This is a genomic window from Pelorhabdus sp. sgz311002 (genome assembly GCF_056134285.1).
This window is the reverse complement of sequence record NZ_JBWBCL010000009.1, coordinates 1-57,093: the sequence shown is the minus strand read 5'-3', so window position 1 is coordinate 57,093 and position 57,093 is coordinate 1. Positions and strand designations below refer to the sequence as shown.

61 protein-coding genes and 1 tRNA gene (1 of these 62 only partly in view) are annotated in these 57,093 nt (G+C 42.3%); 7 read left to right on the top strand and 55 right to left on the bottom strand.

The genetic code is table 11. From position 1 onward, the window contains the following. The 48 genes from AC0NJP_RS13435 to AC0NJP_RS13200 form a co-directional block, all read right to left on the bottom strand. Window positions 1-884, bottom strand: the 5' portion of a protein-coding gene (locus AC0NJP_RS13435) for an ABC transporter substrate-binding protein (protein WP_474040153.1). Its footprint begins 127 nt before the window's first position; only the first 884 of its 1,011 coding nucleotides appear in the window; its start codon is at window positions 882-884; the stop codon falls past the left edge of the window. A gap of 61 nt (window positions 885-945) precedes the next feature. Continuing rightward, complete coding sequence (locus AC0NJP_RS13430; protein ID WP_474700120.1) at window positions 946-1,782, bottom strand: ABC transporter permease; 837 nt, start codon at window positions 1,780-1,782, stop codon at window positions 946-948. A gap of 36 nt (window positions 1,783-1,818) precedes the next feature. Next, window positions 1,819-2,598, bottom strand: a complete 780-nt coding sequence (locus tag AC0NJP_RS13425) for an ABC transporter permease (protein WP_474040155.1) — start codon at window positions 2,596-2,598, stop codon at window positions 1,819-1,821. Continuing rightward, the gene (gene nifB / locus AC0NJP_RS13420) at window positions 2,579-3,886 is read right to left on the bottom strand and encodes a nitrogenase cofactor biosynthesis protein NifB (protein WP_474700119.1); all 1,308 of its coding nucleotides are present in this window, start codon (window positions 3,884-3,886) and stop codon (window positions 2,579-2,581) included. The genes AC0NJP_RS13425 and nifB overlap by 20 nt, the downstream gene beginning before the upstream one ends. A 118-nt stretch (window positions 3,887-4,004) precedes the next feature. Then, window positions 4,005-4,880, bottom strand: coding sequence for a nitrogenase iron protein (nifH, locus tag AC0NJP_RS13415; RefSeq protein WP_474700118.1), 876 nt, complete (start codon window positions 4,878-4,880; stop codon window positions 4,005-4,007). 198 nt (window positions 4,881-5,078) lie between these two features. Continuing rightward, window positions 5,079-5,435, bottom strand: a complete 357-nt coding sequence (locus AC0NJP_RS13410) for a DUF2292 domain-containing protein (protein WP_474040158.1) — start codon at window positions 5,433-5,435, stop codon at window positions 5,079-5,081. A gap of 26 nt (window positions 5,436-5,461) precedes the next feature. Beyond that, on the bottom strand, window positions 5,462-5,818 hold the full coding sequence (locus AC0NJP_RS13405) for a DUF2292 domain-containing protein (protein WP_474040159.1): 357 nt from the start codon (window positions 5,816-5,818) through the stop codon (window positions 5,462-5,464). Between the two features lie 177 nt (window positions 5,819-5,995). Then, window positions 5,996-7,018, bottom strand: a complete 1,023-nt coding sequence (locus AC0NJP_RS13400; protein WP_474700117.1) for a uroporphyrinogen decarboxylase family protein — start codon at window positions 7,016-7,018, stop codon at window positions 5,996-5,998. Window positions 7,019-7,057: 39 nt separating this feature from the next. Continuing rightward, the gene (locus AC0NJP_RS13395) at window positions 7,058-8,680 is read right to left on the bottom strand and encodes an ASKHA domain-containing protein (protein WP_474700116.1); all 1,623 of its coding nucleotides are present in this window, start codon (window positions 8,678-8,680) and stop codon (window positions 7,058-7,060) included. 13 nt (window positions 8,681-8,693) lie between these two features. Then, the gene (locus AC0NJP_RS13390) at window positions 8,694-9,341 is read right to left on the bottom strand and encodes a corrinoid protein (RefSeq protein ID WP_474040162.1); all 648 of its coding nucleotides are present in this window, start codon (window positions 9,339-9,341) and stop codon (window positions 8,694-8,696) included. Between the two features lie 74 nt (window positions 9,342-9,415). Continuing rightward, window positions 9,416-10,759: a nitrogenase component 1 gene (locus AC0NJP_RS13385; protein ID WP_474700115.1), complete on the bottom strand. Its 1,344-nt coding sequence runs from the start codon at window positions 10,757-10,759 to the stop codon at window positions 9,416-9,418. After that, window positions 10,759-12,237: a nitrogenase component 1 gene (locus AC0NJP_RS13380; protein WP_474700114.1), complete on the bottom strand. Its 1,479-nt coding sequence runs from the start codon at window positions 12,235-12,237 to the stop codon at window positions 10,759-10,761. The genes AC0NJP_RS13385 and AC0NJP_RS13380 overlap by 1 nt, the downstream gene beginning before the upstream one ends. Before the next feature lie 5 nt (window positions 12,238-12,242). Continuing rightward, window positions 12,243-12,536: a DUF2325 domain-containing protein gene (locus tag AC0NJP_RS13375; protein ID WP_474700113.1), complete on the bottom strand. Its 294-nt coding sequence runs from the start codon at window positions 12,534-12,536 to the stop codon at window positions 12,243-12,245. A 30-nt stretch (window positions 12,537-12,566) separates the two neighbouring features. Further along, window positions 12,567-13,601: a uroporphyrinogen decarboxylase family protein gene (locus AC0NJP_RS13370; RefSeq protein ID WP_474700112.1), complete on the bottom strand. Its 1,035-nt coding sequence runs from the start codon at window positions 13,599-13,601 to the stop codon at window positions 12,567-12,569. A 250-nt stretch (window positions 13,602-13,851) separates the two neighbouring features. Then, window positions 13,852-14,856, bottom strand: coding sequence for an ABC transporter substrate-binding protein (locus AC0NJP_RS13365; RefSeq protein ID WP_474700111.1), 1,005 nt, complete (start codon window positions 14,854-14,856; stop codon window positions 13,852-13,854). 12 nt (window positions 14,857-14,868) lie between these two features. Then, complete coding sequence (locus AC0NJP_RS13360; protein ID WP_474700110.1) at window positions 14,869-15,648, bottom strand: ABC transporter ATP-binding protein; 780 nt, start codon at window positions 15,646-15,648, stop codon at window positions 14,869-14,871. Continuing rightward, window positions 15,642-16,589, bottom strand: a complete 948-nt coding sequence (locus AC0NJP_RS13355; RefSeq protein ID WP_474700109.1) for an ABC transporter permease — start codon at window positions 16,587-16,589, stop codon at window positions 15,642-15,644. The genes AC0NJP_RS13360 and AC0NJP_RS13355 overlap by 7 nt, the downstream gene beginning before the upstream one ends. A 282-nt stretch (window positions 16,590-16,871) precedes the next feature. Next, window positions 16,872-18,164 carry a homocysteine synthase gene (locus tag AC0NJP_RS13350; protein ID WP_474700108.1) on the bottom strand — a complete coding sequence of 431 codons (1,293 nt, stop codon included), beginning with the start codon at window positions 18,162-18,164 and terminating at the stop codon, window positions 16,872-16,874. A 228-nt stretch (window positions 18,165-18,392) separates the two neighbouring features. Next, window positions 18,393-18,983 (bottom strand): ribonuclease HII, encoded by a 591-nt coding sequence (gene rnhB, locus AC0NJP_RS13345; RefSeq protein WP_474700107.1) that lies wholly within the window; start codon window positions 18,981-18,983, stop codon window positions 18,393-18,395. 54 nt (window positions 18,984-19,037) lie between these two features. Further along, window positions 19,038-19,922, bottom strand: a complete 885-nt coding sequence (locus AC0NJP_RS13340; RefSeq protein ID WP_474700106.1) for an HD-GYP domain-containing protein — start codon at window positions 19,920-19,922, stop codon at window positions 19,038-19,040. A gap of 164 nt (window positions 19,923-20,086) precedes the next feature. Next, the gene (gene ylqF / locus AC0NJP_RS13335) at window positions 20,087-20,938 is read right to left on the bottom strand and encodes a ribosome biogenesis GTPase YlqF (protein WP_474040177.1); all 852 of its coding nucleotides are present in this window, start codon (window positions 20,936-20,938) and stop codon (window positions 20,087-20,089) included. A 15-nt stretch (window positions 20,939-20,953) separates the two neighbouring features. Further along, window positions 20,954-21,481, bottom strand: a complete 528-nt coding sequence (gene lepB, locus AC0NJP_RS13330) for a signal peptidase I (RefSeq protein ID WP_474040178.1) — start codon at window positions 21,479-21,481, stop codon at window positions 20,954-20,956. A gap of 62 nt (window positions 21,482-21,543) precedes the next feature. Next, window positions 21,544-21,885, bottom strand: coding sequence for a 50S ribosomal protein L19 (gene rplS, locus AC0NJP_RS13325; RefSeq protein ID WP_474040179.1), 342 nt, complete (start codon window positions 21,883-21,885; stop codon window positions 21,544-21,546). A gap of 113 nt (window positions 21,886-21,998) precedes the next feature. Beyond that, complete coding sequence (locus AC0NJP_RS13320) at window positions 21,999-22,574, bottom strand: RNA methyltransferase (RefSeq protein ID WP_474040180.1); 576 nt, start codon at window positions 22,572-22,574, stop codon at window positions 21,999-22,001. Further along, window positions 22,571-23,323, bottom strand: coding sequence for a tRNA (guanosine(37)-N1)-methyltransferase TrmD (gene trmD, locus AC0NJP_RS13315; RefSeq protein WP_474040181.1), 753 nt, complete (start codon window positions 23,321-23,323; stop codon window positions 22,571-22,573). The genes AC0NJP_RS13320 and trmD overlap by 4 nt, the downstream gene beginning before the upstream one ends. Then, window positions 23,323-23,832, bottom strand: a complete 510-nt coding sequence (rimM, locus tag AC0NJP_RS13310) for a ribosome maturation factor RimM (protein WP_474040182.1) — start codon at window positions 23,830-23,832, stop codon at window positions 23,323-23,325. The genes trmD and rimM overlap by 1 nt, the downstream gene beginning before the upstream one ends. Next, the gene (locus tag AC0NJP_RS13305) at window positions 23,832-24,239 is read right to left on the bottom strand and encodes a YlqD family protein (protein WP_474040183.1); all 408 of its coding nucleotides are present in this window, start codon (window positions 24,237-24,239) and stop codon (window positions 23,832-23,834) included. The genes rimM and AC0NJP_RS13305 overlap by 1 nt, the downstream gene beginning before the upstream one ends. Before the next feature lie 13 nt (window positions 24,240-24,252). Then, the gene (locus AC0NJP_RS13300; protein WP_474040184.1) at window positions 24,253-24,483 is read right to left on the bottom strand and encodes a KH domain-containing protein; all 231 of its coding nucleotides are present in this window, start codon (window positions 24,481-24,483) and stop codon (window positions 24,253-24,255) included. Window positions 24,484-24,488: 5 nt separating this feature from the next. Then, the gene (rpsP, locus tag AC0NJP_RS13295) at window positions 24,489-24,770 is read right to left on the bottom strand and encodes a 30S ribosomal protein S16 (RefSeq protein ID WP_474040185.1); all 282 of its coding nucleotides are present in this window, start codon (window positions 24,768-24,770) and stop codon (window positions 24,489-24,491) included. 49 nt (window positions 24,771-24,819) lie between these two features. Further along, window positions 24,820-26,166 carry a signal recognition particle protein gene (ffh, locus tag AC0NJP_RS13290; protein ID WP_474040186.1) on the bottom strand — a complete coding sequence of 449 codons (1,347 nt, stop codon included), beginning with the start codon at window positions 26,164-26,166 and terminating at the stop codon, window positions 24,820-24,822. 17 nt (window positions 26,167-26,183) lie between these two features. Further along, on the bottom strand, window positions 26,184-26,522 hold the full coding sequence (ylxM, locus tag AC0NJP_RS13285; protein WP_474040187.1) for a YlxM family DNA-binding protein: 339 nt from the start codon (window positions 26,520-26,522) through the stop codon (window positions 26,184-26,186). Window positions 26,523-26,620: 98 nt separating this feature from the next. Further along, window positions 26,621-27,538 (bottom strand): signal recognition particle-docking protein FtsY, encoded by a 918-nt coding sequence (ftsY, locus tag AC0NJP_RS13280; RefSeq protein ID WP_474040188.1) that lies wholly within the window; start codon window positions 27,536-27,538, stop codon window positions 26,621-26,623. A 14-nt stretch (window positions 27,539-27,552) separates the two neighbouring features. Then, window positions 27,553-31,110 (bottom strand): chromosome segregation protein SMC, encoded by a 3,558-nt coding sequence (smc, locus tag AC0NJP_RS13275; protein ID WP_474700187.1) that lies wholly within the window; start codon window positions 31,108-31,110, stop codon window positions 27,553-27,555. A 99-nt stretch (window positions 31,111-31,209) separates the two neighbouring features. Further along, on the bottom strand, window positions 31,210-31,470 hold the full coding sequence (locus tag AC0NJP_RS13270; protein WP_474040189.1) for a stage V sporulation protein S: 261 nt from the start codon (window positions 31,468-31,470) through the stop codon (window positions 31,210-31,212). Window positions 31,471-31,594: 124 nt separating this feature from the next. Beyond that, a complete protein-coding gene (locus AC0NJP_RS13265) occupies window positions 31,595-32,647 on the bottom strand; it encodes an elongator complex protein 3 (protein ID WP_474700105.1) in 1,053 nt (350 codons plus the stop codon). Between the two features lie 53 nt (window positions 32,648-32,700). Further along, entirely contained in the window at window positions 32,701-33,435 is a 735-nt protein-coding gene (gene rnc / locus AC0NJP_RS13260) for a ribonuclease III (protein ID WP_474040191.1), read from the bottom strand. Window positions 33,436-33,443: 8 nt separating this feature from the next. After that, window positions 33,444-34,685, bottom strand: coding sequence for a beta-ketoacyl-ACP synthase II (gene fabF / locus AC0NJP_RS13255; protein WP_474040192.1), 1,242 nt, complete (start codon window positions 34,683-34,685; stop codon window positions 33,444-33,446). Between the two features lie 20 nt (window positions 34,686-34,705). Beyond that, on the bottom strand, window positions 34,706-35,653 hold the full coding sequence (locus AC0NJP_RS13250) for an NAD(P)H-dependent flavin oxidoreductase (protein ID WP_474040193.1): 948 nt from the start codon (window positions 35,651-35,653) through the stop codon (window positions 34,706-34,708). 97 nt (window positions 35,654-35,750) lie between these two features. Continuing rightward, window positions 35,751-35,981: an acyl carrier protein gene (locus AC0NJP_RS13245; RefSeq protein ID WP_474040195.1), complete on the bottom strand. Its 231-nt coding sequence runs from the start codon at window positions 35,979-35,981 to the stop codon at window positions 35,751-35,753. A gap of 35 nt (window positions 35,982-36,016) precedes the next feature. Further along, window positions 36,017-36,760: a 3-oxoacyl-[acyl-carrier-protein] reductase gene (gene fabG, locus AC0NJP_RS13240; RefSeq protein WP_474700104.1), complete on the bottom strand. Its 744-nt coding sequence runs from the start codon at window positions 36,758-36,760 to the stop codon at window positions 36,017-36,019. A gap of 1 nt (window position 36,761) precedes the next feature. Then, window positions 36,762-37,706, bottom strand: coding sequence for an ACP S-malonyltransferase (fabD, locus tag AC0NJP_RS13235; protein ID WP_474700103.1), 945 nt, complete (start codon window positions 37,704-37,706; stop codon window positions 36,762-36,764). A 28-nt stretch (window positions 37,707-37,734) separates the two neighbouring features. After that, window positions 37,735-38,676: an enoyl-[acyl-carrier-protein] reductase FabK gene (gene fabK, locus AC0NJP_RS13230; protein WP_474040198.1), complete on the bottom strand. Its 942-nt coding sequence runs from the start codon at window positions 38,674-38,676 to the stop codon at window positions 37,735-37,737. Next, entirely contained in the window at window positions 38,669-39,679 is a 1,011-nt protein-coding gene (locus tag AC0NJP_RS13225) for a beta-ketoacyl-ACP synthase III (protein WP_474040457.1), read from the bottom strand. The genes fabK and AC0NJP_RS13225 overlap by 8 nt, the downstream gene beginning before the upstream one ends. Beyond that, window positions 39,672-40,691, bottom strand: coding sequence for a phosphate acyltransferase PlsX (plsX, locus tag AC0NJP_RS13220; protein WP_474040199.1), 1,020 nt, complete (start codon window positions 40,689-40,691; stop codon window positions 39,672-39,674). The genes AC0NJP_RS13225 and plsX overlap by 8 nt, the downstream gene beginning before the upstream one ends. 41 nt (window positions 40,692-40,732) lie before the next feature. Continuing rightward, on the bottom strand, window positions 40,733-41,284 hold the full coding sequence (gene fapR, locus AC0NJP_RS13215) for a transcription factor FapR (protein ID WP_474040200.1): 552 nt from the start codon (window positions 41,282-41,284) through the stop codon (window positions 40,733-40,735). Between the two features lie 148 nt (window positions 41,285-41,432). Then, on the bottom strand, window positions 41,433-41,609 hold the full coding sequence (gene rpmF, locus AC0NJP_RS13210) for a 50S ribosomal protein L32 (RefSeq protein ID WP_474040201.1): 177 nt from the start codon (window positions 41,607-41,609) through the stop codon (window positions 41,433-41,435). 25 nt (window positions 41,610-41,634) lie between these two features. Continuing rightward, window positions 41,635-42,150: a YceD family protein gene (locus tag AC0NJP_RS13205; RefSeq protein ID WP_474700102.1), complete on the bottom strand. Its 516-nt coding sequence runs from the start codon at window positions 42,148-42,150 to the stop codon at window positions 41,635-41,637. A gap of 79 nt (window positions 42,151-42,229) precedes the next feature. Continuing rightward, on the bottom strand, window positions 42,230-43,426 hold the full coding sequence (locus tag AC0NJP_RS13200; RefSeq protein WP_474040203.1) for an acetate/propionate family kinase: 1,197 nt from the start codon (window positions 43,424-43,426) through the stop codon (window positions 42,230-42,232). Window positions 43,427-43,608: 182 nt separating this feature from the next. Here AC0NJP_RS13200 and AC0NJP_RS13195 point away from each other — a divergent pair, with 182 nt between their 5' ends. Together AC0NJP_RS13195 and AC0NJP_RS13190 are read left to right on the top strand one after the other, a co-directional pair. Beyond that, complete coding sequence (locus AC0NJP_RS13195; protein ID WP_474700101.1) at window positions 43,609-44,844, top strand: nucleotidyltransferase; 1,236 nt, start codon at window positions 43,609-43,611, stop codon at window positions 44,842-44,844. 59 nt (window positions 44,845-44,903) lie between these two features. Continuing rightward, window positions 44,904-45,269 (top strand): nucleoside recognition domain-containing protein, encoded by a 366-nt coding sequence (locus AC0NJP_RS13190; protein ID WP_474700100.1) that lies wholly within the window; start codon window positions 44,904-44,906, stop codon window positions 45,267-45,269. On the opposite strand, the gene recA is transcribed toward AC0NJP_RS13190, so the two are convergent. Together recA and AC0NJP_RS13180 are read right to left on the bottom strand one after the other, a co-directional pair. Beyond that, a complete protein-coding gene (gene recA / locus AC0NJP_RS13185; protein WP_474040458.1) occupies window positions 45,217-46,284 on the bottom strand; it encodes a recombinase RecA in 1,068 nt (355 codons plus the stop codon). The two genes, AC0NJP_RS13190 and recA, sit on opposite strands and share 53 nt — an antisense overlap. Before the next feature lie 408 nt (window positions 46,285-46,692). After that, window positions 46,693-46,881 carry a hypothetical protein gene (locus AC0NJP_RS13180; RefSeq protein WP_474040206.1) on the bottom strand — a complete coding sequence of 63 codons (189 nt, stop codon included), beginning with the start codon at window positions 46,879-46,881 and terminating at the stop codon, window positions 46,693-46,695. A gap of 65 nt (window positions 46,882-46,946) precedes the next feature. On the opposite strand from AC0NJP_RS13180, the gene AC0NJP_RS13175 reads away from it, so the two are divergent. From AC0NJP_RS13175 to AC0NJP_RS13165, 3 genes are all read left to right on the top strand, one after another. After that, window positions 46,947-47,753 carry a J domain-containing protein gene (locus AC0NJP_RS13175; RefSeq protein WP_474700099.1) on the top strand — a complete coding sequence of 269 codons (807 nt, stop codon included), beginning with the start codon at window positions 46,947-46,949 and terminating at the stop codon, window positions 47,751-47,753. Window positions 47,754-47,886: 133 nt separating this feature from the next. Further along, on the top strand, window positions 47,887-49,344 hold the full coding sequence (locus tag AC0NJP_RS13170) for a recombinase family protein (RefSeq protein WP_474700098.1): 1,458 nt from the start codon (window positions 47,887-47,889) through the stop codon (window positions 49,342-49,344). 33 nt (window positions 49,345-49,377) lie between these two features. Continuing rightward, entirely contained in the window at window positions 49,378-50,322 is a 945-nt protein-coding gene (locus AC0NJP_RS13165; RefSeq protein WP_474040209.1) for a sporulation integral membrane protein YlbJ, read from the top strand. 42 nt (window positions 50,323-50,364) lie between these two features. On the opposite strand, the gene AC0NJP_RS13160 is transcribed toward AC0NJP_RS13165, so the two are convergent. The 3 genes from AC0NJP_RS13160 to rsmD are packed head-to-tail and all read right to left on the bottom strand — an operon-like array spanning window position 50,365 to window position 51,933. Beyond that, the gene (locus tag AC0NJP_RS13160; RefSeq protein WP_474040210.1) at window positions 50,365-50,850 is read right to left on the bottom strand and encodes an ATP synthase F0 subunit B; all 486 of its coding nucleotides are present in this window, start codon (window positions 50,848-50,850) and stop codon (window positions 50,365-50,367) included. Between the two features lie 20 nt (window positions 50,851-50,870). Next, entirely contained in the window at window positions 50,871-51,356 is a 486-nt protein-coding gene (gene coaD / locus AC0NJP_RS13155; protein ID WP_474040211.1) for a pantetheine-phosphate adenylyltransferase, read from the bottom strand. A gap of 16 nt (window positions 51,357-51,372) precedes the next feature. Next, window positions 51,373-51,933 carry a 16S rRNA (guanine(966)-N(2))-methyltransferase RsmD gene (gene rsmD, locus AC0NJP_RS13150; RefSeq protein ID WP_474700097.1) on the bottom strand — a complete coding sequence of 187 codons (561 nt, stop codon included), beginning with the start codon at window positions 51,931-51,933 and terminating at the stop codon, window positions 51,373-51,375. A 131-nt stretch (window positions 51,934-52,064) separates the two neighbouring features. Here rsmD and AC0NJP_RS13145 point away from each other — a divergent pair, with 131 nt between their 5' ends. Beyond that, on the top strand, window positions 52,065-53,729 hold the full coding sequence (locus AC0NJP_RS13145; protein WP_474700096.1) for a DUF4127 family protein: 1,665 nt from the start codon (window positions 52,065-52,067) through the stop codon (window positions 53,727-53,729). Between the two features lie 74 nt (window positions 53,730-53,803). Here AC0NJP_RS13145 and AC0NJP_RS13140 read toward each other — a convergent pair whose 3' ends face one another. After that, entirely contained in the window at window positions 53,804-54,496 is a 693-nt protein-coding gene (locus AC0NJP_RS13140) for a C40 family peptidase (protein ID WP_474700095.1), read from the bottom strand. 180 nt (window positions 54,497-54,676) lie between these two features. Between AC0NJP_RS13140 and AC0NJP_RS13135 the strand changes: the two genes are divergently transcribed. Continuing rightward, window positions 54,677-54,753: transfer RNA gene (locus AC0NJP_RS13135), tRNA-Pro, on the top strand. Between the two features lie 63 nt (window positions 54,754-54,816). Here AC0NJP_RS13135 and fusA read toward each other — a convergent pair. Continuing rightward, window positions 54,817-56,853, bottom strand: a complete 2,037-nt coding sequence (fusA, locus tag AC0NJP_RS13130; protein WP_474700094.1) for an elongation factor G — start codon at window positions 56,851-56,853, stop codon at window positions 54,817-54,819. Window positions 56,854-57,093: the final 240 nt, after the last annotated feature.

Sequence of the window (57,093 nt, the reverse complement as noted above, 5' to 3'; positions counted from 1 at the left end):
GTCGCTGATACAGGCACGTGAATCCAGTTTTCCGTTAATTGCCGAGATTCTTCCTGATGTTCATTGGACCATTTCTGCGCTTTTACGATGGCACGAGAAAATTTCTTAACAATATCAGGATGCTGGGCAATAAAATCTTCATTAAAATAATAATAAGTTACGGCGCCTTCTGGGCCTACCTGAGCATCTAAGCTATCGGCAATAGGAATCGCTCCAGCATCTTCCATTGATTTATAGTAAGGAGGATGCACGCCTGCTACACTTACAAGTCCTTGCTTTAAGGCCTGAACTGCCTGCACGTCAGGCATGGAAACCCACTCAATCTTATTTCTGGGCACCCCTTTGTGATCGGCAATATTATTTGCTAAGAAATCAGCGCAGATATTATTGGTAATCGTTGAAAACTTCACTTTGCCGGTTTGTTTATTTAAGTCTTCAAAGGAATGAATGCCGCTATTGGGATTTACATACCAAGTCATATGCCGCAGTTTCGGATCTTGGTCTGGTGTCGGATCAATACCGCCTGCCACAACGCCTTTGATTTTTGCTCCGCCAGCAACTGCCACAGCAATCGTATTAGGATGAGCATTGCCGACATCATTATTGCCGTTAATGACGGAAGGAATTTGTTGCGCTGGCTGCGTATCTCCCGTATAGACAATCTTTAATCCCTCTTCCGCAAAAAAGCCTTTTTGATCAGCTACTACCCAGGGCGTTGACGAACAATCTGTTTTCGACCATGTTTTAATGGGATACAAACCGTCATTGCTTTTCTCGCCGCTAGCAGGCGCATTACTTAGATTAGCCCCGTAGGCAATGGCGCCAACAATTGCTAGACCAACAACACCAGAAATCACTTTTTTAATTGTTTTCCTATCACTCATAAGAATTCATTCCGCCCTTTCTTTCGTTTTTTCCTGAGTATCCCGGCAACTTGCATGCTATTTAATAAGTAGATGTCTCATCTTTCCAGGAAAGCAAGCGCCGCTCCAAATTACCAAATAAATAATTCAAGGTAAGACCTAGTATCGAAATTGTGCACGTAACGGCAAACAGTTTAGGAATCTGATAGTTTGTCTGTGCATTCCATACTAACCAGCCAAGCCCGCTGCTAGCGCCAATCATTTCGGCAGCAATCAACATAAAAAACGCTACACCGGAACTCATTTTTAGGCCGTGAAAAATACTTGGTGAAGCAGCCGGCAAAATCACTTTAAAAAATAAATTGCTGCCGCGCACCCCCATTGACCGAGCTGATTTAATCAAAAGCGGGTCAACTTCTTTTACGCCAGTAATCGTATTAAGCAAAATCGGCCATAAGCAAACCCAAAAAATCATGGCCACTTTAGAAAATTCACCGATACCGAATAATAAAATAAAAACAGGAAAGAGCGCAAAAGGATTTAATTCTCCCAGCAGCCTTACTAAAGGAGTAGCAACGCGCGAAAAGAAACGATAGCCGCCGCCGAGAAAAAAACCTAACGGAATCGCGATAACCGCTGCTAAAAGGAAACCGCCAATGGCTCGAAATAAACTGACTTCAATATGTTCAAATAAAACACCACTACTAAGGAGCTCCCAAATCGTTGCCACTACAACCGAAGGCGGTGCAATGAATGTTTCCTGTACCCAGCCTAACCTTGGCGCAATTTCCCATAGTACAACAAAAAGGACAATGGATATGGTACTGGAAAAGACTTTTTTTCCCTGCTCTCTAATTTGAGAATTTAAAATAAAGCGAGGTCCTCTTTCTACCACCTTTTTTGCAGTTACCTCCATCATGGACTCACTCCTTTCTTTTTCCAAGATCGTAACTCCCTATGAATTTACATTTTGCTTCCATTCTAGTAGATTTTCTTCCAGCCAATGAATCCCATAATTAATCGCCACACCTAAAATCGCAATAATAATAGTGGCGGCAAAGAGGCGCGGCATCATACTCATCACAGCTGAATTTAAAACAATCCAGCCAAGTCCCGCCTTAGCGCCAATCATTTCAGCGGCAATCAGCATTAAAAAAGCATGACTAGCGCCGCTGCGAACTCCTGTAAAGATAGCTGGCGCTGCTCCCGGTAAAACCACCTGACTGAAAATAGTATAGCGACTTGCGCCCATAGAACGGGCACTTTTGATATAGAGAGGATCAATTTGTTGTACGCCTGCAATCGTGGTAAACAGCACAGGCCATAAACTTGACCAGAAGATAATGCTGACCTTGGCTACTTCGCCAATCCCAAAAAAGAGAATAAAAATGGGGAACAGTGAAAAGGCATTAATTTGCCCCAAGAGCCGCGTAAGTGGTCGTAGATAATCAGATAAAGTGGGAAAGACACCACCTAAAAGAAAGCCAGTCGGCACGGCTAGGGACACAGCAAGAAATATGCCGATAAACGTCCGCTGTAAACTTGCCGCCATATGGAGTAGTAGATTTTCCTGCGTAGTAAGTTTAACAATCGCTGTAATAATTTCCGATAAAGGCGGTATGAATTGCGCTTCTACTAAGCCAATACGCGGTGCAATCTCCCATAACAGTAAAAAAGCAAGAATTCCTGAAAAATCAATCAGTCTCTCTTTAAAATTATGAAGATACTCGTGCATCCAACAATTCCTCCTTTTTCTCTTGTGGATTTGCCGCAAGCAATTGATTCACGACAAAGTGCAGACCGCTTTCTACGGTATCGCAAAATTCAAGAATGGTTATTCCCCGTTTCTTAAACTTTTCTTTTGCATGATAACCAATCCGCATGGTAAGCACCGCATCACAATCTTTAAGTGCATCAATAATATGGTCCCGTCGCACCTCCTCGCTATCGCATTCTTCCATGCCATGGCAATATTTTTCGACCTGCCGATTTTCGAGCAGAGTTACACTTTCACCATCGGTCTGATAAATAGTAAATTCCGTTGCATGACCAAAATGCAAATCTACTAATTTACCATATTTACTGGTAACAGCAATTTTATACTGTTTCTTGCTAAGATTGGCGGCGGGGATTTTTGCTTGATTGCGTTTCCCCATTCTAAACTCCTGCGAACGATCTTCCCCTAAACGTCCAATGGCATCAGCCCGGCACTGCTGACAATGGCGCATCTGCTGAACATCAAGCTGACAAAGATTACGCAGTTCATTAATCTCTTTCATGCTTGTTTGAGGAAAATTCTCAAAAGCGCTGCCCGAAGCGGGAATCAGCGGCATAATATTGGTTACAAAAACACCAAGCTCTTTCATTTTCTTGACAACGCTCGGAATATGGTGATCATTAATTCCTTTAATCATAACCATATTAATCTTCACAAGAATGCCATGGTCTGTTAAATACCGAATGCCTGCCAATTGATTTTTCAGTAAAAGTTCAGCCGCTGCTGTACCAACATATTTGACGCCTTTAAATAAAACGTGTTTATAAATCTTGGCGCCGATTTCAGGATCAAGCGTATTGACAGTAACAGTAACATGCTGAATCCCTAGTTCAATAATCTCTGCTGCGTATTCCGGCAAAAGCAGTCCATTGGTCGATAAGCAAAAGATCACGCTCGAATCAACTCGTTTAATCTCTTCAATTGTTTTCTTGGTCAAATCCCATTCTGCCAAGGCATCGCCTGGACCGGCTATGCCAATCACTGTTAAGTCTTTAATTTCATCTTTTACCCAGATGAATTTTTCTCTGGCCAGTTCTGGCGTAAGCACTTCACTGGTGACACCAGGCCGACTTTCATTGACACAATCAAATTTGCGATTGCAATAGTTGCATTGAATATTGCAGCGCGGCGCCACCGGCAAATGCATTCTGGCGTATTTGTGATGCGCCTCGGCTGAGTAGCAAGGATGTTTCTCTGTTTTCTCCAAAAGCTCCTGATTTTTACGATCTGAATATATGCAACTCATATTGAACCGCTCCTTCCTATATAAAAGAAGGCTATAAAAACAAATTGTTTTTATAGCCTTCAGTCTCTACCTCTGATCAGCTGTTTACTGCTATATAATTCAAATAAACGACTATGTATTAAATTCCGGCTGCCTTAGTACGAACTTCACCTGTTTCAATGGCTAGTAAATGATCGGCCCATTTAGCCGCCCATTCACGAAGTTCAGAAATTTCAAGTGGTGAAGGTACTTTGGATTCGGTCGTATCTACAACTTTTTGCGCTAATTTCGCATAAATTTTTGCTTGTGCCGAATCTGGCGATGCCTCTACAGATGTTTTTCCTTGTAGTTCTGCTTGCGTCACCGTAACTGAGCGCGGCACATATTCTACGACTTGTGTTTTTGTTTTCGCTACAAAATCATCGATAATTTCTCTGGCATAAGGGGCATTAATCGAATTAGCAATCAAACCTCCCAATAGTGCTCCGCCGGAATTTGAATATTTCTTGATTCCTTTAAACAAGTTATTTGCTGCATAAACAGCCATGAAATCCGCGCTGGAAACCGTGAAGACATGTTCTGCAATTCCTTCGCGAATTGGTACAGCAAATCCGCCGCACACTACGTCACCAAGAACGTCGTAAATAATTACATCCAAATCCAGTTCTTCGTAAACATTGAGCTGTTTTAAAAGCTGTACCGCCGTAATAATTCCGCGACCAGCGCAGCCAACGCCAGGCGCCGGACCGCCAGCTTCTACGCAATATACGCCATTGAAGCCTTTAAAAATAACATCTTCCGGTTTAACCTGATTTTTTTCGCGCAGTGTATCAAGAACCGTTGGAATGTAGGTGCCGCCGCGCAGTGTGTTCGTTGAATCGGCTTTAGGGTCGCAGCCAAACTGCATTACTTTGTACCCGGCCTTAGATAAAGCTGCGCTTATATTGGAAGTAGTTGTTGACTTACCAATGCCGCCTTTACCATAAATTGCAATTTGCTTAATCTTTTTACTCATGTTTAACCCTCCCGCTGATGTTTAACTCTATTTTAGATACTTATAAAATAAATAAAGGCCAGAAAAACATTTCTGAAACAGAAAGTTTTTCTGGCCTTTGGTTTATTATCCAACCAGCCATAAATTTGTAATTTGTTTTATTATATTCGACCCATCCATAAAAATCAAGCTAAATTTTTATTATATCATATTTTATCCTTAAATCCCATCACCGTTTATCCCCTTCAATTCCTCAGTCCGCCATTTTTCAGTTTTTTCAATTTTACCAACTTGCCCTTTTTCTACCCGTACAACCAGCTGACCATATTTAATTCGCTCTAATTCAGCCAAAATTTTACTTTTAAACGGAGGATTTTGCTTTTGGTTATGCTGCACAGAGTATCTCGCGTCACGCTCTTTCGCTGTAATGATAAATTTTTCTTTTTTTTCCACACCCACAACAAACCCATCCTGTACCGTAAAAATTAAATCCCCCATCTGTACAGTTTGCAAAAAATAATCAATTACATCCATCACAAAAAGAGTTGCTGACTTATCTCTGCTATTGATGTCCATTGCCCCGCCTCCCAAAATCCAATCTATCAAATTCCATCGCCATTGATCCAACCTAATTCATCCATACGCCATTTTTCCGCTTTTTCTAGTTTTTCCACCTGCCCTTTTTCCACACGAATCACAAACTGTCCATAGCGAATTCCTTTAAGCTCAGAAAGCAGAACATCTTGCAGCGGATGTTTTCGCGCACTCTTTTCAACTTTTACATACCTAGCATTACGATTCTTCACACTAATTACAAATTTTTCTACACTTTCTACACTGACTACAACGCCATCTTGTATTGTTAAACTTAAATAGCCATACTGCACATTATCCAAAAAAGAAATAATAAGATCCATAACCAAAATAGCCGGTGTTTCTAAATATCTTATTTGCCCCATAAATGACACCTCCTTTGTTTAAATTTAAATTGCCTAACTAATACCTAAAAACCAATAAAGGCCAAGCTCCAACTAAAAATTGGTCTTGGCCTCCAGGTCTCTGGTCAGCATTAGTTTCTTTATTCTGTTAACAATTCCCAATGATTTTTCAGTAAGGTCAATAGCCCGTTGTTACTTCTATTGAATTTTGACTACGCCTGTCATGAACTGAAGCTTTTCTAGAGCTGTTGAAGTGCTGAGACCACAAGCTGGTGAAATAATATCAATTTTATCGGTAAGTAGTCGCTCTGTTTGGGCAATCACTTGCTCGCCGCTGCCAAATTCCAAAAGATATGTACTCAGATTTCCCATGACTGTAAGTTCCGGATAATCTGCTTTTAATTGGCGCAGATTCACCAAGGCATCGGTACTAATCGCATCCCCCTGAAGCTCTGGAATTAAATGGCGAACTGATTTCATTTCACCGCAAATATGAACGATAGCTTTGCCGCCAGCGCCATGAATTACTTCTAAAAGCTGATTTAGGTAAGGAATAGCATACTCTTTAAACATTTTAGGTCCCAGAATTTCCCCAGTAGCTGTCGGATCGGCAATAGAAATGACAGAGATTCCATTATCAATTAACAGACGAGCATACTCGCCCAGATGCTTCGTGACATAGTCTAATACCCGATGAACCTCACTTGGAGTTTTCCGCAGTTCCTTTAAAAATTGCAACGGATCAATAATAGAAGCTGCCGTACTAACTGGTCCAGTAACATTCCCAATAACCGGAATATCAGGATGATTTTTCGCCAAACGATGACCTGCTTGCACAATGGTGTTAATCCGACCAGATCGCAAAAGTTCTCCTTGATCTTTAAATACCATGTCTTTCACAGAAGTATAATTTTCACGAAGGATTTTCGGCTCACAGGCGAGCGTACCATAATCAATATCTGATCCAAGTACTTCCGCTTCGACAGTCATACAAAATGGAATCCCGATATTTTCAAAGCCGGTGTACTGATTTACATCCAGTGCTAATTCTGCCATTAGCTGTTCGCTACTGTGAGCCGCCGGTAAGGTATGACCTGTTTTATTCATCACTTCCACAATAGCTGCATTCATCATACCGCCAGGACAAATAACCGGCGGACGATCTACCGCTTGTTTGGAAAGCACGCGAATTAATCGCTCCTTCGGTGAAAGAATAGCCATTTCACCACCTTCTTTCTCATTGTTCAAAAAAGTAAGCAATTAGAAATGCAAAGATTGAACGAATAATTTATCAAACCCTGCTACAGTTGATAATTCAACAACATCTATTTTTTCTACGAGTTCTGCTATCCGCTTACGAACTGGTATATTGGTCAAGAATGCCTGCCCGCCCGTTTTGGCTGTATTTCCCAAGAAGACAATTTTATCAACAAATTCCGGCGGCAATAACCCTAATGAAACTAAACTCTCCGGACGCAAATGATAGCCGAAAGAACCAGCTATTTGAACCTCTGCCACATCACCATAACCAATCTTTTGATTTTGCAGTAATGCTTCAATGCCTGAGCGAATCGCCCCTTTGGCAAGCTGCACTTGGCGAATATCTTTTTGCGTTACATAAACGCCTCGCCCTAGATCAAAAACTTTTTTTCCCGCTCGCTCCACCAAATGCTTGGAAATTTGCTCACTCAGTCCTTCGTCAGCAAATTTCCCATTTGGCAAAATAACGCCAACGCGTACTAACTCACCAACAATGTCAATCAGACCACTGCCACAAATGCCAATTGGCGAAAAACCCCCAATAGTTTGCTGCTTAATACCCGCTTCGGTAATTTGAAACGACTCGATAGCGCCAGGAGCCGCCCGCATGCCGCAAGCTATATTCATCCCTTCAAAAGCCGGTCCGGCCGCTGTAGAAGTAGCTGCAATTTTATCAGGGCCCGCTAGAATCATTTCACCATTTGTTCCAATATCAATAAATAAGGTTATCTCAGCCGGAAAGTCAAGCCCTGCCGCAGCGATTCCGGCGGTAATATCTGCTCCCACATAAGACGATATCACTGGCGGCACATAAACTTCCCCCAAGCTCGATACGGCAAGTCCTAATGGACGCGCTTTAATATAATTATGTCCCGTAATTTGTGATGTATAGGGATATTTACCAAGTGAAGCCGGATTCATATGAACCGCTAAATGCAGCATGCACGTATTACCGCTAAAAACCACTTCATAAATATGATCGGTTAATACCTTTGCCTGCTTCGTCAAAGTCTCAATCATCTCGTTCAGTTTGCTGATAAGGGCATTATGCAAGGTGTCCAACCCGCTTGCAGAAGAAGCGTAGTGAATGCGAGACAAAACATCCTGAGCGTATTGGCTTTGCGGATTCAGCGCCGATGTAACGGCAACCTCTTTACCTGTCGTTACATCAACTAAAGCGGCGACAAGTGTTGTCGTGCCAATATCAACGACTACACCATATTGGATATTCTCGGTATTGCCCGATTCAAACCCAATATAACGGTCCCCTAAAAAAACATGGGTAATATCTTGCTGCACCTCATAACGCTTATAAATATCACCCTCTAGCGCTCCAGCGACTTCCTGCCCCGATTCCAAAATTTGTACATTCTCTGTGTCACGCCGCCGGGGAACTCTCACAGTCATATCACCTGTAATGTCCGTATGACAAGCCTGCACAACCCTAACTTCTTTTGTTTTTGCCTCTACAATTTGAATTTCGCATTTACCGCAAGTGCCACTGCCGTTGCAAGGCGTTTCAATCACAACACCAACCTGGCCAGCAACGTCAATAATACTACTGCCAAGGGGCGCCTCAACTTCGTATACAGAATCAGATGCAAGAATTGTAATTTTTGCCATAGTTTTGCTCCTTTTATCCCCTACCAGTCAGATAGTTTGCTTTCCGAACGGCATCTGTCGCATTCACTGCATAAGCATCGGCGCCAATCCGATCAGCAAATCCCTGCGATACAGGTCCGCCGCCAACCATCACCTTATAGTCACTTCGAATATTTTCGGCTTGAAGCAGCCGTAAAATCTCTTCCATTCCATTCAGTGTTGTCGTCATCAAAGTCGCTGCGGCAATAATACTCGCACCGTCTTCGCGCGCCCGCTTAACAAAATCAGCCGGCGGCACATCACGTCCCAAATCAATCACATCATAGCCGGAAGTTTCTAGCATAATCTTCACAATATTCTTGCCAATATCATGCGTATCTCCTTCAACTACCCCTACAATGATCTTTATTTTCTCACTATTTTCTACGGCTTTTAAATGAGGACGCAAGATGGTCAGCCCTGCATACATAGCATCAGAGCACATGAGCAGTTCAGGAATAAAATATTCTTCCGCTTCAAAAAGCTGGCCCGCTCGTTCCATACCGTCAGCTAAACCTTGTTCAATCGCGCGATAAGCGTCAATTCCTTGAGCGATAATTTCTTTGGCAATTCGTACTGCCGCTTCTTCTTCCATCTCTAAAACGGCGTCAGATAATTGTTGTAATAACACGTCTTCGGACATAATCGATTCCTCCTCTTATGGCCGCCTTCAGTTGTCCCTGACCAGCTGCATTCGCTTTTTATTGCTTTTATTTCTTATCTGCCAGTAATTACACTACTGATTACATCCTCAATTAAGTGCAGACCGCCCTGATACCCTGTATACCCACGATCAATGACCGCGCGATTCGCTACAGGAAAAGTTACGCTTAAATGAGGCGCTTTTAAGTCCTTGGCAAATTCACGGTCAAAGGAACTGCCAATCACCACAGCGGGATTTGGCCCATTTACATAGGAGCCGCTGTTCTGTGTTGCCTTCTGCCAATGCTCATTCCCCCATTTACGAATGATTGATGTATCACCGGAAAATACCACTTCAGGCAGCAAGCCTGATTGTAAGCTTTGTAATTTGACTCGAATTTTTTGCTGTTGCTCTACTGTAAGCACATCTGTCACTGCTACAAACTCCGGTAGCCAGCCAAGGTCATCTGCCAAAAACTGAGTGATTCCAATTGCATAATTCGCATCGCCAATAATAGCTGCATAGCGCTGTAAATCCATATCGTTAAAACAATCTGTCAAGGGTTCGAGCAATTGATAATACTGTTCCGTCTTATGGCGAATGAATTTTTCTGCTTTATTTTCCATACCTAAAGCTATGCCGATTTTACTTAGAAACTCGCTCGTCGCCGAAGGGCCAATCGGGAAAGATGTGAAGAGTGACGGCGTGCCATGAAGCGACTCTGCTAAAGCTGCTGCTTTTTCTCCTAAGACATCAGAAACAACAATGTTGAGTTCTGCCTGCCCGGCTTGCTTAATAGATTTAATACTGTCTTCCAGCGTAAAAAAGGTATTTACTGTAAGGCCAAGGCTTGTAAGCAAATCACGAAGTCCAGCTAAATTTCCTCGCCAAAACACATCAAAGTAAGGCGCAATTCCCCAAAGGTTCACATGACCCTTCCGTTTTTTACCGCCGCGGGTGGCAAATTGTTCGAGTAAAGCTTCTACTACCAGTTCATAGCCTAAATAGGAATTCCCCTTAAATCCGCCGGTTTCGGCGTAAATCAACGGTTTCTTTCGCTTAGAAAAGGGGCGGATCGCCGCTGACAAATCATCACCAATAATTTCAGCAACACAACTTGTTAGCACAAAATATAAATCACCATCCATAATGGACAAGGTATTTTCAATTTGTTCCGTCAAACGCTCACTGCCGCCAAAGATGACTTCGCGCTCTTGAATATTGGATCCCGGCATACTCAAGCCGCCGCAATAGCCGCCAACTTGCAAACCGCAGCCTCCAGCCTCCGTCCAAGTCAAATTTCCTGCACAACCTGGCGGGCCATGAATAATTGGTATCGCCCGCGGAATCGCATTCACTGCCGCAATGGCCCCTCCCAAAGCGCAAGTAAAACGTGGTTTTTCAATAAAAGATCTCATTACCCTTCTCCTCCTGCCTGTTTAATATAGGTAAAGGGAGATTGGTCATACCATTCCTGTTGGTAAGGCGACTTTACCCACTGACTTAGATTTTGATTAAACCGTGGATTGCTTAATTGGCGATAAAGCCGCCTTGCTAGTTGAAAAGCGCCTTGATAGCCAAGAAATTGTAAGCCCGTATTATAAATTACATTCGTTGCGACCCCAAGTTTTGCTGCCGTACTATTGGCATTCATATGACCAAGAAAAATATCAGGTTTAAGACGTTTTATTAAATTTGCTTCTTCAAAGGGCTGACAATTGGCGATATTAAGCGGAATATTCTCTGAAACAGTTTCGATAAGCTTTTCATATTCTGATAGCGCAAATTCATCATGATGATAAGATCGTATGGCTACGACTTCAAAACCCAGTTCAGCCAATAAGATCGCCGTCGATAGCGCCCGAAATTCACCCGCGCTGACAAGAACTTTTTTACCGGCAAACAGCTCTTTCATTGGCTCCAGAGCCGCTTGGAGCGCCGCTTCTTCTTTGGCAATCAGCTCTTTTACTTCTTTACCCAAAGCAAAATGCTCTGCAATGCTCATAAGCCATAGGCCTGTATTTTTAATGCCAATCGGCATATGCTGCAACAGATAAGGAATTTGATACTTTTCTTTGAGGTATTGCAATAAATAGTCATCATGAGTCGGACAAGTGCTGACAGATAATTGTGCATGGGTCAGTCGATAAAAATTTTCCGGTTTTGAAAAAACAGGGAAAATATTACTATTAAGACCAAGCGCCTGAAGAAGTCGTTCCAATTCCACCTCATCGACTCGTCCCATCGACCCTACATTCATTAAATTTACTGTAGGCTGCTCTGGCCTAGCAATGGCTAAATTTTCCGGCGTATCCTGTAATAAAACCCGACCAATCGCATGATAAATCGCATCATAAGCGGTGGCCCAAATTTTCGTCTTAAAACCTTCACAATGAACAGGCAGCAATTTTGCCTGTATATCGGGTTGCAATTGCTGTACGACCATGTCAATATCATCGCCGATAATTCCAGGAACACAGCCGCTCACCACAAAAATCAGAGCTGGCTGAAGCGTTTTATCAATTGTTTGAATTGCTTCAATCAATTTTTCTTCACCGCCGCCGATCACTTCCGTTTCTGACAAGGCCGTCGAAAGCCACGTACAGTCTTTGGCTGTTCCCCAGCGGGCGCTATTGCCGCCGCGGACACCAGCATTACTGCAATGAGCGGAAGATCCGCAGCCGACAGCACCATGCATCAGCACAACACTGTTTGGTATCGTGCTCATAATCCCCATTGCCGGCAACAACAGACAAATGGAGTTCTGAGAAAACGTTCTTTCTTCATTGGCAAGACAAGGCTTTCCTCTCGTTTCGCCTAAGGTACGGCCGCTTACAATACAAGCCTGCAGACGACTTTCCCGAATGGGTGGATTCTTTTGTGCTAAATCGCTCATAAAATTTATTTACTCCTTTCAAAACCGGACTTAATCAATGCTGGTTCTAGCCAAGACCAGGACCGCTTTGCAAAAACAGTCGGCACCCCTTGTGCTTTTGCCGCTTCCTTAACTCGCTTGGCCGTCATATGATTTACATAATCTGTTAATACAACAACAAGAGATGCTTTACGGGAAATCGCTACTTTTCGATCAAAAGCAGCTCGCCCACTGACATGTTCGATTTGTGTAGCACCATAGCTGCCTAAATTTTTTTCGATATTTCCTAAACGATCTGCTCCGATCACAACGACATTCATAGCCTATTCCCCTTCTCACCTTATTGTGTCTTATAATTTTTCCCAGTTTAGCCCAGCCTGCATAAAGGCTTTTACATTTTCTAATAAAGCAGCTGGCGGCACATCACAGCCAGGCATCAATACAAATTTTTCATAGCTGCCGGCAGTTTCCAAAATAAGACGTGTCTCTTTTACAATTTCAGCAGGAGTGCTGTCTTTTAAGAGTACAGGATTTAGATTACCGGCAAGAGCCGTTTTCCCGGCTAGGTCATGCGCTGCTTTTATCAAATCCACTTTATAATCAACTGAAAGTAAATCCACCTTAAGGTCTGGCGCTAACTTAATGCGATCTTGAATATTGCCGCAAATATGAAGAGTAATGAGAGCCCCATCGTCTTTTAGGCGACTTGCTAGCTTTGCTAGATAGGGAGCAACAAATTCTTCAAAGTGCCGTAATGAGATCAGATCGCCCGAAGCAGTTGGTTCTGCCAATGACAAGATAGCGGCGCCGCTTTTAATCGCCGGTGCTAAATATTGATAGCAAACTTCTGTAATCACTTCAAGTAGCGCATGGATGCCTGCTTTATCTTTATAAAGCCCGCTTAATAGCTTCTCTACACCGTAAAACTGCCCAGCAAGCGTAAACGGTCCCCAACTGGATGTACCGACCAAATGACTCTGTCCTATCTCTTTATGTACGTCTTGGATCAAGTTGCGAAGTATCTGAATCCAATCATGGCTGTGAAGCTTCTGACTATCAAGCTGATCGAGATCGCTCAAATTCTCAAAAGCTGGCTTAACGACATCAATATTGCCTTGTATTCGAAACTTTATTTCTCCGCCATAAATTCCCGCAAGTACATTATGATAACCTGATCCCGGCCAAATAATATCTGACTGCACTTCCTTATTAATATCCACTAAAATTTGCCCAGCGCCTTGCGGATGATCTAATACATCTTGTAAAGTAAGACCTTTCTGGCGAAATGCCCAAGTGCCGCCTGATAGAAGTGCAACGGCTACTTGATTTGTTTCAACTTTTCCGCCTTTACCAATTACCTGGAGAATTCGCTCGCGCGGTGTCATTGGAAATCCCTCCTTCTAAAAAAAAACAAGGCTGAGCATAGTAACATGCTCAGCCTCTAGTTATCTAGTCAGCTTTTTACTGCAAAAATTTGATAAAAAATAAAAAGGCTAAAGCAAATAAATTGCCTTAGCCTTCAGTTCTTGACTGATCAGCTTTATTAATCAAAATGATATAAAGAATGCACTTGTAAGTATCCTTTTAACAGAATATAGCACAGTCTATTTTTAAAGTCAATCAATTTTTTGCTATTCATTTCACTCCATCTTGCTCTTTGAATAAAAAGAAACTATTTTTCTGCAGTGCATCAACATCAACTGCTTGATCGAGCATACCAACCTGTTGTAATTGTTTTGCCGTAATGCTAAAAGCATCATAAGCGCCTTTGGCGGAAGGAATATAATTATAGGTTTTTAATACCCCTGCATTGAACACAGGATCGCCGGGAACCCATTTTTTCTCCACTTGAATCTTGGCAACTTCATCTTGATGCGTTTGGATCCATTCACTTGCTTTTTGCATAGCCCGTGTATATTTTGCCGCAATTTCAGGCGAATCTTTGGCAATATTATCACGAACATAGGCTGTGCAGCAATATTGATGACTATAAGGTTCTGTCACTGCTGAATCAACTAACGTAGTTAAACCATACTCTTTTTGCGCCACAGCCGCAGTGGGATCATTCATAGCAACAGCATCAACCGCTCCTTTTTTTAAAGCAAGTGGCAGATCAGTTGCACTAAATACAACAAATTCTACTTCCATATTCTTCTCATTCACACTCACCCCCGCATCAGCAAGAGCACGTTTAGCAAAAATAATCGGACTGCTATTCATGCTGGGAACACCAATTTTCTTCCCTTTCAAATCAGTCAGGGTCTTGATTCCAGAATCACTTGCTGTTAAAACTTTATCGCAGCCTGTATGCAGCCCCGAAGTAATTTTAATGGGCAGCCCATTAGAAAGCGGTTGAATTAAACTGGCAAGCAAACCAAACCCCGCATCAACCTGCCCTGCTGTAACAGCTTCAAAGGCTGTACCTGGCGCTAATTTAATTAAATCAACTTTTAATCCTTCTTGCTCAAAGAAACCCTTTTCAAGCGCAATGTGCACAGGCGCTTCGCATAAACTGCCGCTATAGCCGACTTTTAGAACAAAATCACCGGCTTTACTAGCAGCTTCTTTCTCACTGCCGCAAGCTGCCAATAGCACGGTAACAATCAGCATTAACGCAATGGCTGTCATTTTTCTTCTCATACTATGATCCCCCTATAAATAATAATCTGGCTCTTTTTCATTGCCGGCAAAATCTAATATTTTTAAAATCTTGGTACGCAGGGCTAAAAATTCTGAGTTGCTGCGGTCTCTTGGTCTTGGCAGATTTACTACAATCGAACTTTCAATCTTAGCTGGCCGCGGTGTCATGACAATAATGCGGTCTGATAGATAAATGGCTTCATCTACATCATGGGTTACCATGATCATCGTGGTCTTGCGCTCTTGCCAAATACGAATCAATTCATCTTGCATATTCATACGTGTAAAAGCGTCCAGTGCCCCAAGCGGTTCATCAAGGAGCAGCACTTTAGGATGATTAACAAGCGCGCGGGCCAGCGATACGCGCTGCGCCATTCCGCCGGAAAGCTGATGCGGATAGGATTTATAAAACGATGATAATCCTACCAGATCAATAAATTTATCAACCTCCTCTCGATTCTTTTTAAATACATTACGTGCTTTAAGCCCAAAGGCCACATTATAATAAACATTTAGCCAGGGAAAAAGCATGGGATTTTGAAAAACTAGCCCCCGTTCATAAGAAGGTTTAACAATCTCCTCTTCATCAATATAAAGACTTCCTTCATCAGCTCGATTAAGTCCGGCAATCAGCCGAAGCAGCGTCGATTTACCGCAGCCGGAAGCGCCAATCAGGGATACAAATTCGCCAGCACCAATTTCTAAATCAATCCCGCTAAGGGCAATAATATCTTCAGCATCTTGCTGAGTGAAACGCTTCACAACACCGTCTATTTTGATCGCACCTACCATTTGATAACTCCTTTCTGCCAAACGAGCACATGATCACGCACCTTAAAGAGCAGCGTGATAAGAATCGAAAAGGTAACGGCAATAATAAGTAATCCAGCATATACATTGGCATAGGACATCATGTCTTTTTGCCAATTAATATACCAGCCAATTCCATTTTTAACGCCGAGCATCTCGGCTGTCATCAATGTAATGAAAGAGGCGCAAGTTCCATTAAACAGGCCAATAAACATATGCGGCATAGCAGCAGGAACTCCGACTCGAAAAATTTGATAATACTTCCCTGCCCCTAATGTACTCGAGACTTCAAAATAAGCATTCTGCACATTTAAAATTCCGCTGCTTGTCATAACAGCAGTGGGAAACCACACGGCAAGCGCAATCAGAAAACTACTGGCAGAAAAAGAAGTAGGAAAGCTAATAAGCACGAGAGGAATCCATGCCGTAGAAGGAATCGGCCCTAAAATTCGAATAAGCGGGTTCACCCAATAGGCGGCGGACTTGCTGAATCCTACGCCAATGCCAGTAACAAAACCGGCGATAGCGCCATAAATGTAGCCAGTAAACAGCAGCTTGCCTGAAGAGGCCAGACAAGTTGCCAAAAAAACCCAATCTTCAATAAGCACACTAAGCACTTTATCAAGCGATGGAAAAAAGATAACAGGTAAAAGCGCTAACTTCTTGGTCACGATATTCAACACATTGAAAAAGAGAATAGCGACAGCAATAAATAAGACATTTTCTTCAGCCCAGGCTTTTACCTTGGGATTAAAATAAGCTACTATAGCAATACTTGAAAAAAGCACAATAAAACCAACTAAAAAATAAGTAAAATAAGGATGCTTCGTAGGTAAATGTTTACTGGAATTTTGAATTCCCAGTTCCAGGCTAAGCGCTAGCAGCGCCGAAACCACCGGCATCCATATTTGTAACTTTTTCATTACACATCTCTCCTTATTCTCTACTAGAGCTCATAAATAAAAGGCCATGTTTCATTTATTAAAAAACAATAAATGAAACATGGCCTTTAGGTCATTTGCCTAACCAGCTGTATCGTATTATATTTTTATTTATTATATATTCTTACTGCGCTATTGTCTACTGCTTCCAGTCAAAAAATGCGTTCTCCCTTTGATCCATTACTCCTCTATTACAAAGCAAAAAAGCTAAGGCAGCCCTTAGTAGTAAGGGTACCTTAGCCTTCAGTTTATCTGATCAGCTCTTTATTTTATTTGCGATTTTTGCAGCGCTTGCTCCAAGTCGTTAATCAGATCCTTCGGATCTTCCAGTCCCAGTGAAAGACGAACCATATCATCAGGCGTACCCGCCAAGACAAGCTGTTCTTTCGTAAGCTGAGAATGAGTCGTGCTGGCCGGATGAATGACAAGTGATTTCGCATCACCTACATTGGCAAGAAGTGAGAACAGCGACAAGGAGTCGATAAATTTACGTCCTGCCTCTAACCCGCCCCGAATGCCAAAGGTCAAAATAGAACCAGGTCCTTTCGAAAAATACTTTTGTGATTTTTCATAATCTGGACTGCTTTTTAAACCAGGATAGTTGACCCAGTTGACGAGTTCATGTTGCTCTAAATATTCGGCTATTTTCTGAGCATTGCTAGTATGGCGTTCCATACGAAGCGGCAAAGTTTCAAGCCCTTGTAAAAACATGAAGCTGTTAAAAGGACTTAAGCAGGCCCCAAGATCTCTTAAAACCTGAATGCGTAACCGTGTAATAAAGGCTTGATTACCTAGCGCATCACTATAAACAAGACCATGATAACTGGGATCTGGTTCATTTAAAGCATGAAAATTTCCTTTTGACCAATCAAACTTACCGCCATCTACAACTATGCCCCCCATGGATGTTCCATGACCGCCAATAAATTTTGTCGCGGAATGAATGACAATATCAGCACCGAACTCAATCGGGCGATTAAGCGCCGGCGAGGCAAAAGTACTATCCACAATCAGCGGCAAATTATGTTCATGGGCGATAGCCGCTACTTTTTCAATATCTAATACGTCGATTTTGGGATTTCCTAAGACCTCGCCATAGAGCGCTTTCGTCTTAGATGTGATCGCTTTACGATAATTTTCCGGATCACTGGAATCAACAAATTTTACAGTAATGCCAAGACGCGGCAGCGTGTAGGAAAACATATTATAAGTACCGCCATACAAGCTAGAAGATGTCACAATCTCATCGCCAGCACCGGCAATATTAATGATTGCCGAACTAATGGCAGCATGACCGGAGGCAAAAGCCAAGGCGCCGATTCCGCCTTCTAAAGCAGCCACACGCTTTTCAAAAACATCAGTTGTCGGATTCATAATACGACTATAAATATTGCCAGCCTCTTTTAACCCAAACAGATTTGCGCCATGTTCGCTATCGCGGAAATTATAGGCTGTCGTTTGATAAATTGGAACAGCTCGAGATCCCGTAGTTGGGTCAGGTTCCTGCCCGGCATGTACTGCTAGGGTATCAAATTGCAAGTTTTCTGGTAAAGCCATGTTCATTACTCCTCTCATCGCTACAAAATATGATAAATAAATAAAAAAGACAAAGAAATGTCCTCTAAAACACTCCTTTGCCTTCAGTTTCTCTGATCAGCTAAGACTCTTGAAAATTTATACATATGATAGCACAAAAAACTACAACTGTCAATTTCACGTTATAACAAAATGTAATCTTGTTAAATTAATATTGAGAGTCTACAAATTAGAAATGAACTTGCTCAATTAAAACAATGGATTTGTTTGTAATAATTCCTTTACTGGCCCATAAGTAACGCGATGAATCGGACAGGGTCCGTATTTTTGCAAATTTGCTAAATGTTCTTTTGTAAAATACCCTTTGTGGTGAGCAAAACCATAAAGCGGATACACTTTTTCATAGTCTGTCATCACTTGATCTCGCGCCACTTTCGCCACAATAGAAGCAGCGCTGATAGCAGGAACCAGTGAGTCTCCCTTGATAATAGTTTCACAAGGAACTGACAATTTAGGCGCTTTATTGCCATCAATCATCACTTTATCAGGAAGAACAGGCAAAGATTCTATGGCCCGTTTCATGGCCAAAAGCGTAGCGTGTAAAACATTTAATTCGGCAATCTCATCAAGGCTCGCTGTGGCAATCGTCACAGCAATTGCTTTTTCTTTAATAATTTCAGCTAATATTTCCCGACGCCTCGGCGTCAATTTCTTCGAATCATTAAGACCTTCAATCGGCTGGTTTGGATCAAGAATGACAGCTGCCACATAAATTTCGCCAGCGCCAGCGCCTCTGCCGACTTCATCACAGCCGCATACACACTGTTTATCCACTTTCATTGCGCAAATCAACACCCTATCTAATGTAAAGATAAAAAAACAAATGATTACTTGTTAACTAATAACCCGAAGAATTTCTAAATCGACTTCCTTCTCTAGGTCAATATATTCGCCTGTAGGCAACTGTACCAGCGGCTTATGACCTAAATTTTGATCAAATCGAACAATCTTTGCCTGCTCACCAGTATTAAGCAAAACATCGCTGCCCACAAGTAAATCTTTTAAGTGCTTCATTAACATCAGACAAATTGTTGGGTTTAATTTTCCAAACATCTCTAATGATAATTCATTAATCACTTCAAAAAAGGAACAAGCGCCACGTTGCGCCCGTTGCGAGGTCATAGCATCATAGACATCGGCTACAGCAAGAATTTGTGCTAAAAAAGATATATCCTTTTCCGCCAATTTATTAGGATAGCCGGACCCATCAAGACGCTCATGATGCTGCAATACGGCATATTTTACATTTTCCGGTATGTAAGCCGCAAATTGTACTAATTGAAAACTGTAAAAAGCATGACAGCGGATAATACTAAATTCATAAGCTAAGAGTTTTTCCTGCTTATTCAGAATTTCCTCAGGAATCATTGCTTTGCCAACATCATGAAGCAAACCGCCTAAAATAGCTTCATCAATCTCCGATGAAGAAAGTTCCAACCAATGGGCAAGAGCACCAGCTACGATCGCAACATTCACACTATGTGTAGTAGTACAATGTTCTGTCGCCTTGGTCAAATTTAAAAGACTGAGAACTTCCTCACGCTGAATCATTTCTCTTATAAGACTTAAAAGCGCCATAAGCTGTGCTATAGAACCTGGCTCAAGCCCTTGAGAAGTACGAAATTCAGCAAAAAGGTCATCAAAAGATTGCTTGGCAATAGTATAATCCATCCGAAAGGTTGTAATAGATGCTGCTGCGGCAGAAGAAATGGCTATCATTACTTTGATCTCCCTTCAATTCCCTATTTCTACAAAAAATGACGACTCTATTAAAAGTATAAAGGGCGAAGAGCATGAAGGCAAGAAAATCAGATGAATTTTCTAGAAAATAAAAAAATCCTGATAAATCAGGATTTGAATGTTATAAAATTAAAACTTTGTTATCAAGCTAGTACGCGATCTAATGAAAGTCGCCCTAACTTACCCGTACGAAATTCTGTTAGGATAAGCCGAATTACCTTTTCAGTATCAATAACACCGCCGCTTTTCAAACAGCCGCGCCGCCGACCAATTTGCTCTAAAAGCGCTTCTGCTTCATTTGGCAAAGGATCTTCCAAACCATAACGGGCGATTAAGTTTTGCGGATAGTCAAAAATCATAGTTTGCAAAAGCTCTTTGACGACATCTTCCATATCAAAAACCTCGTCATTCATTGCACCTGTAGCAGCAAGCTTAAAAGCAACCTCCTGATCATCCTGCTTGGGCCATAAAACGCCGGGAGTATCAAGGAGTTCTAAATTCTTGCCAATCTTAATCCACTGCTGACCACGAGTGACACCAGCCTTATCACCAGTACGTACTGTAGCCGAACCAAGCAAGCGATTAATTAGAGAAGATTTGCCGACATTAGGGATTCCGAGAATCATGGCACGAGTGCTGCGATTTTTAATTCCTTTGGCTCGTAGCCTTTCCACTTTTTCTGCCACAGCAGCTTCTACCTGCTTTACGAGCTGTTTGGTGCCTTTTCCTGTCATAGAATCAATTGCTACAACGTCAAGACCTTGCGCCTTATAATAGGCAATCCATTGCTCCGTAAGACGCGGGTCAGCCATATCAGCCTTATTTAAGGCAATCACACGAGGCTTCTGTTGTGTCAAAGCAGCAATAAGCGGATTCGCACTACTAGCTGGAATGCGAGCATCGAGTAATTCGATAACCACATCGACAAGCTTTAGCTGCTCTTCAATCATGCGCTTAGCCTTTGTCATATGACCGGGAAACCAATGTATATGCACAACCAATCACCTCTATCAGGGTAAGGATTTAAATTTATCGAAGGGCCAGAATACTAGCAAGGCTTTTCCCTTAATTAAATCTAATGGAACAAAACCTACATCGCGAAAACGACTGTCTTCCGAATTATTCCGGTTATCACCCATGACAAATACGGTCCCTGGCGGAACTGTGGCCAAGGAATAAGACCCCTTCATCCGTTCATTTAAAATATAAGGTTCATTCAAAAGCTGGCCATTTACATAAACATGATTGTCTTTTACTTCAATCGTATCGCCAGCTGTAGCAATGACCCGCTTAATGAAATCGCGACTCTGGTCTTTAGGGTACTTAAAGACAAGTACATCGCCTTTTTCCGGATCTTTAAAGCGATAAATAAACTTATTAACAACAAGTCGTTCATTGGATACTAAAGTCGGCTGCATGGACGGACCTTCCACAAGGTACAACTCCACAATAAAATGCCGAATAAAAAAGGCAATCACTACAGCAACAACAATAGAAATGACCCAATCTTTAATTTCTTCGCCTAAGCGACTACTCATGAATAGGCCTCCTTAGTTCTGCTTGCGTAACGAAAAGGGACTGAGTACTCAGTCCCTTTTGATTAGCGTTTTTCTTTAATGCGGGCTGCTTTACCAGTTAAGTTACGCAGATAGTAGAGTTTTGCCCGACGTACAATGCCACGACGCATTACTTCGATTTTATCAATACGAGGAGAATGAACCGGGAAAGTACGTTCTACGCCAACACCGTAAGAAATACGTCTTACCGTAAAGGTTTCACGCACGCCGCCGCTTTTGCGGTTAATAACAACACCTTCAAAAACCTGAACACGTTCGCGCGTGCCTTCAATAACTTTTACATGGACGCGAACCGTATCTCCCGGACGAAACGCCGGAACGTCTTGGCGAAGTTGTTCTTGCTCTAATGCTCTAATAATATCCATATTTATTTCCTCCTTAATTAGATGTTCGTGCCTTCGTCAAGCAGAGGACCATCCATTTTACACAAAATTTATTATATCATTTTCACAGCTCTTTTTCAAGCAAAATTACATTTTTATAAATTCTTTTGCCACCAAGCCTCGCCTAGTAGTCGGTCAAGAATAATGGCCACAGCAGAACGAACTGGCAAATGATTGTACTCGCCACCGCCGTAAATGGGCTCTAATATATAATCAAACTGATTCATCAGTGATTTTTCCATACCAAAACCAGTGCCGAAAAGCAGAAGACAGGGTCTATCGCCTGTTTCTATCGTATGTCTCAGCTTAGGATAAGAAATACTATTGGGATATATTCTGGCATCTGTCGTAACAACAATTGGTTTTTTACCTTCTTGCTCCGTAATTTGCGCAATCACTTCAGCAATATCCGGCGCTGTTGTGACAATTCGAAATGCCTCATTTCGGTCTGGATTATACTCTTTACCAAATCCAGTTTGCCAGTATCCCATAACATCTTCAGCTAATTTAACCTGACTTTCAATCGGATGAATGATAAAATACTTAGCAATATTATACGTTCTAGCTGTTCTCGCCAAATCATGAATATCGAAATTCGCAATGGCTGTCGTAATCACAGCACCGTTACGATTATAGATCGGATAATGAACTAAACCAATGTAGGTATTCACAGATCTTCGCCGCCATCCTCTTGTTCTATTTCGCGCAATAAACGCCGGTCTGAATCGGTTAAATCAGCTTTCTTTAAAAGATCAGGCCGCTTTTCCTTAGTAAGCTTCAAAGATGCTTTACGACGCCACCGCTCAATTTTTGCATGGTCACCCGAAAGAAGAATATCCGGTACGGTCATGCCCTCGTATTCGCGCGGCCTTGTATACTGGGGGTATTCTAACAGTCCCGTATAAAAAGAATCCTCGCTGGCACCGTTCGCTGCGCCGAGAACACCAGGAATCATCCGAGCTACCGCATCAGTAATAATCATAGCAGGCAATTCTCCGCCTGTTAGTACATAATCACCAATAGAGATTTTTTCATCAACTAGATAGTCACCGACGCGACCATCTATCCCTTCATAGTGACCGCAAATAAAAATTAGCTGCTCATACTGCGCTAATTCCTTTGCCTTTGCCTGCGTAAAAGTTTCTCCACTAGGACACAAAAGAATAATTCGTCGCTTCACGATTTCAGTTTCTGCGGTCACTGCTTTGACAGCGCGAAAAATAGGCTCTGGCTTCATAACCATGCCAGAACCGCCGCCAAAAGGAGTATCATCAACAATATGATGTTTATCTTCCGTAAAGGTTCGCGGATTAGTGACTCGAATCTGCAAGTGTCCCGCTGTAACAGCTCGTTTTATCATACTATGACCAAAGGGTCCGTCAAACATTTCTGGAAACAGTGAGACAATCTCAATACGCATTAGTCATCCCATTCTTCCTGCAATTTCACAATCATTTTTTGTTCGGTAAGATCGATACTTTTTACTACCTTCTTTAAGGCAGGCACCAGAATCGGCTTACTTTGTACATCCTCTGCTTCAACGACATAGACGTCATTACTGCCGGTTTCCAAAATATCTTTTAGGGTGCCAAGTAATTGACCTGCTTCATCATATACGGATAAACCAATAAGATCGAAATGATAATAGCGGCCTTCCGGCAAAGGAATAAGCTGGTCTTGTGTAATATATAAAAGCTTGCCGCGTAATGATTCTACATCATTTCGCGATGCATGCTCTTTAAATTTTAAAAGAACAGAGCCTTTATGATATTTTACTGATTCAATGGTCAATTTTGTTGTTTGTTCAAGAAATACATGCTGAAGTTTTTCAAAGCGCGCTAAATCGTCTGTCAAGGCCATGATACGAAGGTCACCCCGCACACCGTGCGGGGCAACAATTTTACCAACAGATATAAATTCCGGTCTCATTAACTGCGAAATGCAATGATCTTACCATCTTCCAGCAAAATCTCAGTCGACATTGCCTGATGAAGATCATCTCCAATTCCCAGAGTAACAGTTTGTTCCAGTGTGCCTTGAACGATTTCAGCGCCGATTTCGAGTTCAGCCGTTTCTTTGATTTTTTCCTGCGTCTGCTCTTTAAATTCAATGCGTTTTTGCATTTCCATTTCAATTTGCTGACGAAGGGCGACCAGTCCTTGTGCATCAGCTTTCGCCTGCTCAGCTAAAGCTCGTTTTCCTTGAAAATCAATTTGCTGTAATTCCATGTCAGCCCGTTTAATGGCTTCTTCCATGTCATAAACCAATTGTTTTTTCAAAGCTTCCGTAACTTTTGCTTTAATCGTGACTGGACACTTCAAAGTTATTTTATCCATCTTACTCGGCACCTCACTCTATGATTTCAACCATCACTTTTTTGTTTTCCCGCGAGGCGGCCGCTTTGACAACAGTACGAAGCGCTTTCGCAATTCGTCCCTGTTTGCCGATAATTTTACCCATGTCCTCCGGGGCAACCCGAAGTTCATAGGTAATTGTATCATTATCGACCACTTCAGTAACATTGACTTGCTCGGGATTTTTTACTAAGGCTTTGGCAATCACTGCGACTAAATCATTCATTGAACTCACGCTTCTTTCTTAGAACGCTTCAGTTCATCCCACTTTTTCATGATTCCCACCTGGCTGAACAGAGATTTTACTGTATCAGTCGGCTGAGCCCCTTTATTTAACCATTCAATGGCTTTTTCTTCATCAATATTGATGATTGCAGGCTGTTTGGTAGAATCATACTGACCAAGAGTTGCAATCTGACGGCCATCGCGTGGAGAACGCGAATCAGCAACAACAACGCGGTAGTAAGGGCTTTTTTTCGCACCTAATCTTTTCAAACGAATTTTTACTGCCATGACAAAATCACCTCCTTCATAAAATATCTCAATCTATTCCTACTGCTGTTTACTGCAGAAAAGGCAAATTAAATCGCGGTTTTTTACCGCTTTTTTTCATTTTGGTAAGACCCTTCATCATCTTCTTGGTTTCGGCAAATTGCTTTAAAAGACGATTTACATCTTGCACCTTTGTACCGCTACCTATCGCAATTCGTTTACGGCGGCTTCCATTGATAATCGAAGGATCTTTTCGCTCCTTCTTCGTCATGGAATAAATAATTGCCTCAATACGTTTGAATTCACCATCATCAAACTCTACGTCTTTGAGTTTATTTTTTAAAGCCCCCATACCAGGAATCATGCCAAGAATTTGCTCGATCGAACCAAGTTTTTTCACTTGCTGCATCTGCTCTAAAAAGTCATCAAAAGTAAACTCTTCCGTGCGCAGCTTTTTTTCCATTTCCTTGGCTTTATTAATGTCAATCGTTTCTTGAGCTTTCTCAATTAAACTAAGCACATCGCCCATGCCAAGAATTCTTGATGCCATGCGGTCCGGATAAAAAGGCTCTAAAGCTTCTAGCTTTTCTCCCATACCAGTAAACTTAATGGGTTTTCCCGTTACAGCCTTGATAGAAAGTGCGGCACCGCCGCGGGCATCCCCGTCAAGTTTTGTGAGAATAACGCCATCAAGACCAAGATCTTTATCAAAGGATTCCGCCACATTGACAGCATCCTGTCCAGTCATTGCATCAACAACAAGCAGAATTTCATGAGGCTTCACTTCTTGCTTAATGTTTTTCAGCTCACCCATGAGTTCTTCATTAATATGAAGTCGTCCCGCCGTATCGATAATAACAATATCGTTCATGTAAGCATTCGCATGATCAATCGCCTGCTCGGCAATCGTCACTGGACTTACTTGATCGCCTAAAGAAAAAACAGGAACCTCTATTGATTCTCCAACCACCTGAAGCTGCTTAATCGCTGCTGGTCGATAAATGTCGCCTGCTACTAACAGGGGTCGTTTGCCTTGTTTTTTCAATGTTAAGGCCAATTTCCCCGCCGTTGTCGTTTTACCGGCGCCTTGCAGACCTACTAACATAATAATGGTCGGCGGTCGAGAAGAGATCATAATCCGGCTTTGGGTTCCCCCCATAAGCTCAGTTAATTCATCATTAACAATTTTTATAACAAATTGGGCTGGTGTCAGACTTTCCAATACTTCCTGACCAATGGCCCGCTCTTTTACTTTTGCAATAAAGTCTTTTACCACTTTAAAATTTACGTCAGCCTCTAATAGGGCCATACGCACTTCACGCATCGCTTCCGTTAAATCCTCTTCCGTCAGCTTGCCGTGACCGCGTAATTTTTTAAATGTCGCCTGGAGTTTTTCCGCCAGTCCTTCAAATAACATAAAAAGTCTCCTCTAGTCTAATCTACCAGTTGCCGCAATTTTGCTTTCGCCGCCTGAATCGTTTCATCCGCTTGAAAACAGGATTGATCAAGCAATTGATATATTTCACGGAGAACCTGCCGCTCCTGATCATGACGCGCCGCCAATTGAAGTTTTGCTTCATGTTCCGCTAGAATCTGCTCAGCCCGCTTTAAAAGGTCATAGACGGCTTGCCGGGAAACAGTTAACTGCTCGGCAATCTCCGAGAGAGAGAGATCCTGAAAATAATGAAGCTCTACACAGGTTTGTTGCTTTTCCGTCAGCAGCGCCCCATAAAAATCATAAAGAAGGCTAATTTTTAATACTTTTTCTAACAATACAATCACCTTCTGCCATACTGACAAGGTAAAAGCTTTACCTCAAACATTATATCATACTAAAAGCTCCTGTCAAGTTTTTTACTTGTCAGGATTTTTTATTTATCAGGAAATAACGCCAAGGCAAAATCTTCTGGTTCAAAGGGCCGCAAATCTTCTAATCCTTCACCAACACCAATCCATTTTACAGGGATGCCAAGTTCCGTCTTAACAGCTACAACAACGCCGCCTTTAGCCGTACCGTCTAATTTCGTTAAAACAACGCCAGTCACTTTTGCCGCTTCGCTGAAAATTTTTGCCTGGCTAATGGCATTTTGTCCAGTAGTTGCATCAAGGACAAGCAATGTTTCGTGAGGCGCTTCCGGCAACTCCCGTCGCACAACCCGCTCAATTTTTTTGAGTTCTTCCATAAGATTCGATTTTGTATGGAGTCGTCCGGCTGTATCAATAATCACAACATCGGTTCTTCTCGCTTTCGCCGCCTGTACCGCATCGAAAGCGACAGCAGCTGGATCAGAGCCTTCTTCATGCTTAACAATATCGACAGAACTTCGCCCGCTCCATACTTCGAGTTGGTCAACAGCTGCAGCACGGAAAGTATCCGCCGCTGCTAAAATTACCTTTTTCCCTTGTTCATGATAATAATTAGCTAATTTGCCAATCGTAGTTGTCTTGCCGACACCGTTTACGCCAACTACGAGAATTACCGTAGGCGGTGTTGGGGCAAAAGCAAAAGGTTCCAGACCTTCCGCTAACATAGCACTGATTTCCCGGCGCAAAAAAGGCCGTAAATCATCCGGACTATTTACTTCCTTCGCCTTAATCCCGGCTCTTACTTTTTGCAGTAATAATTCAGCGGTTTTTACACCTACATCGGCAGAAATCAGAACAGCTTCCAATTCCTCTAAAAACTCCTCATCAATTTCGGCATACCCTACGATTAACTGTTCAATTTTATTCGTAAGGTTTTTTCTTGTTTTATCAAGTCCCGCTTTTAGTTTATCAAAAAAACCCATAATATAAATCCCCCTTAACCGGCCTTTTCCGAAAATTTAACAGAAATCAATTTTGATACTCCCGATTCCTCCATGGTGATACCATGCATCACATCGGCAATTTCCATCGTTCCCTTGCGGTGCGTAACAACAATAAATTGTGTCTTTTGCGCATAGTCTCGTAAAAATTCACTAAAACGATTTACATTGGCTTCATCAAGAGCGGCATCAATTTCATCGACCATACAAAAAGGAGCCGGACGATGACTTAAAAAGCTAAATAATAAGGCAATAACGGTCAATGACCGTTCCCCACCGGAAAAGAGCGACAAATACTGTTGCTTTTTCCCTGGTGGCTGCACGACAATTTCGATACCAGTTTCCAGTAAATTATCAGGCGACTGCAACACAAGTTTTGCTTGTCCACCACCAAAGAGTCGCACAAAAATATCATGAAAACAGCCGTTAATTTCCTCAAAAGCCGCTTTAAATTGAACCGCCATCGTTTGGTCCATTTCCTGTACAATAGACACTAAATAGTTTTTAGCAGAAATGAGATCATGATACTGAGACTGTAAAAACTCATAACGTTCTTTCAGCTTTTCATACTCTTCAATCGCCCCAGCATGAATCGGGCCCAGTTCAGCAATTTTCTGATCAAAAACTTTGATCTTACTTTGTAGCTCTTCACTTGGAATATCTAAATAATAGTCTTTCGCTTCAGGCAAAGACAAATGGAACTGTGACAAGAGCTGCTCTTCACAAGCAATCGCTTCAGCTTGATACTTAGCAATTAAAAGCTCTCGTTCATGCAAACGATTTTGCAAATCCTGCAGACGTCGACGTAATTCCTTCATATCCTTTTCCTTGGCCTGAAGCAACGCGACATCACTTGTTTTTTCTTCGTAAAGATTTTTTATAGTTTTTTCTGTTTCTGCTTTTTCTAGCCGCAAAGCTTCACTGCGAAGTTTGCATTCAGTCATCTCGGCAGAAAACTCTTGGCGTTTTTCGATAATCTCTTGCTGCTCTGCTGCTATTTTTTTATCTTGTTCTTGCGATTCCGCTAGCAGTGTTTCGTAAAAAGCGCAATTACTGGCAAGAGACTGTAGATTCTGTTCGAGTGCTGATAATTCTACCTTTAAGGTAGTAACCGCTTCTTGCTGCTGCGTTACCTTTTCCTGGTATTCCTTATTCGATAGCTGCAATTGTTGAATCATCGCTTTTTTTACTTCCTGCGTTTGATCCATTGCCGCAACTTGAACTTGCAACAAAGCCAAATCTTGCTCAATCGTCTTTTCTCGCTCTCTGTCCTGGCGGATTTCTTCTGTTAAAGTCTGGACAGAAAGCGAAAAGCGCCGTTGGTTTTGTCGGCTCTGTTCCGCATGCACTTTAAGTTCTGCCTGCTTAATTTCGATTTCTTGAAATTTCACCTGGCACTGATTTAGTTCAGTCTGTTTTTGCTGCCGTTTGACTCTAAGAACCGCTAACTTCTCCTGCTGGCTTGCTAGATTTATTTTTTCTTGCTCAAGCCGCTTCGTGAGTTCTTCAATCTCACTTTGACGACCAATAAAGCTATTTTCCTTCCGACCAAGACTGCCGCCGGTTAAGGAGCCGCCGGGATTTAAGATTTCTCCCTCTAACGTAACAAGCCGCAGCATGTACTTATATTTCTTCGCCACAGCTAAGGCCTGGTCAATCGTTGTTACCAAGAGTGTCCGTCCTAACACTTGAACTACAGCTGATTCATAGCAAGGATCAAAAGTAATGACATCACTGGCAAACCCCAGAACGCCGGGCTCTTGAACCGCTTTCAGCTCGTAATCCCGTCGCGACGGCTTTTGCACTGTATCAAGCGGTAAAAAAGTAACACGCCCTAAGTTATTCTCCTTTAAGTAGGAAATAGCTGCTTTTGCTGTATCAGCCGTTGCGGTAATCAGGTGCTGTGCTGCTACGCCTAAAGCAACTTCAACGGCTTTCACATATTCCGGCGGCACATGAATGACTTGGGCAATGGCGCCATGAATTGCACTGCGCCAAGGTTGCTTTGCTTTTAAAACGCTTTTGATGCCCCGGCCAAACCCGTCAAAATCCTCCTGCAAGTGAAGCAATACCTTTTGTCGCGCTGCTCCGTCATGCATGCGTCGTTGCAGCTTAGTTACCATGTCTTCTTGCGAAGAAATTTCCGTCTCAATAGCCTGACTTTCCAGTAAAACCGTTTTCTGTTGGTTTGTTAGCTGCTCTCGCTCTGTTTCTAAAACTTGTAACTGACTAACCTCAGCCTCAACCGTTTCTTGGGTTTTTGCCAATAAGACTTTTTCTTCCGTTAATTGTTTTGTCTTTTCGGCTTGCTGCTGTACCAGCAAGAGTAATTCCTTATCTAAATCTCGGCAATGATTTTTTTGTTGCACAAGCTCTTGCATAAAATCAAAAAGCTCTTCTTTTTTCTTATCAACTTCTTGCTCTAGAAAAACTGTTTTTTCTTTGATCGCTTCATGATCGCTCTCTAGTGTCAATAGCTGTTGACTTAAAGCCTGCTGTTCCGCTGCTTTACTTTGTAAAGCAGTGTTAAACTCTTGCAGCTTTGCCTCATTTTCCTGATTGCGTAGAGCAAGAGTCGTTTGTTCTGTTACTAACCTTTCCCACTCGCGTTCACTCTGCTGCTGCCGTTCGGTTAAGAGTTCTTCGGTAGCCTTCAGCGTATTTAAATCCAGTTCGATCTGTTGCAAACCTTTTAGCGCTGCACGGTAGGTTTCCTCCTTGACCGCCAGCTCTTCTGTCTTTTTATCTCTTTCAGTTTCCGCCAACAACATTTGGCTCGACAGAACAGTTTCCGACTCGGTCAATTCCTTTTGATCCTTTTGCGCATCGGCAACAATCGAGCTAGCAGAATAAAACCGCTTTAAAAATTGACTGACCTGATAAGAAAGCCACTGTTCGTAGAGCGCATTGTAGGCTTTCGTTTTTTCCGCACTGGCAGCTAACGGTCCCAGTTGCCCCTCAATCTCGGTAGTAATATCGGAAAGACGCGTCAAATTGTTTTCAGTTTCCTCGATCTTACGCAGAGCTTCACGCTTGCGCTGCTTGTATTTAGTAATGCCAGCTGCTTCCTCAAAAAGCAACCGTCGTTCTTCTGGCTTGGCATTTAAAATTTCATCAATCTTATTTTGGCCAATCACCATCATCGAATCACGGCCAATACCTGTATCAGCAAAAAGCTCATGAATATCCTTCAAGCGACAAGAGCTTTTATTAATATAATATTCACTGTCGCCCGAACGAAAAACACGCCTTGTTATAACAACTTCATTAAAATCAAGGGGCAGAAGACCATCGCTATTGTCAAAAAACAACGAGACTTCAGCAATCCCTAAAGCCCTGCGGCCTTGGCTGCCAGCAAAAATTACATCCTCGCTTTTCGCGCCGCGAAGGCTTTTCAAACTTTGTTCGCCTAGAGCCCAGCGAATCGCATCAGATATATTGCTTTTTCCACTGCCATTTGGTCCAACGATTGCAGTTACCCCGGGACCTAAAGCAATTTCTGTTTTTTCGGCAAACGACTTAAATCCGTAAGCCTCAATTTTTCGAAGCAACAAAACAATCACCGCAACCTTTCAAAAAAACTTTAACTATTATTTATTCCTCATAGCAATAAGAAAAACCTGCTTGCATCAAGCAAACAGGCTTTTGCTTTTCTAGCGAGGTTCAATAATAAATCGAATTGCCGTTCGCTCTTCTCCGTCAATTGAAATTTCCGCAAAGGCCGGAATCGCTACTAAATCAATTCCATTGGGAGCCACAAAACCACGAGAAATAGCGATAGCCTTTACGGCTTGATTAACAGCACCAGCCCCCACTGCCTGTACTTCTGCAGTTCCTTTTTCACGTAAAACTGCTGCGAGAGCGCCTGCAACCGATTTGGGTATAGATTGCGCCGATACTTTCAGTACTTCCATGACTTTACCTCCTTCGAATTCAGGACATTGCAAAGTTTCCTATACTGTAAAAGTATTCCGCCTTTTTCCTTAAAATTCCTTCTTTTGTATTTTTTTCAATAGAAATTCATTTTATAATTTTTTTCTATATAATTTTTTTAATTCCAAAAGAAATTCCGTCATAGGTAATATATATCCCTGCATCATCAGACAAATTCGCTTTTATGAAAATCTGACAAGAAAAAAGTTCTTGCCAATAGCGCAAGTTGTTATTTTTTTGGCCACGTAGTTTCGATTCATCACGCCGACAGCAATGCAACTCTAACTTTTGGTTATTTGCTTTGTCGCTAAAGTTCAATTCTTCCAAGATTCGGCTTACTTCTTGACGATAAAGATAAGAAATAACCATCTCGCCAAAAGCGGGATGATATGGGCCAGCTAAGCGAACGCTGCTATTATCAAGTTCTTCTGTCGCCTGGAGCCCCATGCGAATCACAGGAATATGATGCTCTAGAAGCAGTTGCTTCACCATGGCTGTTTTGGCAATCGCTTTCTCTAAGGAAAGTGGTTTGTACAGACCCTGCTGATAGACTTTCGCCAAAGGCGTATCTGCCAAAACAATGACTGGATAAAGCCTAACCATATTCGGCCTAAGCGATGCTGTAAGAGCGGCACTGCGAAGCAAACTAACTGAATCTTCCTTTGGTAACCCCGGCATGAGCTGAATCCCAAAAGAAAAGCCATATTCTTTTAACAATTCTACTGCTGCAAACACGTGAGCGGCTTTGTGACCTCGTTCCGACGCAAGCAGAACTTCATCATCTAAAGATTGCACACCAAGTTCAATGATGGAAACCCCCATATTACGTAAGTTTTCCAAAATCGGTCTGCTAATACAATCTGGCCGTGTCGAAAGGCGTATCGAATGAATTTTTCCTAACTGCAATAATTCAGTAGCTGGCGCTAAAAGCTCGTTTTGCTGTGAAAGCGGCAATGCCGTAAAACTGCCGCCGTAAAAAGCAACTTCAATCAAGCGTTTTGGTGAAATAAGAGCTAGTTCTGCTGCCAAGCGTGTCCTAACATCTTGCGGTGTAATTGGAGAAACTTGACCTGTTATCTTCTTCTGATTACAAAAAATACAAACATGAGGGCACCCATAATGGGGAATAAACAAGGGAATAATATAATTCTGTTTCAAATTATTGACCTCACTTTAATAACAAAAAGCGACCTTACGGCCGCCTTTATAAGTTATGCAGTTTCATCAGTAATCACATGAAGTTCACGTAGCGCTGCTTTAGCAGCACGCTGTTCCGCTTCTTTCTTACTTTTCCCTACACCAATACCCATTTCTCTATCATTTAAACAAACGCGAATTGTAAAAACTTTATCATGATCGGGACCGCTTTGTTCTACCACTTCATAAACGACTTTATTGTCAGGTGAACGCTGTGCAACTTCCTGCAACCAAGTTTTAAAGTCTTTTACATAATCACCAATTTCTATAAGTGACAATTCTTTTTCCAACAGACGCAAAATCATTTCTGCTGCCGCCGGAAAACCAAGTTCTAAATAGACTGCACCAATCACTGCCTCAAAAGTATCAGCTAAAATAGAAATTCGCTCTCTGCCGCCAGATAAAGCTTCTCCTTTGCCAAGCAAAAGATAGCTACCTAAATTTGCTTCTGCCGCTTTCTGAGCCAAAGTATGTTCACAAACAATATTGGCTCGTGATTTCGTCAATTCACCTTCTGTTAAATGAGAAAAACGTCTAAATAAATTTTCACTCACTACAAGATCTAAGACTGCATCACCGAGAAACTCCAGACGCTCATTATGAAGTGAGCCGCTGTGCCTAACTTCATTCGCGTAAGAAGTATGAGTTAGAGCCTGATGTAACAGCTGGAGATTCTTCATTTTGACACCAAGAAACTGTAGAAGTCGATTCAGCTCTACCCGCCTAGTTTCATCTAAAAGTCGTTTCATCGATAAACTCAGTCGTGATACTTTTTAGCAAGAACCGTCGCATTATGACCGCCAAAACCAAAGGAGTTGGAAATTGCTACATTGACGTCTTGCTTACGAGCTTCATTGGGAACATAGTCCAGATCAAGTTCAGGGTCAGGCTGAGTATAATTAATAGTAGGCGGAATCATACCATTTTGAATTGCCAAAACACAGGCAATAAATTCAATGCCTCCGGCAGCTCCCAAAAGATGGCCTGTCATTGATTTAGTGGAACTTACAGCAACTTTTTTAGCATAATCGCCAAAAAGAACTTTAATGGCTAAAGTTTCATTCTGATCGTTCAGCGGCGTAGATGTACCATGAGCATTAATATAGTCTACATCTGTTGCCTCAAGGCCAGCATCTTTAATCGCCATTTCCATACATTTTGCCGCTTGTGTACCACCAGGAGCTACGGCCGTAATATGATAAGCGTCAGCATTCGTGCCATAACCAGCCATTTCAGCATAAATTCGAGCATTTCTTGCTTTAGCATGTTCTAAAGATTCCAAAATCACAATCCCAGCGCCTTCACCCATAACAAAACCGTCACGGCCCATATTAAAAGGTTTCGATGCTTTTTCTGGTTCGTCATTTTGGGTAGACATGGCCTTCATGGAACAAAAACCGGCCATTGCCGCCTGGGAAATAGCTGCTTCCGTACCACCAGCAATCATCACATCGGCATCGCCGCGTTCAATCATGCGGAAAGCATCGCCAATCGAATTTGTCCCCGTAGCACAAGCTGTTACTACACACAAGCAAGGTCCTTGCAACCCAAAGTTAATGGAAATCTGACCAGATGGCATATTAGCAATCATCATCGGTACAAAAAAAGGACTAATCCGATTTGGACCTTTATCAAACAGCGTTTTATATTGATCATGTAATGTCTCAATACCGCCGATACCTGTACCAACAAGTGTGCCGATACGGCTGCGATCTTCGGTTTCTAAATCAATGGCAGCATCTTCTAATGCCATTTTGGCTGCGGCAATTGCAAATTGAGTGCAACGATCCATCCGCTTAGCTTCTTTTTTCTCAATATAATTCGTCGGATCAAACCCCTTTACTTCACCGGCGATTTGTGTTGCATACTCTGATGCATCAAAGCGAGTAATTTTCGTAATACCTGACTTTCCCGCCATCAAAGACTCCCAGTAGGCGTCTTTGCCAATGCCAATTGGAGTAATGGCGCCAAGACCTGTTACTACAACTCTTCTTTTCAAAATACTCACCTCACGTATATTTAGTCAACCTGTTCAGCTTCAGCAATTAAACGCGCAAAAATCTCTTTTACAGACAAAATTTCATCTATTTTATGAATGTACTGACCAGTAAAGACAAGACCGGTTTCTACATCGCCTTGCTGCGCCCGGATCAGAGCTTGAATAATGCAAAAGCTTTGGGAACAGTGTTTTAAGCAGGCAATGCACTGGGTCGGCCCAGGCTGCGTACCTTCGAGGATTTTCTCAACAAAGGGGTTGCGAATGGCTTGTCCCGGATAACCGACGGGACTTTTTATCAGCACTACGTCTTCTGCCTTTGCTTTCAAGTAAAACTCCTTTAAAGCAGGTGCGGCATTAGACTCTTCGCTGGCGGCAAATCGAGTGCCAAGCTGCACACCTGATGCACCGGCTTTAACTAATTCACAGATATCCTGTCCTGACATAACGCCGCCTGCAGCCATGACAGGAATTTTTACTGCTTTTACAATATCGGGAATCAATGTGCGGACTGAAATATCAGTTCCTAAATGGCCGCCCGCTTCCTTGCCTTCAACAACAACAGCAGCTGCGCCAAGCATTTCGGAAATTTTCGCAAGTTTAACAGATGAAACAATTGGAACAATAGGAGTCCCCGATTCTTTTCCCATACCGAAAATATCGCGGGAAAAACCAGCTCCAGCGACAATCAAATCGATGCCCTCGTCAATTGCCGTCTCAACAATGCCAGCAAACTGTCTGGCAGCAACCATAATATTAATACCGATAATCCCTTTAGTTAATGAACGGGCCAACCGAATTTCGTGCCGAAGCTCATCAAAGGTCATACCAGAAGCTGCAATCAATCCAATACCGCCCTGTTCAGCAACAGCTGCTGCCAACCGAGCTGTCGAAAGCCGTATTGCCATTCCACCTTGAATGACAGGAACTTTCGCTACAAGCTGACCGATTTTAAGTTCTGGAAGTCTCAAATTACAACTCCTCCGTTTCAAATGGAACAATATCTTTAAGAAAGTCCCGCGAAAATCGTTTCCACGGGACTCCCAACAAACGGACAATCACTTGATCTTATTTTTCTTTGTCTATGTATTCCACAGTGTCTTTAACAGTTTTGATTTTTTCAGCGATTTCGTCAGGAATCTCAATATTGAATTCCTCTTCGAATGCCATAATCAATTCAACAATATCAAGCGAGTCAGCACCAAGATCATCAATGAAAGTCGAATCGATTGTTACATCGGCTTCATCAACACCAAGTTGTTCAACTACGATCTCTTTTACTTTGTCAAAAGTTGTCATGTACGTCACCTCCTTCCAAAAGACTCAGTAAAAACTCACATGACCATTCCACCATCAACATGGAGAACCTGACCAGTAATATAACTTGCAAAATCAGAAGCAAGGAATAAAACCGCATTGGCTATATCTTCTGGCTGGCCGAGCTTTTGCAACGGTATTTTATTTTCCAAATCAGCCTTTACCGCCTCAGGTAGCACGTCAGTCATATCTGTTGCAATAAATCCCGGTGCAACAGCATTGACTTGAATATTTCTAGCTGCTAATTCCTTAGCCATTGATTTTGTAAATCCAATTACACCAGCTTTCGCTGCAGCATAGTTAGATTGTCCGGCATTACCCATAATGCCGACAACAGAAGTCATATTAATAATTTTGCCAGAACGCTGCTTCATCATGAGTTTCGATACAGCTTTCGTGCAATAAAAAACACCTTTTAGATTTGTATTTAACACAGCATCCCAATCTTCTTCTTTGAGACGCATCAACAAACCATCGCGAGTAATTCCGGCATTATTGACAAGAATATCAATTCGACCAAAGCGCTCTACAGCCTGTTTTACCATGGACTCTACAGCATCAGCCTTGGAAACATCACCTTGCACAAGAATTGCCTCGCCTTTCATCGCTTCAATCGCAGCAAGAACTTCTTCCGCGGCTTGACGATTTCCAGCATAATTAATAACTACCTTCGCTCCAGATTGAGCTAACTGAATCGCCACTGCACGGCCAATCCCTCGAGAAGCGCCTGTCACTAGGGCTACTTTACCATCTAAATGCATTTTAGCGGACCTCCTTGAAATAATCAAGGGTTTTTTCTAAGGATGCCATATCTTCTACATTTAAAGTATGAAGTTCTTTGGCAATCTTTTTCGTAAACCCTGTCAGAACCTTTCCTGGCCCGACTTCTACCATATCGGTAGTTCCAAACGATTGAATCGTCGCCACGCAATCTTCCCATAACACCGGATGAGCAGCCTGCTTCACCAGCGATTCTTTAATTTCAGTAGAGGAATGGAGCGTCTTGCCATTGACATTTGCAACAACCGGAATGATGGGATCGCAAATATTGACTTTATCAAGCTCAGCAGCTAATCGCGTTGCTGCAGGCTCCATAAGTGTACTATGAAAAGGAGCGCTTACTGGCAGCATCACAGCACGTTTCGCGCCAGCTGCTTTTAAGGCCTCTGCTGCCTTTTCCACGCCTTGACTGGAACCAGCAATAACGATCTGTCCTGGACAGTTAAAATTAACAGCCTGCACCGTTTCACCGGACTGTTCTATACTTTGGCAAGTTTCAATAACAAGCTGACGGTCAAGACCTAAAATAGCAGCCATACCGCCTTCCCCTAAGGGAACAGCCTCCTGCATAAATTGACCGCGTTTTCTTACAAGTCGTACTGCGTCAGCAAAAGAAAGGGCACCTGCAACAACAAGGGCGCAATATTCACCCAAACTGTGGCCTGCCGTAATAGCTGGAGTTAAGCCTTTTTCTTTTAATACCTCATAGCAAGCAATACTCATCGTTAGTATCGCCGGCTGCGTATTATAAGTTTTCTTCAGCTCTTCTTCCGGTCCCTGAAAGCACATATCTGTAATCGAAAACCCAAGCGCTTCATCAGCTTCCTGAAAGATTTTTTTTGCTACAGCAAATTGATCATAGAATTCCTTTCCCATTCCCACTGACTGAGAACCCTGACCTGGAAATACAAATGCAACTTTACTCATAGCGACCTCCTTCTAAGCCCAATTAGAATTATCTAAAAGTATTTAACTGAGAAATCACTTTTGGAACACCATTAACAAGATCTTGAATAATTTCTTTCACAGGCTTGATGTCTTGAATTAAACCAGCAACCTGGCCGACCATAACAGAACCATAGTCCGTATCGCCGTCTTTTGCGGCAGCCCGAAGCTTACCAACACCTTTTTGATCTAATTCTTCAATTGATGCGCCACTGCGTTCCATTTCTTCAAGCTCTCTGGTAAGTTTATTGGCAATCACTCGAACAGGATGACCTGTCGTAAGACCAGACACCACGGTAGAACGATCTTTCGCTTTTAAAATAGCCTCTTTATATTTTAGATGAGCTGTACACTCCGTAGAAGCAACGAAACGTGTACCAATCTGAACACCTTGGGCGCCCAATGCTAAAGCAGCAATCATCGCTCGGCTATCGCCAATACCACCGGCAGCAATTACCGGAATTTTAACAGCATCAACCACTTGTGGTACTAGCGTCATAGTAGAAATAGTCCCTACATGTCCGCCGCTTTCCATTCCTTCTGCAATAATTGCCGTAACGCCCACTTTCTCTAGCCGTCTTGCCAGAGCAACAGACGCTACTACCGGAATAACTTTTGTATTAATCTCCTGTAGTGCAGGAATATATTCGCCAGGATTTCCCGCTCCTGTTGTAATTACAGAAACTCTTTCATCTATGACAACTTGCATCACCTCTTTTACAAACGGTGAGCGAAGCATAATATTCACACCAAAAGGTCTATCTGTCATTTCTTTTGCTTTTCGGATCTCTGCCCTCAAAATATCCGCAGGCATTTGACCTGAACCAATAAGTCCCAAAGCGCCTGCATTCGATACAGCGGCTGCGAGTTCTGCTGTAGCTACCCAAGCCATTCCACCTTGTATTATGGGATATTCGATCTGCAGCAGATCACACAAGTCGTTTTTAAACAATAGTTTTATCCTCCTTGCTCCATTTTATAACAGCTGAAGCCCAAGTAAGTCCAGCTCCAAAACCAACAAGTACAACATTGTCGCCTTTTTTAATCGTTCCAGCATGATATGCCTCATCTAAGGCAATCGGAATCGACCCAGCGGAAGTATTGCCATATTTATCAAGATTTACAACAACTTTTTCCATGGGCATTTTTAAACGTTTTGCCGCCGATTGAATGATACGTATATTAGCCTGATGTGGTACAAGTACATCCACATCACTACGAGTAAGACCAGCAGATTCCAAAGCTTTCAATGCGGCCTCTCCCATAATCTTAATGGCAAATTTAAAAACTTCATTACCGCTCATAAAAACATAATGTTCCCGATTGGTCACAGTAAGAGCACTAGCTGGCAAACGAGATCCGCCCGCTGGCAATTTTAAAAGTTCACCGCCGCTACCGTCAGCGCCAAGATAACTGCCTAACAGCCCAAACCCAGCTTCCACTTCGCCGAGAACGGCTGCACCAGCGCCATCACCGAACAAAACACAAGTATTGCGATCTGTCCAATCAAGAATTCGTGATAACGTTTCTGCCCCAATCACTAAAACCTTTTTATAACAACCGCTTTTTATAAACTGAGTTCCTGTAACAAGACCATAGGCAAACCCACTGCAGCCTGCCGCTAAATCGAAAGCCGCTGCATGAGAAGCCTGAAGTTTATCTTGCACTAAACAAGCTGTTGAAGGAAAAAGCATGTCTGGCGTAGCTGTTGCCACAATAATAAGATCTATTTCATCGGCAGTAACACCAGCGTCCGCCAAAGCACGGCGAGCAGCCATCGTGGCCAGATCAGAGGTACTCTCTTCTGCTGCAGCAATTCTACGCGCTTTGATCCCCGTCCGTTCAACAATCCACTCGTCATTTGTATCAACTAACTTTTCTAAATCGTAATTTGTCATCTCTTTTTCCGGTAAATAGGAGCCAATTCCAATAATCCCAACTGCTTTATTATTCATCATCACTGAGATCACCCTCCTTCGCGAGGCTTTCACGGATATGTTCGACAACTTTTCGTTCTTGAAATTCATAGGCAACACGAATTGCATTTTTGATTGCCTTAGCCTTTGAACTGCCATGGCAAATAATGAATCCGCCATTTACACCAAGTAATGGCGCACCGCCATATTCGCTATAGTCAAGTTTTTTCTTTAAAGTTTTTAAAGCTGGTAAAATCATTAAAGATGCTATTTTCACAAAAAGTCCGCTTTGTTTGATTGCATCTTTGATCATTTCCAAAATTGCTTTCGCTAGGCCTTCGCCAGCTTTCAAAACTACATTGCCGACAAAGCCATCACAAACAATAACATCAGCCGTTCCTTTCATAATGTCACGGCCTTCTACATTGCCAATAAATCGAATTGTTTTTAATTGTTTTAACAGAGGATACGTCGCAAGAGCCTGCTCATTTCCTTTTGTCTCTTCTTCGCCGATATTTAAAAGCCCTACTTTAGGTTCATCGATCTGCATTACGTATTTCGCATAAATGGATCCCATAATACCACTTTGCATCAAATGCTTGGGCTTAGAATCTACATTTGCACCAGAATCAAGTAAAATGGTTATACCGCTCTGATGAGGAATCGGTGTAGCAATTGTAGGACGCTCAATCCCCGGAATTCGTCCGAGTCCAAAAAGCGCAGCAGCTACAGCAGCTCCTGTACTGCCTGCGGAAATAACTACATCGCACAGACCTTCTTTGACTAGCCTTGTCGCTACAACGACAGAAGAATCTTTCTTTTTGCGAACAGCGGCGCCGGGATGATCCTCCATGGTAATGACTTCACTGGCATGGTGAATTGTAATTCGATCATTTTTCCCCATTCCCTGCTTGTCAAGTTCCTTTTGAATCAGTTCTTGATCTCCTACCAAAACGATATCGCAGGGCACCGTCTGTAAGGCTTCAATTGCTCCGAGTATAATCTCACGAGGCGCTAAATCGCCCCCCATGGCGTCAACGGCAACCTTCATTGATATCTCCCTTCATCTCCGAACTAACCGATTGGCTGTTGTTACAAGGAAACCATAATAAACTTTGCCCGAAATACTTCTCTATTATCATTTCTGGTTTTCACCCAAATAAAAAACTTGTTTCCTCGTTTTTTTATAACTTCCGCTTTTGCGACTAGTTTATCGCCAACGTGAATAGGCACTTTATATTTTATATTAGCAACGCCCGTTACTGCAACAGGAACATCGAGAACTGCCAAAGCCAAAGAATTGGCCTGCGCATAAATATAATGTCCTCTAGCTACGCGCGTCTTTTCAAAAACCATGTCATCTGTTACTGTCATTAAAGAAATACCATTTTTACCCAGTTCTAAATCAATTAGCTCACCAACTACTTCAGCACTCGCAATTGATTTTACTTTCCCCTGGGCTTGGTGAGCCATTTGTCGAATTCGTTCGCGTAGTTCCGGAATACCAAGTTCCAGTCGGTCTAAGCGAATCGTCTGAACACTAACGCCCAATAGACGTGCCAAATCTTCATCTTTGAGAAAAGGACTTTTATCAAGTTCAAGACACAATTGATTTTGACGCAACTTTTTTTTGTTTCCGGCCATAGCATCACCCAATTTTTTATCAACAAGTTTTATTACCTGTTACTAACACCAATTATATCGGGCACTCTTAAAAAATGCAAGTGCATTTTACAAAAAAAACAAGCAAGATAAAGCGAATACTCCTTTATCTTGCTTGTTTCACTTCTTATTATTCTGCCGTTACAATCGCCTTTCCGTTATAGAAACCGCATTCAGGGCACACACGGTGGGGCATTTTTAATTGATGACATTGCGGACACGCAATCAGATTCGGAACGGTAAGTTTCCAATTAGCACGACGAGAATCACGACGTGCTTTGGACATTTTACGCTTCGGAACTGCCATGAAACATACACCTCCTCAATAAAATTCACTTTTCTTGTATCAACCGACTTAAAATTGCAAGTCGCGGATCAATAGATTCTTGATTACAATTACAGCTCTGTTCATTGCGGTTTACACCACAAACAGGACATAAACCAAGGCAAGCGTCGCTGCAAAGCGGTTGAAGCGGTTCGTTCAGCAGCAAATTCTCTCGGACAAGTTCATCAATATCAATGAAGTCACCTTCATAAATAATACAATCAGCTTCTCCGAGTCCCTGACTTAAGGGTTGATTCGCTTCGCGAAAGTCTTCCGCAAAAGAAATCGTTTCTTGCCGTTCAAAAAAAGTCAAACAGCGGTTGCACTCATAAGCGGCCTGCGCCGTAATCGTCCCAGCAATAGTAAGACGGTCGCCTAGGTTTGTGACTTCGCCCTTGACGATAATATCCCCATTTTGATAAGGGTGCTGGCCATCTATGTTGAGCTTCTCCGCGGCGGTAACAAAAGAAAATTCTTGTCTGCCACCCAACTCTTTTTTAGCTTGCACTACAGAAATAAGCATAATGCTCACCTCAACATTTCTATATTATAGCCAGTCAAAAAAGGTTTGTCAAGCAAAAAGACTTGACTGAGAAAACGGCTTAGCCGTTGCAAATTGCTTTTGTATCACGGGCAATAACCAGTTCTTCATTGGTAGGAATAAGGAGAACGGTAACTTTCGAATCGTCAGTGCTAACTTTTGTTTCTTTGCCGCGAACATTATTCTTCTCTGCATCAACACAAATACCCATGAATTCTAAGCCTTCACAAATACTAGCTCGCATCGAAGCCGAATTTTCACCAAGCCCTGCCGTAAATACAACGACATCAACTCCGCCCATAGCAGCGGCATAAGCGCCGATATATTTACGAACACGATAAGCAAACATATCCAGAGCCAGTTTAGCGCGACTATTATTTTCGTTGGCAGCTTCTTCAATGTCTCTAAAGTCGCTCGAAACGCCGGAAATTCCCAGAACACCTGATTCTTTATTCAGGTAAGCATCCACTTCGGCACTTGTCATATTGGCTTTTTTCATAAGGAAAGAAATAATCGCGGGATCAATGGAACCACTGCGAGTTCCCATTAAAAGACCATCAAGCGGCGTAAAGCCCATGCTTGTATCCATGCAGGCGCCATTTTTTACCGCTGCAATACTAGAACCATTGCCCAAATGGCAAGTAATAATTTTCAATTCATTCAAAGGTTTACCAAGCAAAGTTGCCGCACGCTGTGAGACAAATTTATGGGATGTGCCATGGAAACCATAACGGCGCAAGCCATATTTTTCATAGGCTTCATAGGGAAGACCATAGAGGAAAGTATGTTTAGGCATCGTCTGATGGAAAGCAGTATCAAAAACAGCAATATGAGGCACATTAGGCATAACTTCTTTGCAGGCATTGATTCCGGCAATATTAGGAGGATTATGAAGCGGCGCCATATCAATACACTCTTCGATGCCTTTCATTACTTCTGGTGTAATGAGAACAGATTTCGTGAATTTTTCACCGCCATGAGCAACACGATGACCAACAGCATTAATTTCATCCATGCTTTTTAATACGCCATATTCAGGATTTACAAAAGCATTTAGGACTAATTTAATACCAACAGTGTGCGTCGGAATATCTGTTTTAATAACTACTTTGTCATGACCGGCTGGCTGATGCGTAAGAACCGCCCCATCAAGACCAATTCTTTCCACCAAACCTTTGGCAATAACAGATTCGTCGTTCATATTCACAAGCTGATATTTAATCGACGAGCTACCACAATTTACAACTAATACATTCATAAAAAAATCCTCCTTAGTAACCTAATCTACAAACTAACTCCATAAACTTCGACAGCAAAAGCAAATATCCTTTCCTAAAAATACTTTTTCTTTTATGTAATCGCAATTTATTTTGTTATACTATATTTTAGTATACTAAGAAGAAATCATCTATATATCCGTTCATATCAGGGGGATTGTTTATGAATGCAGTAGGTATTATCGCGGAATATAATCCTTTTCATAAAGGCCATGCCTATCATATCGAGCAGGCTAAAAAAAGTTCCCAAAGAGAAACTGTCGTTGTCGTCATGAGCGGATCTTTCGTACAGCGTGGCGAACCTGCCTTATTTGACAAATGGTTACGAGCAAAAATGGCCCTTTGCGGCGGAGCTGATCTTATCATCGAGCTTCCCACGGTGTTTGCCCTGCGAAGTGCTCAGTATTTTGCCGAAGGCGCTATTTCCTTGCTACACCGACTTGGTTCGGTAAGCCATGTTTGTTTTGGCGCCGAAACACCTGATGAAAAACAGTTAAGCGAAGCGGCTAAACTGCTTGACGACCCACACCTAAGCAAGCTCCTATCAGAAAGGATGCGCAACTTCGGCCTGAGCTATGCAGCGGCGCTTGCAGAACTTCTCACAGCTGAATTAGACTTTTCGCTTTCACCCAATAATATTTTAGCTATCGAATATATGCGAGCCATTCGAAAACTCGCCCCCACTTTAAAGCCTTTACCAATTCTAAGAACAACAGAGTATCATAACGTAGCCATAAACCAGCCGATTGTCAGCGCCAGCGCAATTCGCCAAGCTTTATACCATAAACAAGAAAGCCCGCAATGGCAAGAAACACTGCCAACTAGTGTTCTCACTTTAATCCAGCAGGCATTACAAGAAAACAGCAAGTTTCCCCGATTGGAAAATTTATCCTTGCCGCTTTTAACGCTTCTTCGCACCCATCCGCCGCACTTTTTTCATGACCAAGCAGAAATCACTGAAGGACTGGAATATAAAATACAAAAAGCTGCCAAAGAGGCAACTTCTTGGGATTCCTTCTTTGCTAAGATTATGACGAAACGCTATCCACCAGCAAAGTTACGTCGTATTTTACTGTATCTATTACTGAACGTGTCTCAAAAAGCACTACAAAAAGCCGATGAGCAAGGTCCGCTTTATAGTCGAGTTTTAGCCTTTAATGATCAAGGAAGAAGCTTTTTACGAGAAGCGAAACACACTGCTTCTATTCCATTCATTTTAAAAACAGCACAATTTCTAGCAAGTAACAACTTCGCTTCCGACTTATCACCGCTTCAGCAAATGCTATCCATCGATATAGCAGCAACAGATATCTACAACCTGTCCTTCCCTGAAACAGCTTGGCAACCAGGCGGTCAAGACTATCGCCGTTCTCCTTATTATCAACGGAAAAGGGAATAACATGATTCGACTACCAATATAATAGGTAATGAAATTCCAAGAACGAAGGAGGCGGGTACATGGCCCCATTTATACAAAAAAGCTATCGCAAACATTGTTTTGCTTACTTCCTAGCCTTGTTCTCTTGTTTTATGACGTTAGCCATGGTTGTTTACCCTAAAGAAGCCTTTGAATCAGCTGTAATGGGTTTAAATTTGTGGTGGAATGTAGTATTCCCCGCCCTGCTACCATTTTTTGTCTTGTCAGAAATCCTTATGGGTTTTGGCATAGTCCATTTTATCGGTGTACTATTAGAGCCTTTAATGCGGCCTTTATTTAATGTTCCAGGAGTTGGCGCTTTAGCGTCAACTCCTGTTTGCCATACGGGAACGACTATTCCTCGCTATCTATCTCGTTGTCTTTTTCAATATCATCACTACCAATAGTCTCTACTACACTGATTTTACTTACTAATAATTTTTCACGAATGGCCTGTTCAATGCTTTCCATTAATTCAGGATTTTCTTTTAACGTCTGCTTGGCATTTTCTCGGCCTTGACCCAGACGATGATCACCATAGGAAAACCAAGTACCACTTTTCGCTATAATATCAAGTTCTACGCCTAAATCAATGGCACTACCTGTCCTAGAGATCCCTTCGCCATAAACAATATCAAATTCAGCAGTCCGAAAGGGTGGCGCTACCTTATTCTTTACCACCTTTACTTTTGTCCGATTACCAATCACGTCATTGCCGTTTTTAATGGCTTCCCCTTTGCGAACCTCCATGCGGATAGAAGCATAAAACTTCAAGGCTCGGCCACCTGTAGTAACCTCAGGATTGCCAAACATTACACCCACTTTTTCACGAATTTGATTAATAAAAATAACAGTACAACGTGACTTACTCACGATCCCCGTAAGTTTTCTTAGTGCCTGTGACATGAGTCGGGCATGAAGCCCCACATGGGAATCGCCCATTTCCCCTTCAATTTCCGCTTTGGGTACAAGCGCGGCTACAGAATCAATAACAATGAGATCAATGGCAGAACTGCGAACAAGAGCATCCGCAATATCCAATGCCTGCTCACCGAAATCGGGCTGTGAAATCAGTAAGTTTTCAATATCTACACCTAATGCACGCGCATATGTCGGATCAAGCGCATGCTCCGCATCAATAAACGCAGCAATGCCGCCTAGTTTCTGCACTTCAGCAATCATATGCAAGCTTACTGTCGTTTTTCCTGATGACTCTGGTCCATAAACCTCAATGCAACGTCCTCGGGGAATTCCACCTACCCCTAAAGCCAAATCCAATGATAAGGCCCCAGTGGGAATCACTTCAATATTCATTTTGTCAGCCGCTTCGCCCAGTTTCATAATCGAACCGTCGCCAAAATCTTTTTTTATCTTTCGTAATGCCGCCTCTAAGGCATTTTCTTTATTTAGGCCTTTATCCATACGTTCTACCACTTCCAACGCCTCCATATAGAACATTTGTTCGGTTTTATTATAAGAGCAAAACAAAAAAAATGCAAGAGTTAAAACAAAATTTCAAATTTCCATTGACATAAACCGCTAAAATATAGCAATATATTAACTAGCAATAAAAATTTTATTTTGAAAAGTTTATTTAAAGAAGCTTTTAAAAATATTTTGATTGTTTTTTAGTATACTGCAAGAAACAGTACATTTTTAAATTAAAGTGAGTTGATTATAAAATGTTCGATAGTGACAAGGTTGACCCATTAAAAAAGGAAATGGAGATCACTTATCTAAACGAGCTGAATCATGTTGTAGCTGAAAAAGAAGCTTTACGTAAAATTATTACATTTTACAACAGCGATGGAAATTTGGAAAAAACAATTATCAATGTACGTTTTTCTCTTGATATGGACTGGTGATATGCGATAAATTATCGTCTGTGACTCCACTACACAGACGATTTTTCATTTCGTTCTTCATTAACCGGCGTTGAGCGGCCAGTAACAGTAAGAAAACCGCTGTTTTGCCATAGGTTGATTCTTCATCTACATAAAAAATTGTTTTTTCTTGCATAAACAATCCTCCTTTCACCTCCTACTAACATAGCAAAAAAAATTTAAAATATGATGGTGATTTCTATGCTAGGCAATTATTATGATATTCTGGAACTTTCCCCACAATCTTCACCAGAAGAAATTCAAAAAGCCTATCGCCGTCTTGTAAAAAAACATCATCCTGATATCTCTACAGACAAAGAAGCGGCGACAGCAAAAATGGCCCAGTTAAATCAAGCTTACGAAACATTATCTGATCCGATAAAACGACAAGCTTTTGATGCGCAAATCTTGAGCCGTAAAGCAGTAAAACAAACAAAGCGTCGTCCCCATCGTGCTGCCTCCCAAAGCTTCATTCGGCGAAATACAGGCCTTGCCTACGGCGTCGCCGCCTTATGTCTGCTCTTTATTTTTTATGTTTTATCAGTTGACAAACCCCACACTCCCTCCGAATCCAATCAAGCGACGGCAACCAGTACAGCACTGTTCAAAGGAGAAAAAGGAAAAGCAAATATTCTTACCCAATTACTGCCCCAAGATGCGTCGACAAAACAAGCAGGAAAGCATTCTATTACTATTGCAAATCGCCAATCATCCTTGCCGCTATATGGCCGTCTTTGGCTGCTATCGGGCACACCGCAGCCAGTTAGAGCTTTCACAATTCGAGCAGGTGAGCAGCTTATACTAGATCAACTCACTCCGGGAAATTATGAAATACACTATATGTATCTTTACGAAGAAAAGCCAGCAGCGACAGCTTTTAAAACTCAGCCCTTTCTTCTTGTCGCCAAAGAAGTCCCGAATGAAACAACAAAAGACTTTATGATTGAATTGATTTTGCCACAACCAGCCACTTCACCACCCTATTCTTTAGATCGCGACGCCCTATAGTAAAAAAACTACGAGCCGCCTGATAACCAGGCGGCGTTTTTATTTTGTAAAAAGTCTTTAAAATGATTCTCAGCCCGTTAAGTGCATCATAAGTTAATAAAAAACCTGAAAATCTACAAAGGGGGACCTCAGCATGAAACAACACCAGCAAGATGCAAGTAAGGAGCATGCTGCCCTTTATTTGCGGGTTTCTACGGAAGAACAGGCCGAACATGGCCTAAGCTTATCTGCCCAGGAAGTTCGTCTTGCAGCCTTCTGTCTTGCTAACAATTGGGAAATTGAAGATATTTATCGTGATGACGGCTATAGCGGCAAAGATTTAAAACGACCTGCTATACAGCGCCTTATTGCTCGGGCGAAAAATAAACAAATCCAACATGTTGTTGTCCTCAAACTAGATCGTCTATCGCGCCGCCAAAAAGATACTCTCTATTTAATTGAAGATATTTTTCTTCCTGAAAAAATTGGTTTTCACTCGGTAACGGAATCCTTTGATACAACCACACCTTACGGCAAAGCCGCTTTGGGCATGATGGCTGTCTTTGCCCAGCTTGAACGAGAAACGATCATCGAACGAGTGAAAATGGCTAAAAAAGAAGCTTCCCGCCAAGGTCGCTGGAAAGGCGGCGAACCACCCTTCGGCTACTACTATAACCGACAGAAAAAACTACTTCAGATTCATCCCGATGAAGCGCGGCATGTAAAAAAAATTTTTGAGCTATATCTTTCCGGCGAATACGGTTTTCAAGCAATTGCCAACCAATTAAACCAAGAAAAAATTGCAACGCGCCAACAAGTCCGCTGGCTTAAAAGTACCATCCGCCAAATCCTCACCAATCCAGCCTATATCGGGAAAATACGGCATTATAATGAGTACTACACTGGTCACCATGAACCGCTTATTACCGAAGACACTTTTGAACTTGTCCAACAAAGAATCCAAAAAAGAACGACAGCAAGACCTGTAAAAGACGCTGAAAACCTCTTGACAGGTCTTTTATTTTGCGCTTGTTGCGGCGCAAGACTTCGCTTTAAAACAAGACATACTAATACCGCCTGCTACAAATCTTACGTCTGTTATACACGACTTGGTTCGCCCGAAATGAAAAAAGCCGATCACTGCACCTTGCCACTACAGCCAGCTCAAGAGTTAAATCAAAAAATTATTTGTCAATTAAACCAACTCATAGTTCCTTCATCATTTTTAGAGCAAGCAGCTCATAAATTGCTGCCAGAAACAGCTGCCCTGTGGCAAAAAAGCGCCCTACAGAAAGAACAAGAAAGCCTTGCCAAACGGTTAAATCGACTCTATGAAGCGTTAGAAACAGGCTTATTGCAGGCAAAGGAACTGGAACCGCGTCTTAAGTCCCTAAAAAACAGGCAAGAAGTTCTTGCACAAAAAATCAAGACAGAAACAGCTCCATCGACCCAGATAGACTTATCGCTGCAGGCTTTATTACAAGCCTTTCCGTCTATTACAATGAATTGGACGTATTTAACACTAGAGGAACAGCGAACCGTATTATTTGACCTCATCAAGAAAATTATCGTCCATCCCGATGGTTCCCTGTCGATTGAACTGCTCCAATAAGGGCTAACGGTACTTAAGGCTTTTGCTCTATCCATGGGACTCGCTTCAGGCTATCCCATGGATGCCGTCATCACCTGTAAATTTCGCAAAAACAACTTATGCAGCGCCATTGAGGCGGAACGATTGCTTTCCTTTACCAACACAGCAGATCCTCTATTTATGTTTGGTGCTGTAGCAGTAGGTATGTTCGCCATGCCGGAAATGGGAGCAATACTCGCCTTATCGCATTATCTGTCCAGTTTTCTTGTGGGAATTATCTTTCGATTCCATGGCAAAGACCGAGAATCAAAACAACCAACTGCACCAAAACAAACCAGTTTTCTGTTACTTCGGGCATTTCGCGCCATGAACCAAGCCAGACGCGAAGATGGCCGCCCTTTTGGCCAACTCTTAGGCGATGCGGTCCGTACATCGATGAATACAATTCTGCTTATTGGCGGCTTTATTATTTTATTCTCCGTGTTTCTGCGAATTATTTCTGTCACCCAGCTAACCTCGGCTTTGACATCCCTTTTCGCTTGTGGATTGCAGGCACTTGGCTGGCATACCAGCTTAGCTAGCGCACTTGTTACCGGCCTATTTGAAATCGATTTGGGTTCTCTCGCCGCCAGTCAAACCAATGCTCCCCTGGCAGAAAAAATCGCCATAACCAGCGCAATCATTGCCTGGAGCGGCTTATCTGTCCATGGACAAGTTGCCAGCATTGTTATTGAGTCAGGAATTCGTATGACGCCTTATATGATAAGCCGCCTACTTCATGCTTTCTTGGCAGCCCTAATTAGTCTACTTCTGATCGACTCGCCGTTTTTAAGTCACTTTTTTATTTCGCCAGTTTTCGCAACAACTGGACCAGATGCCTGGCTGTTTCACTTGCAAAGAACTGGCCAAAATATTTTCTACTGTTTAGCCTTTTTGCTGGCTTTTTCACTAATGTGGAGTACTTTACGCCGCTGCAAAACATTCTTACAAAAAAAGTGAAAGGCAGGGACTAATCCCTGCCTTTCACTTTTTTTCTGCTTGTTACTTCAAACGATCAGATTTGACGGAAGAATGAGCCTGCCTCACCACGTCAGATAAAGAATTTAAGTTGGTTTCAAGATGAGTAAAAACATCGTCAGCATAACGTAACGCGTCAGTTCTCAGTTTTTCCGCTACCTGTTGCGCTTGTTGGGTCATCTGCTCAGCCTGCGCCTGACTTTGACGCGTCAAAGCATCCGCTTCTTCCTGCGCTTTTTTCATAATTACATTTTCATCGGTCAGCTTAGCACTATAAGCCTTCGCCTGTTCAATAATCTTTTGCGCTTCCTTTTGCGCTTCATCAAGAATTCTCTGTCTGTCAGCAAGCACACGCTTGGCATCAGCTAGTTCTGTCGGCATAGCCTCACGAAGGTCATCCATCAGTCTCGCCAAATCATCTTCTTCAATAACTCGCTTATTGGTAAAAGGTACCCGCGCCGCCTCGACAATAATGGCTTCCATTTCATCTAATAAATCGTCAAGTTTCATGCTCTCTCTCCCAATCCCTTTTACATTCCATCATGAATACGCCGTACTACTTTATATTCTATACACTCAGGAACAAGCCCTTTGATCGAACCGCCAAACCGGGCCAATTCCTTAATGCCACTTGAACTAACAAAAGAATAGTCGCTACTTGTCATCATAAAAATCGTCTCCATGGAAGGATCAATTTTTTTTATGAGTAACGCTCGCTGGAACTCATACTCAAAATCACTTAACGCCCGTAACCCCCGGACAATCAAGTTCGTATCTTGCTGACGAACATATTGCGTGAGCAAACCAGAAAATCCATCAACACGAATATTTGGTATATGTACGGTAGCAGCCCGCAGCAATTCAACACGTTCTTCCATTGTAAACAGCGGTTTCTTATTGGGGTTATGAAAAACCGCTACAATCAACTCATCAAACATTTGACTAGCCCGTTCAAAAATATCTAAATGCCCGTTCGTGACGGGATCAAAACTTCCTGGGCAAACACCAATACGCACAACTGTTCCTCCTAAATCATTCTTCTTTTCGCATTACAAAAGCAATTTGTGTTTCGCCAAACTTTTCCGTACGCTTAACTTCTAAAAACTTTAGATTGTCCGGTAAAGTTTCATGCGCGGAATACTCCACTACAAGCACACCCTGCGGCGCTAAAATCGACTTGACAGTATCAAGCTCTGCTAAAACCTTGCCAATCCAACCTCGATTGTAGGGAGGATCACAAAAAACAAGATCAAAAACCTGGCCTTTACTGGAAAAAAAACGAATTCCCTGCAAAGCGTCAGTTTTTTTCACCTCACAAAAAGCTTCCATCTGCGTATAAAGAATATTTTCTTTAATTATGTTCAGACTTTTCGGGGCCACATCAAAAAACACAGCGCTTGCCGCACCACGGCTTAGCGCTTCTAATCCTAGATTTCCTGTACCGCCAAATAAATCAAGAACTGTAGCATCATAAAGCTTATCACGTAAAATATTAAAAAGAGTTTCTTTCACCCGATCTGCTGTAGGACGTACATCTAATCCTTTCGGCGCCTTTAAGCGAAATCCTTTGGCTTTCCCTGCAATTATTCGCATAAAAATCTCCATATGCCTAATGTAGTCATAATTTTACAAAAATCCAAGTCTTTTGCTGCCATAGTTGACCGCAAACCTTTCCTAATTGTAAAATAAATAAGAAAAGTCCGCAACTTTTTTTGAGGTGAACCATGAAACGCATATTCTCTGTCTTTTTGCTCATAACTCTTTTTATTTCGATCTATTTATTTCATTTTCCTGTCACCAATAGTGAAACAATTAAAACAACACTGCCAATAGAAAATCCTTGGCTGACAATTCTATTGGTCCCCTTGGACAGTCGTCCGCCTTGTACCCAATTTGTTGATCAACTGGGACGCATGGCTGGTATCAAAGTTATTTTGCCACCAGACGATTTGCTGGATCACTTTCGCACCCCTTCTGATAAAGCAGCTTTACGGCAATGGCTGAAAACAGCAGCACCCCAAGCCGATGCCGCCATCATTTCTATTGATATGCTGATTCACGGCGGACTCCTTTCTTCCCGTTTAGGCGTGGGAACGACCGAAGACATTTCAGAAACTCTCGCTTTGTTGCGAGATATTCATCAAGACTCGCCCCAAACGAAGCTTTATGCTTTCAGCATAATTCCGCGCCTGCTTGTTGCTGACGGTAGCGATTCCGCCGCCTATAAAAAAGATCTACTAAATTATTCTATCCTAAAAAACCAAATCGCTCTCTTTGAAAACCCCCTTGACTATAAAAAACTGCAAAAAATCGAATCACAAATACCAGCAAAAGTCATTGCCGACTATGAATCACTGTATGACCAAAACCTAAAATTAAACAAACAATTGTTAGACCTTGTCCATGATCATACCCTCTCTGAACTGGTAATCGGGCAAGACGATGGACATTCCTTTGGAATTCCTAACTTAATCAAAGAAAAATTGCAAAATCTAATTACTCACGATGAAGAACTTGTCAATCACGTAATCATCACGCGCGGCGCCGACGAAATAGCCGCTGATCTTCTCGCTCGCATCGCCGCCCAAAAAGCCCATAAAGAGCCTCGTATTTACGTAGCATACTCAACTGAGGAAGCCCCAGCTGTCATTATGCCCTATATGCCTCACTCCGTACAAACAACCGTTCAAGAAAAAATAGCGATGCTCCACGGCCAAGAAGTTTTCACCCCTGATGAGGCGACCTTTCTACTTTATGTACATATCGGTACAAAAGAGACGACTGACAAAAAGAAAGAACAAGCAGCAAACGAAATTAAACGCTTTATGGCTCAGGGGTATCCTGTTGCTCTTGTGGACTTATCGGAAAATTTTTATGCCGATCAATGTCTCTTCCCCCTACTCTTAAAAGAAAAAGTAAAAGTTGCAGAACTAGCAGCCTATGCTGGCTGGAATACAACAAGCAATTCCATCGGCACAGCTGTCGCCGAAGCTTTTGCTGCAACGAGCACATTAGGCTCAGCTGATGAAATCCTCCAGCGTGATCAAGCGCGACTCGAATTTCTATTTAGCCGCTTTGCCGATGACTATTACTACCAAAAAGAAATTCAGCCATGGATTAATAAACGAGTCACAAATCTAAATGCAGACCCCTACAATCTTCCTGATGCTAAAATGCAAGATACAACCGAAACAATTCAACATTTCATGGCTGCCAAAAGTAAAGATTTTTTTCAAAAAGCTCTAAAAGGAAAACTTATTGTCTTAGAAGATCAAACAGGAAAACGCCTGTATCGTATCCCGTCTTTCTCCATTGACAGTACGCTGCCTTGGGAACGCACCTTTGAAATCAAAGTGCAGCCGCAATTTCAGCTTCAAATTGAAAACTAAGCTTAAAAAACTCTATTCTATCACGGTACCGCTTTGAAGCAAGAACCTGATAGAATAGAGTTTTTTTATTTTTCCTATAGGACACGTTTCGCTCCGAGAAAACGTGATTGATAATACGAGCTCGATAAAGAAGTAATCTTTACGTGCCCAGCGCCTGAACTAGCATGAATAAAGCTACCGTTTCCTATATAGATTCCTACATGAGACGGTCCAGGCTCATAGGTACTAAAGAAAAGCAAATCTCCTGCCTGCAGTTGACTAAGCGGCACTTGTGTACCGACAGCAAACTGCTCATCAGCCATTCGTGGCAAGGATACGTTTTGCTGACGAAACACGTACGTAATAAAACCAGAACAGTCAAATCCAGCCGGACTTGCGCCTGCCCATACATAAGGAACGCCGAGATACTGCATCGCCATATTTACTATCTGCTGACCGCGTCTTGAACTCCCACTGCGACTTGTCATAACAGCTTGTCCTCGATAGGCGCGCAGTTTTTCAAGCGTATCTGGACCGGCTACCCCATCCGCATAAATACCGCAAGATCTTTGAAAATCCATAACCGCATTGCGCGTAGCATTACCAAAAACGCCATCAGCTGTACCTTGATAAAAACCAGCTTCAGCCAGCTTTTGCTGTAAGACGCTAACATTAGTCCCCTGCGAACCAACAGTAAGCACATTCGGCGAAGCCTGCACGATCACCGTTGCATTACACCAAAAAACAACAATAGCAATAAAAAACATCATTCGAAAACTATACTTCATTCAACCACCTAGACCTTTTTATAAAATTCATTCTTTTGGTATATTTTATCTATTTTAGGATTCGATTACCAATCAAAAAATTCCCTCAATCAAAAGTCCTAATATTTAAGGAAAAAATAGGTGAAAATATAAGTTTTATGTTGACAGTGATAAAAATATAAGTTATACTATTAAACGTTGCGGGGCGTAGCGCAGTTTGGTAGCGCGTACGGTTCGGGACCGTAAGGCCGCAGGTTCGAATCCTGTCGCCCCGACCAAAAAAACCGAATAAAAAAACTCTAAGCATTTTGCTTAGAGTTTTTTTATGTCTACATATGTTTTTAAGCCTCTTCACTCACTTTAGCTGTTTTCTGACTGGCAATAATCCCTTCCGCTACTTTCGGCGGTACTTCATCATAATGCGAAAAAGCTTGTGTAAAAACACCGCGTCCTTGTGTAATGGAACGAAGATCCACAGGGAAACGGAATAACTCGGCCAGTGGTACATGAGCCGTTACTTTGCCCAACCCATCATCAATTGGCTCCATTCCCAAAATCCGACCACGCTTGCCATTAATGTGGCTCACAACGTCACCCATAAGATCTTGCGGCATCGTCACCGCAATCTGATAAACCGGCTCTAGTAAAACAGGTTTCGCCTGCAAAGCTCCTTTACGCAAAGCCATGGCGCTTGCTGTTTTAAAGGCCATTTCAGACGAATCCACCGTATGATAAGAACCATCCGTCAACGTAACTTTCACATCAACCAACGGATATCCCGCCAAAATTCCGGACTGCAAGGCCTCCTTAACGCCCTTTTCTACAGCAGGAATATATTGTCTCGGTACGGAGCCACCGAAAATCGCATCGACAAACGCAAAGTCACCGCCAGGAAGCGGCTCAACTTGCAACCAAACATGACCATACTGCCCATGGCCGCCGCTTTGTTTTTTATGTTTTCCTTCTACTTTAACTGTGCCGCGAATCGTTTCGCGATAAGGGATTTTGGGTAACTTGAGCGAAGCCGATACACCAAATTTCCGTTTCATTTTTTCCATCATAATATCAAGGTGTATTTCCCCAATTCCCTTCACTAACAGCTGGCGATTTTCTGTATCCTTTACGATTTGAAATGTCGGATCTTCATCTTGCAATCGCAGCAATGCAGTATTGACTTTGTCTTCTTCTCCCTTTTTAATTTCAAGTCCCATCACATACATGGGCTCGGGATATTCAATTGGTGAAAAAAGCGTACAAGAAGACTTATCACAAAGCGTATCACCTGTATTGCAGTCCTGCATTTTAGCAATAACAGCAATATCACCAGCCTGAACTTGCGTCACAGGAGTCTGGTTTTTACCACGCAAAACAAAGAGATGACCAACCTTCTCTTGTTTCTGTTTTGTTGCATTCATAACCGCCATATCTTGCTTTAAAACCCCAGACATAACTTTTACATAATTTAGCCGTCCCACAAAGGGATCAGCCGTCGTTTTAAAGACAAAGGCAGCAAAAGGATCAGCCGCAACCCCTTGTGGCGCTGGCAAATACCGAATAATACCATTTAACAATTCATCTATGCCCATCACCAACAGCGCCGAACCGCAAAGCACAGGAAATAGTTTTGTCTGCGTCACACCAGCAAGTACAGCACTGCGAATTTCCTCTACTGACAATTCCTCGCCTTCTAAATATTTATTCAGAAGATCATCGTCATTCTCTACAGCCGCTTCGATCAGCATCTGCCGATATAATTCTGTCTGTTCCGAAAGATTAGTCGGAAGTTCAACTTCTTGCTTTACTTTTCCCTGCCCCTTACGGTCATAACAATAGGCTTTATTTTCTATCAAATCGATAAAACCACTGAAATCGGTTTCTTGCCCAATTGGTATTTGCAACGGAACAACGCCATTGCCAAATTTATCGCGACATTCATCTAATACGGAAAAATAATCAGCATTTTCTCGATCCATTTTATTGATAAAAAACAGGCGTGGCAAAGCCATAGCCTGTATATATTTCCATGACTTTTCAGTTTCTACTTCCACACCGGAAGCTGCGCACACGGGAATTACCACACTATCAGCCGCCCGTAAAACGCCCTTCACTTCGCCCACAAAATCGGCATATCCTGGAGCATCAAGAAAATTTATTTTATTATCCTGCCATTCACAAGGCGCCATGCCGGTACTAATTGTAATCTTCCGTTTGATTTCTTCTGCTTCAAAATCAGTCGTAGCGGTACCGTCATCAACTCTTCCTAGACGAGTGACAACACCACCTTGAAATAAACAAGCTTCAACCAAGGATGTTTTACCAGACCCCCCATGAGCAACAATGCCGACATTTCTGAGCTTCTCCCTTTGATACTCTTTCATTTGACAGCCCTCCTCATAAGTGTGAATGCTTCCATATCCTAGCTAATACTATTGCTTTACAAAAAGTTTCTATATCTACCTGATAATTCCCTCTATTTTGAATCTTTTTCTTTTAAATAAATATCCACCCGCATAGCGGGTGGTTTTTCATTTTCGGGCATAGCCCTTTTAAACTGGCTGCGCATAAATGCGCTTTTTATTGGCCTGCCAGCCATGCAACTTTTACTTGCTACCCGTAAA

What these genes read in the sequence shown, in the direction of transcription:
- ftsY (WP_474040188.1), bottom strand. Translation starts at nt 27,538, where the DNA reads ATGGGTTTTTTTGATAAACTAAAAGCGGGACTTGATAAAACAAGAAAA.
- AC0NJP_RS13300 (WP_474040184.1), bottom strand. Translation starts at nt 24,483, where the DNA reads ATGAATGATTTAGTCGCAGTGATTGCCAAAGCCTTAGTAAAAAATCCC.
- AC0NJP_RS13270 (WP_474040189.1), bottom strand. Translation starts at nt 31,470, where the DNA reads ATGGAAGTACTGAAAGTATCGGCGCAATCTATACCCAAATCGGTTGCA.
- AC0NJP_RS13165 (WP_474040209.1), top strand. Translation starts at nt 49,378, where the DNA reads ATGGGACTCGCTTCAGGCTATCCCATGGATGCCGTCATCACCTGTAAA.
- AC0NJP_RS13140 (WP_474700095.1), bottom strand. Translation starts at nt 54,496, where the DNA reads ATGAAGTATAGTTTTCGAATGATGTTTTTTATTGCTATTGTTGTTTTT.
- AC0NJP_RS13350 (WP_474700108.1), bottom strand. Translation starts at nt 18,164, where the DNA reads ATGGCTTTACCAGAAAACTTGCAATTTGATACCCTAGCAGTACATGCC.
- rnc (WP_474040191.1), bottom strand. Translation starts at nt 33,435, where the DNA reads ATGAAACGACTTTTAGATGAAACTAGGCGGGTAGAGCTGAATCGACTT.
- AC0NJP_RS13180 (WP_474040206.1), bottom strand. Translation starts at nt 46,881, where the DNA reads ATGCAAGAAAAAACAATTTTTTATGTAGATGAAGAATCAACCTATGGC.
- AC0NJP_RS13365 (WP_474700111.1), bottom strand. Translation starts at nt 14,856, where the DNA reads ATGAGAAGAAAAATGACAGCCATTGCGTTAATGCTGATTGTTACCGTG.
- fusA (WP_474700094.1), bottom strand. Translation starts at nt 56,853, where the DNA reads ATGAAAGAGTATCAAAGGGAGAAGCTCAGAAATGTCGGCATTGTTGCT.
- AC0NJP_RS13195 (WP_474700101.1), top strand. Translation starts at nt 43,609, where the DNA reads ATGAATGCAGTAGGTATTATCGCGGAATATAATCCTTTTCATAAAGGC.
- AC0NJP_RS13190 (WP_474700100.1), top strand. Translation starts at nt 44,904, where the DNA reads ATGGCCCCATTTATACAAAAAAGCTATCGCAAACATTGTTTTGCTTAC.
- fabG (WP_474700104.1), bottom strand. Translation starts at nt 36,760, where the DNA reads ATGCATTTAGATGGTAAAGTAGCCCTAGTGACAGGCGCTTCTCGAGGG.
- AC0NJP_RS13340 (WP_474700106.1), bottom strand. Translation starts at nt 19,922, where the DNA reads ATGATAGCCATTTCTTCTGCCGCAGCAGCATCTATTACAACCTTTCGG.
- AC0NJP_RS13370 (WP_474700112.1), bottom strand. Translation starts at nt 13,601, where the DNA reads ATGACACCGCGCGAGCGAATTCTCCAGGTAATTGGTAAAGGCGGAAAA.
- AC0NJP_RS13205 (WP_474700102.1), bottom strand. Translation starts at nt 42,150, where the DNA reads ATGCTTATTTCTGTAGTGCAAGCTAAAAAAGAGTTGGGTGGCAGACAA.
- AC0NJP_RS13405 (WP_474040159.1), bottom strand. Translation starts at nt 5,818, where the DNA reads ATGGGGCAAATAAGATATTTAGAAACACCGGCTATTTTGGTTATGGAT.
- AC0NJP_RS13245 (WP_474040195.1), bottom strand. Translation starts at nt 35,981, where the DNA reads ATGACAACTTTTGACAAAGTAAAAGAGATCGTAGTTGAACAACTTGGT.
- plsX (WP_474040199.1), bottom strand. Translation starts at nt 40,691, where the DNA reads ATGAAGGTTGCCGTTGACGCCATGGGGGGCGATTTAGCGCCTCGTGAG.
- AC0NJP_RS13385 (WP_474700115.1), bottom strand. Translation starts at nt 10,759, where the DNA reads ATGAGATCTTTTATTGAAAAACCACGTTTTACTTGCGCTTTGGGAGGG.
- AC0NJP_RS13305 (WP_474040183.1), bottom strand. Translation starts at nt 24,239, where the DNA reads ATGGATAAAATAACTTTGAAGTGTCCAGTCACGATTAAAGCAAAAGTT.
- rpmF (WP_474040201.1), bottom strand. Translation starts at nt 41,609, where the DNA reads ATGGCAGTTCCGAAGCGTAAAATGTCCAAAGCACGTCGTGATTCTCGT.
- rnhB (WP_474700107.1), bottom strand. Translation starts at nt 18,983, where the DNA reads ATGAAAGTGGATAAACAGTGTGTATGCGGCTGTGATGAAGTCGGCAGA.
- AC0NJP_RS13160 (WP_474040210.1), bottom strand. Translation starts at nt 50,850, where the DNA reads ATGAAACTTGACGATTTATTAGATGAAATGGAAGCCATTATTGTCGAG.
- AC0NJP_RS13225 (WP_474040457.1), bottom strand. Translation starts at nt 39,679, where the DNA reads ATGAATAATAAAGCAGTTGGGATTATTGGAATTGGCTCCTATTTACCG.
- trmD (WP_474040181.1), bottom strand. Translation starts at nt 23,323, where the DNA reads ATGCGTATTGAGATTGTCTCACTGTTTCCAGAAATGTTTGACGGACCC.
- AC0NJP_RS13145 (WP_474700096.1), top strand. Translation starts at nt 52,065, where the DNA reads ATGAAACGCATATTCTCTGTCTTTTTGCTCATAACTCTTTTTATTTCG.
- ffh (WP_474040186.1), bottom strand. Translation starts at nt 26,166, where the DNA reads ATGTTATTTGAAGGACTGGCGGAAAAACTCCAGGCGACATTTAAAAAA.
- AC0NJP_RS13430 (WP_474700120.1), bottom strand. Translation starts at nt 1,782, where the DNA reads ATGATGGAGGTAACTGCAAAAAAGGTGGTAGAAAGAGGACCTCGCTTT.
- rpsP (WP_474040185.1), bottom strand. Translation starts at nt 24,770, where the DNA reads ATGGCAGTAAAAATTCGTTTGAAAAGATTAGGTGCGAAAAAAAGCCCT.
- AC0NJP_RS13200 (WP_474040203.1), bottom strand. Translation starts at nt 43,426, where the DNA reads ATGAATGTATTAGTTGTAAATTGTGGTAGCTCGTCGATTAAATATCAG.
- fapR (WP_474040200.1), bottom strand. Translation starts at nt 41,284, where the DNA reads ATGGCCGGAAACAAAAAAAAGTTGCGTCAAAATCAATTGTGTCTTGAA.
- AC0NJP_RS13355 (WP_474700109.1), bottom strand. Translation starts at nt 16,589, where the DNA reads ATGAAAAAGTTACAAATATGGATGCCGGTGGTTTCGGCGCTGCTAGCG.
- rplS (WP_474040179.1), bottom strand. Translation starts at nt 21,885, where the DNA reads ATGGATATTATTAGAGCATTAGAGCAAGAACAACTTCGCCAAGACGTT.
- AC0NJP_RS13395 (WP_474700116.1), bottom strand. Translation starts at nt 8,680, where the DNA reads ATGGCAAAAATTACAATTCTTGCATCTGATTCTGTATACGAAGTTGAG.
- AC0NJP_RS13170 (WP_474700098.1), top strand. Translation starts at nt 47,887, where the DNA reads ATGAAACAACACCAGCAAGATGCAAGTAAGGAGCATGCTGCCCTTTAT.
- AC0NJP_RS13390 (WP_474040162.1), bottom strand. Translation starts at nt 9,341, where the DNA reads ATGTCCGAAGACGTGTTATTACAACAATTATCTGACGCCGTTTTAGAG.
- fabD (WP_474700103.1), bottom strand. Translation starts at nt 37,706, where the DNA reads ATGAGTAAAGTTGCATTTGTATTTCCAGGTCAGGGTTCTCAGTCAGTG.
- rsmD (WP_474700097.1), bottom strand. Translation starts at nt 51,933, where the DNA reads ATGCGAATAATTGCAGGGAAAGCCAAAGGATTTCGCTTAAAGGCGCCG.
- AC0NJP_RS13425 (WP_474040155.1), bottom strand. Translation starts at nt 2,598, where the DNA reads ATGCACGAGTATCTTCATAATTTTAAAGAGAGACTGATTGATTTTTCA.
- AC0NJP_RS13400 (WP_474700117.1), bottom strand. Translation starts at nt 7,018, where the DNA reads ATGGCTATTCTTTCACCGAAGGAGCGATTAATTCGCGTGCTTTCCAAA.
- AC0NJP_RS13410 (WP_474040158.1), bottom strand. Translation starts at nt 5,435, where the DNA reads ATGGACATCAATAGCAGAGATAAGTCAGCAACTCTTTTTGTGATGGAT.
- AC0NJP_RS13380 (WP_474700114.1), bottom strand. Translation starts at nt 12,237, where the DNA reads ATGAGCGATTTAGCACAAAAGAATCCACCCATTCGGGAAAGTCGTCTG.
- AC0NJP_RS13360 (WP_474700110.1), bottom strand. Translation starts at nt 15,648, where the DNA reads ATGGTAGGTGCGATCAAAATAGACGGTGTTGTGAAGCGTTTCACTCAG.
- recA (WP_474040458.1), bottom strand. Translation starts at nt 46,284, where the DNA reads ATGGATAAAGGCCTAAATAAAGAAAATGCCTTAGAGGCGGCATTACGA.
- rimM (WP_474040182.1), bottom strand. Translation starts at nt 23,832, where the DNA reads ATGAGACCGGAATTTATATCTGTTGGTAAAATTGTTGCCCCGCACGGT.
- lepB (WP_474040178.1), bottom strand. Translation starts at nt 21,481, where the DNA reads ATGAGTAGTCGCTTAGGCGAAGAAATTAAAGATTGGGTCATTTCTATT.
- nifB (WP_474700119.1), bottom strand. Translation starts at nt 3,886, where the DNA reads ATGAGTTGCATATATTCAGATCGTAAAAATCAGGAGCTTTTGGAGAAA.
- nifH (WP_474700118.1), bottom strand. Translation starts at nt 4,880, where the DNA reads ATGAGTAAAAAGATTAAGCAAATTGCAATTTATGGTAAAGGCGGCATT.
- AC0NJP_RS13375 (WP_474700113.1), bottom strand. Translation starts at nt 12,536, where the DNA reads ATGAATGTCGTTGTGATCGGAGCAGATCGTTTAGGAAATATCGAAAAA.
- AC0NJP_RS13175 (WP_474700099.1), top strand. Translation starts at nt 46,947, where the DNA reads ATGCTAGGCAATTATTATGATATTCTGGAACTTTCCCCACAATCTTCA.